The sequence below is a fragment of the Tsuneonella deserti genome (genome assembly GCF_014644315.1).
In the GTDB taxonomy this organism is placed as follows: Bacteria; Pseudomonadota; Alphaproteobacteria; order Sphingomonadales; family Sphingomonadaceae; genus Tsuneonella; species Tsuneonella deserti.
The window spans coordinates 1177857-1233877 of sequence record NZ_BMKL01000001.1; the positions used below are offsets into that span (position 1 = coordinate 1177857).

Annotated in this window: 56 protein-coding genes (2 of these 56 cut by a window edge); 10 read left to right on the forward strand and 46 right to left on the reverse strand. The window is 63.8% G+C overall.

Translation table 11 applies throughout. The features are described 5' to 3' along the window. Positions 1–753 carry the 3' end of a coiled-coil domain-containing protein gene (locus IEW58_RS05535; RefSeq protein WP_188644210.1) on the forward strand. 1884 nt of this gene lie to the left of the window's left edge, so only the last 753 of its 2637 coding nucleotides appear in the window; its start codon lies beyond the left edge, outside the window; the stop codon is at positions 751–753. A gap of 6 nt (positions 754–759) precedes the next feature. Here IEW58_RS05535 and IEW58_RS05540 read toward each other — a convergent pair whose 3' ends face one another. The 24 genes from IEW58_RS05540 to IEW58_RS05655 all read right to left on the reverse strand — a co-directional run bounded on the left by IEW58_RS05540 (position 760) and on the right by IEW58_RS05655 (position 22189). After that, positions 760–1020, reverse strand: coding sequence for a DUF1467 family protein (locus IEW58_RS05540; protein WP_188644211.1), 261 nt, complete (start codon positions 1018–1020; stop codon positions 760–762). Continuing rightward, the gene (locus tag IEW58_RS05545) at positions 1017–2672 is read right to left on the reverse strand and encodes a ribonuclease J (protein WP_229658447.1); all 1656 of its coding nucleotides are present in this window, start codon (positions 2670–2672) and stop codon (positions 1017–1019) included. The genes IEW58_RS05540 and IEW58_RS05545 overlap by 4 nt, the downstream gene beginning before the upstream one ends. After that, entirely contained in the window at positions 2669–3460 is a 792-nt protein-coding gene (locus IEW58_RS05550; RefSeq protein WP_188644212.1) for a type III pantothenate kinase, read from the reverse strand. The genes IEW58_RS05545 and IEW58_RS05550 overlap by 4 nt, the downstream gene beginning before the upstream one ends. An 11-nt stretch (positions 3461–3471) precedes the next feature. Beyond that, entirely contained in the window at positions 3472–4182 is a 711-nt protein-coding gene (locus tag IEW58_RS05555; protein WP_188644213.1) for a biotin--[acetyl-CoA-carboxylase] ligase, read from the reverse strand. Continuing rightward, on the reverse strand, positions 4179–5648 hold the full coding sequence (gene nuoN, locus IEW58_RS05560) for an NADH-quinone oxidoreductase subunit NuoN (protein WP_188644214.1): 1470 nt from the start codon (positions 5646–5648) through the stop codon (positions 4179–4181). Before nuoN ends, IEW58_RS05555 begins: the two co-directional genes overlap by 4 nt. Beyond that, positions 5648–7207, reverse strand: a complete 1560-nt coding sequence (locus IEW58_RS05565) for an NADH-quinone oxidoreductase subunit M (RefSeq protein ID WP_188644215.1) — start codon at positions 7205–7207, stop codon at positions 5648–5650. The genes nuoN and IEW58_RS05565 overlap by 1 nt, the downstream gene beginning before the upstream one ends. Beyond that, positions 7207–9267, reverse strand: a complete 2061-nt coding sequence (gene nuoL / locus IEW58_RS05570; protein ID WP_188644216.1) for an NADH-quinone oxidoreductase subunit L — start codon at positions 9265–9267, stop codon at positions 7207–7209. The genes IEW58_RS05565 and nuoL overlap by 1 nt, the downstream gene beginning before the upstream one ends. Before the next feature lie 6 nt (positions 9268–9273). Next, the gene (gene nuoK / locus IEW58_RS05575; RefSeq protein ID WP_188644217.1) at positions 9274–9579 is read right to left on the reverse strand and encodes an NADH-quinone oxidoreductase subunit NuoK; all 306 of its coding nucleotides are present in this window, start codon (positions 9577–9579) and stop codon (positions 9274–9276) included. Beyond that, positions 9576–10193: an NADH-quinone oxidoreductase subunit J gene (locus tag IEW58_RS05580; RefSeq protein ID WP_188644218.1), complete on the reverse strand. Its 618-nt coding sequence runs from the start codon at positions 10191–10193 to the stop codon at positions 9576–9578. Before IEW58_RS05580 ends, nuoK begins: the two co-directional genes overlap by 4 nt. Before the next feature lie 15 nt (positions 10194–10208). Next, positions 10209–10694 carry an NADH-quinone oxidoreductase subunit NuoI gene (gene nuoI / locus IEW58_RS05585; RefSeq protein WP_188644219.1) on the reverse strand — a complete coding sequence of 162 codons (486 nt, stop codon included), beginning with the start codon at positions 10692–10694 and terminating at the stop codon, positions 10209–10211. After that, on the reverse strand, positions 10691–11743 hold the full coding sequence (gene nuoH, locus IEW58_RS05590; protein ID WP_188644220.1) for an NADH-quinone oxidoreductase subunit NuoH: 1053 nt from the start codon (positions 11741–11743) through the stop codon (positions 10691–10693). The genes nuoI and nuoH overlap by 4 nt, the downstream gene beginning before the upstream one ends. Next, positions 11740–13731 carry an NADH-quinone oxidoreductase subunit NuoG gene (gene nuoG / locus IEW58_RS05595; RefSeq protein ID WP_188644221.1) on the reverse strand — a complete coding sequence of 664 codons (1992 nt, stop codon included), beginning with the start codon at positions 13729–13731 and terminating at the stop codon, positions 11740–11742. The genes nuoH and nuoG overlap by 4 nt, the downstream gene beginning before the upstream one ends. Positions 13732–13781: 50 nt before the next feature. After that, positions 13782–14396: a hypothetical protein gene (locus tag IEW58_RS05600; protein ID WP_188644222.1), complete on the reverse strand. Its 615-nt coding sequence runs from the start codon at positions 14394–14396 to the stop codon at positions 13782–13784. Positions 14397–14512: 116 nt separating this feature from the next. After that, complete coding sequence (gene nuoF, locus IEW58_RS05605; protein WP_229658448.1) at positions 14513–15856, reverse strand: NADH-quinone oxidoreductase subunit NuoF; 1344 nt, start codon at positions 15854–15856, stop codon at positions 14513–14515. Continuing rightward, positions 15853–16014 (reverse strand): hypothetical protein, encoded by a 162-nt coding sequence (locus IEW58_RS05610; protein WP_188644223.1) that lies wholly within the window; start codon positions 16012–16014, stop codon positions 15853–15855. The genes nuoF and IEW58_RS05610 overlap by 4 nt, the downstream gene beginning before the upstream one ends. Then, positions 16014–16154, reverse strand: a complete 141-nt coding sequence (locus IEW58_RS05615) for a hypothetical protein (RefSeq protein ID WP_188644224.1) — start codon at positions 16152–16154, stop codon at positions 16014–16016. The genes IEW58_RS05610 and IEW58_RS05615 overlap by 1 nt, the downstream gene beginning before the upstream one ends. Continuing rightward, positions 16151–16339, reverse strand: coding sequence for a hypothetical protein (locus IEW58_RS05620; RefSeq protein WP_188644225.1), 189 nt, complete (start codon positions 16337–16339; stop codon positions 16151–16153). Before IEW58_RS05620 ends, IEW58_RS05615 begins: the two co-directional genes overlap by 4 nt. Further along, positions 16339–17007 (reverse strand): NADH-quinone oxidoreductase subunit NuoE, encoded by a 669-nt coding sequence (nuoE, locus tag IEW58_RS05625; protein ID WP_188644226.1) that lies wholly within the window; start codon positions 17005–17007, stop codon positions 16339–16341. The genes IEW58_RS05620 and nuoE overlap by 1 nt, the downstream gene beginning before the upstream one ends. Further along, the gene (locus IEW58_RS05630; protein WP_188645682.1) at positions 17007–18218 is read right to left on the reverse strand and encodes an NADH-quinone oxidoreductase subunit D; all 1212 of its coding nucleotides are present in this window, start codon (positions 18216–18218) and stop codon (positions 17007–17009) included. The genes nuoE and IEW58_RS05630 overlap by 1 nt, the downstream gene beginning before the upstream one ends. Next, on the reverse strand, positions 18215–18685 hold the full coding sequence (locus IEW58_RS05635; RefSeq protein ID WP_188644227.1) for a hypothetical protein: 471 nt from the start codon (positions 18683–18685) through the stop codon (positions 18215–18217). The genes IEW58_RS05630 and IEW58_RS05635 overlap by 4 nt, the downstream gene beginning before the upstream one ends. Beyond that, positions 18682–19674 carry an NADH-quinone oxidoreductase subunit C gene (locus IEW58_RS05640; protein ID WP_188644228.1) on the reverse strand — a complete coding sequence of 331 codons (993 nt, stop codon included), beginning with the start codon at positions 19672–19674 and terminating at the stop codon, positions 18682–18684. The genes IEW58_RS05635 and IEW58_RS05640 overlap by 4 nt, the downstream gene beginning before the upstream one ends. A gap of 15 nt (positions 19675–19689) precedes the next feature. After that, entirely contained in the window at positions 19690–20295 is a 606-nt protein-coding gene (locus tag IEW58_RS05645) for a NuoB/complex I 20 kDa subunit family protein (protein ID WP_229658449.1), read from the reverse strand. Continuing rightward, positions 20286–20660 (reverse strand): NADH-quinone oxidoreductase subunit A, encoded by a 375-nt coding sequence (locus tag IEW58_RS05650; protein ID WP_188644229.1) that lies wholly within the window; start codon positions 20658–20660, stop codon positions 20286–20288. Before IEW58_RS05650 ends, IEW58_RS05645 begins: the two co-directional genes overlap by 10 nt. A gap of 98 nt (positions 20661–20758) precedes the next feature. Continuing rightward, the gene (locus IEW58_RS05655; RefSeq protein WP_188644230.1) at positions 20759–22189 is read right to left on the reverse strand and encodes a coniferyl aldehyde dehydrogenase; all 1431 of its coding nucleotides are present in this window, start codon (positions 22187–22189) and stop codon (positions 20759–20761) included. Between the two features lie 311 nt (positions 22190–22500). Between IEW58_RS05655 and IEW58_RS05660 the strand changes: the two genes are divergently transcribed. Both IEW58_RS05660 and IEW58_RS05665 read left to right on the forward strand, forming a co-directional pair. Next, positions 22501–23697 carry an acetyl-CoA C-acyltransferase gene (locus tag IEW58_RS05660; RefSeq protein ID WP_188644231.1) on the forward strand — a complete coding sequence of 399 codons (1197 nt, stop codon included), beginning with the start codon at positions 22501–22503 and terminating at the stop codon, positions 23695–23697. Positions 23698–23773: 76 nt separating this feature from the next. Continuing rightward, entirely contained in the window at positions 23774–24238 is a 465-nt protein-coding gene (locus IEW58_RS05665; protein ID WP_188644232.1) for a hypothetical protein, read from the forward strand. A gap of 58 nt (positions 24239–24296) precedes the next feature. Here IEW58_RS05665 and IEW58_RS05670 read toward each other — a convergent pair whose 3' ends face one another. Next, the gene (locus IEW58_RS05670) at positions 24297–24758 is read right to left on the reverse strand and encodes an SH3 domain-containing protein (protein WP_188644233.1); all 462 of its coding nucleotides are present in this window, start codon (positions 24756–24758) and stop codon (positions 24297–24299) included. 90 nt (positions 24759–24848) lie between these two features. Here IEW58_RS05670 and IEW58_RS05675 point away from each other — a divergent pair, with 90 nt between their 5' ends. After that, positions 24849–25856 (forward strand): 2-hydroxyacid dehydrogenase, encoded by a 1008-nt coding sequence (locus IEW58_RS05675; protein WP_188644234.1) that lies wholly within the window; start codon positions 24849–24851, stop codon positions 25854–25856. Positions 25857–25912: 56 nt separating this feature from the next. Further along, positions 25913–26374 (forward strand): YkgJ family cysteine cluster protein, encoded by a 462-nt coding sequence (locus IEW58_RS05680; RefSeq protein ID WP_268237121.1) that lies wholly within the window; start codon positions 25913–25915, stop codon positions 26372–26374. Positions 26375–26386: 12 nt separating this feature from the next. Here IEW58_RS05680 and IEW58_RS05685 read toward each other — a convergent pair whose 3' ends face one another. The 6 genes from IEW58_RS05685 to IEW58_RS05710 form a co-directional block, all read right to left on the reverse strand. Then, positions 26387–27793 carry an NAD(P)H-dependent flavin oxidoreductase gene (locus tag IEW58_RS05685; protein ID WP_188644235.1) on the reverse strand — a complete coding sequence of 469 codons (1407 nt, stop codon included), beginning with the start codon at positions 27791–27793 and terminating at the stop codon, positions 26387–26389. A gap of 41 nt (positions 27794–27834) precedes the next feature. Continuing rightward, a complete protein-coding gene (locus IEW58_RS05690; RefSeq protein WP_188644236.1) occupies positions 27835–28587 on the reverse strand; it encodes a class I SAM-dependent methyltransferase in 753 nt (250 codons plus the stop codon). Continuing rightward, the gene (gene prfB / locus IEW58_RS05695; RefSeq protein WP_188644237.1) at positions 28587–29714 is read right to left on the reverse strand and encodes a peptide chain release factor 2; all 1128 of its coding nucleotides are present in this window, start codon (positions 29712–29714) and stop codon (positions 28587–28589) included. Before prfB ends, IEW58_RS05690 begins: the two co-directional genes overlap by 1 nt. An 80-nt stretch (positions 29715–29794) precedes the next feature. Continuing rightward, positions 29795–30340, reverse strand: coding sequence for a peroxiredoxin (locus IEW58_RS05700; RefSeq protein ID WP_188644238.1), 546 nt, complete (start codon positions 30338–30340; stop codon positions 29795–29797). Between the two features lie 38 nt (positions 30341–30378). Continuing rightward, positions 30379–32901: a penicillin-binding protein 1A gene (locus IEW58_RS05705; protein ID WP_188644239.1), complete on the reverse strand. Its 2523-nt coding sequence runs from the start codon at positions 32899–32901 to the stop codon at positions 30379–30381. Between the two features lie 51 nt (positions 32902–32952). Further along, positions 32953–33825 (reverse strand): N-acetylmuramoyl-L-alanine amidase family protein, encoded by an 873-nt coding sequence (locus IEW58_RS05710; RefSeq protein WP_188644240.1) that lies wholly within the window; start codon positions 33823–33825, stop codon positions 32953–32955. Positions 33826–34279: 454 nt separating this feature from the next. Here IEW58_RS05710 and IEW58_RS05715 point away from each other — a divergent pair, with 454 nt between their 5' ends. Further along, positions 34280–37078 carry a ribonuclease E/G gene (locus tag IEW58_RS05715; protein WP_188644241.1) on the forward strand — a complete coding sequence of 933 codons (2799 nt, stop codon included), beginning with the start codon at positions 34280–34282 and terminating at the stop codon, positions 37076–37078. Positions 37079–37121: 43 nt separating this feature from the next. Here the strand turns inward: IEW58_RS05715 and IEW58_RS05720 are convergent, their stop codons facing one another. Beyond that, positions 37122–37757, reverse strand: coding sequence for a class I SAM-dependent methyltransferase (locus tag IEW58_RS05720; RefSeq protein ID WP_188644242.1), 636 nt, complete (start codon positions 37755–37757; stop codon positions 37122–37124). A 68-nt stretch (positions 37758–37825) separates the two neighbouring features. Here IEW58_RS05720 and IEW58_RS05725 point away from each other — a divergent pair, with 68 nt between their 5' ends. Continuing rightward, positions 37826–38611: a nucleotidyltransferase family protein gene (locus tag IEW58_RS05725; RefSeq protein ID WP_188644243.1), complete on the forward strand. Its 786-nt coding sequence runs from the start codon at positions 37826–37828 to the stop codon at positions 38609–38611. Here the strand turns inward: IEW58_RS05725 and IEW58_RS05730 are convergent. The 4 genes from IEW58_RS05730 to IEW58_RS05745 form a co-directional block, all read right to left on the reverse strand. Continuing rightward, positions 38593–39288 carry a nucleoside/nucleotide kinase family protein gene (locus IEW58_RS05730; RefSeq protein ID WP_188644244.1) on the reverse strand — a complete coding sequence of 232 codons (696 nt, stop codon included), beginning with the start codon at positions 39286–39288 and terminating at the stop codon, positions 38593–38595. The two genes, IEW58_RS05725 and IEW58_RS05730, sit on opposite strands and share 19 nt — an antisense overlap. Next, positions 39285–40025, reverse strand: coding sequence for a methyltransferase family protein (locus tag IEW58_RS05735; RefSeq protein ID WP_188644245.1), 741 nt, complete (start codon positions 40023–40025; stop codon positions 39285–39287). Before IEW58_RS05735 ends, IEW58_RS05730 begins: the two co-directional genes overlap by 4 nt. Positions 40026–40123: 98 nt before the next feature. Continuing rightward, positions 40124–40369 carry a hypothetical protein gene (locus IEW58_RS05740; RefSeq protein ID WP_188644246.1) on the reverse strand — a complete coding sequence of 82 codons (246 nt, stop codon included), beginning with the start codon at positions 40367–40369 and terminating at the stop codon, positions 40124–40126. Beyond that, positions 40356–41654, reverse strand: coding sequence for a lipopolysaccharide biosynthesis protein (locus IEW58_RS05745; protein ID WP_188644247.1), 1299 nt, complete (start codon positions 41652–41654; stop codon positions 40356–40358). The genes IEW58_RS05740 and IEW58_RS05745 overlap by 14 nt, the downstream gene beginning before the upstream one ends. Positions 41655–41787: 133 nt before the next feature. Between IEW58_RS05745 and IEW58_RS05750 the strand changes: the two genes are divergently transcribed. The 3 genes from IEW58_RS05750 to zapE are packed head-to-tail and all read left to right on the forward strand — an operon-like array spanning position 41788 to position 44147. Further along, a complete protein-coding gene (locus IEW58_RS05750; RefSeq protein ID WP_188644248.1) occupies positions 41788–42570 on the forward strand; it encodes a succinate dehydrogenase iron-sulfur subunit in 783 nt (260 codons plus the stop codon). Between the two features lie 3 nt (positions 42571–42573). Further along, positions 42574–43026 (forward strand): PaaI family thioesterase, encoded by a 453-nt coding sequence (locus tag IEW58_RS05755; protein ID WP_229658451.1) that lies wholly within the window; start codon positions 42574–42576, stop codon positions 43024–43026. Continuing rightward, positions 43026–44147, forward strand: a complete 1122-nt coding sequence (gene zapE / locus IEW58_RS05760; RefSeq protein WP_188644249.1) for a cell division protein ZapE — start codon at positions 43026–43028, stop codon at positions 44145–44147. Before IEW58_RS05755 ends, zapE begins: the two co-directional genes overlap by 1 nt. A gap of 115 nt (positions 44148–44262) precedes the next feature. Here the strand turns inward: zapE and IEW58_RS05765 are convergent, their stop codons facing one another. The 10 genes from IEW58_RS05765 to IEW58_RS05810 form a co-directional block, all read right to left on the reverse strand. Continuing rightward, positions 44263–46158, reverse strand: coding sequence for an XrtA/PEP-CTERM system amidotransferase (locus tag IEW58_RS05765; RefSeq protein ID WP_188644250.1), 1896 nt, complete (start codon positions 46156–46158; stop codon positions 44263–44265). Between the two features lie 9 nt (positions 46159–46167). Further along, the gene (xrtA, locus tag IEW58_RS05770) at positions 46168–47163 is read right to left on the reverse strand and encodes an exosortase A (protein ID WP_188644251.1); all 996 of its coding nucleotides are present in this window, start codon (positions 47161–47163) and stop codon (positions 46168–46170) included. Further along, positions 47153–48382, reverse strand: coding sequence for a TIGR03087 family PEP-CTERM/XrtA system glycosyltransferase (locus IEW58_RS05775; RefSeq protein ID WP_188644252.1), 1230 nt, complete (start codon positions 48380–48382; stop codon positions 47153–47155). Before IEW58_RS05775 ends, xrtA begins: the two co-directional genes overlap by 11 nt. Continuing rightward, on the reverse strand, positions 48382–49446 hold the full coding sequence (locus tag IEW58_RS05780; RefSeq protein ID WP_188644253.1) for a FemAB family XrtA/PEP-CTERM system-associated protein: 1065 nt from the start codon (positions 49444–49446) through the stop codon (positions 48382–48384). Before IEW58_RS05780 ends, IEW58_RS05775 begins: the two co-directional genes overlap by 1 nt. Continuing rightward, positions 49443–50330 carry an XrtA system polysaccharide deacetylase gene (locus IEW58_RS05785; RefSeq protein WP_188644254.1) on the reverse strand — a complete coding sequence of 296 codons (888 nt, stop codon included), beginning with the start codon at positions 50328–50330 and terminating at the stop codon, positions 49443–49445. The genes IEW58_RS05780 and IEW58_RS05785 overlap by 4 nt, the downstream gene beginning before the upstream one ends. A gap of 16 nt (positions 50331–50346) precedes the next feature. After that, a complete protein-coding gene (locus tag IEW58_RS05790) occupies positions 50347–51480 on the reverse strand; it encodes an XrtA/PEP-CTERM system-associated ATPase (protein WP_188644255.1) in 1134 nt (377 codons plus the stop codon). A gap of 20 nt (positions 51481–51500) precedes the next feature. Next, positions 51501–53030, reverse strand: a complete 1530-nt coding sequence (locus IEW58_RS05795; protein WP_229658453.1) for a preprotein translocase subunit YajC — start codon at positions 53028–53030, stop codon at positions 51501–51503. A gap of 106 nt (positions 53031–53136) precedes the next feature. Beyond that, on the reverse strand, positions 53137–53940 hold the full coding sequence (locus tag IEW58_RS05800) for a P-loop NTPase family protein (protein ID WP_308419255.1): 804 nt from the start codon (positions 53938–53940) through the stop codon (positions 53137–53139). Positions 53941–54139: 199 nt separating this feature from the next. Further along, positions 54140–55642 (reverse strand): XrtA system polysaccharide chain length determinant, encoded by a 1503-nt coding sequence (locus IEW58_RS05805; RefSeq protein WP_188644258.1) that lies wholly within the window; start codon positions 55640–55642, stop codon positions 54140–54142. Then, on the reverse strand, positions 55642–56021 hold the 3' portion of the coding sequence (locus IEW58_RS05810; protein ID WP_188644259.1) for an XrtA/PEP-CTERM system exopolysaccharide export protein. It continues 265 nt past the right edge of the window; the window shows 380 of its 645 coding nt (coding positions 266–645); its start codon lies beyond the right edge, outside the window — the gene reads right to left on this strand; its stop codon occupies positions 55642–55644. The genes IEW58_RS05805 and IEW58_RS05810 overlap by 1 nt, the downstream gene beginning before the upstream one ends.

The window sequence follows — 56021 nt, forward strand, 5'->3', positions numbered from 1 at the left end:
CTGCGCGCGCAACTGGACGATCTTGCGCAATCGAGCCGAGACGTCGCGACCGACGCTCAGGGACCGCTTCGCGATGCGATCACCCAGCTTGAGACGTCTGCGCGTGCCGCCGTCCGTGCCGTTCACGAGAACAGCACCGGCCAGATCGAAGCGCTTGCTCAACGCATCGGGACCGATGCTGCAGCGGTAATAGACCGGGTCGTGCAGGAACATGTTACCAGCGCGATAGCCGAGCTGGACGATACCGCCGCGCGGGCTGCCGGAGCGGGGCGTGAAGTCGCGGTGCAGCTGCGCGACCAGCTGGCGCGGGTCAACGAGCTCGCCGGAAATCTCGAAAACCGCGTGGCGCATGCCCGCCAGCGGGCCGAGGAGCAGGTGGATACGGACTTCTCGCGGCGCGTCGCGCTGATAACGGAGAGCCTCAACTCCAACGCAATCGATATCGCCAAGGCCTTGTCGAGCGACGTGACGGATACCGCGTGGGAAAGCTATCTCCGCGGCGACCGTGGCATCTTCACCCGCCGCGCGGTCCGCCTGATCGACAACACCGAAGCGCGTGAGATCGCCGAATTGTTCGAAACCGACAGCGAATTCCGCGAGCATGTCAGCCGATACATTCACGATTTCGAGGCGATGCTGCGCACCATGCTGTCTACGCGCGACGGTCACGCGATCGGCGTGACTCTTCTCAGCAGCGACATGGGCAAGCTTTACGTGGCACTGGCCCAGGCGATCGAGCGGCTTCGCGATTGAGAGCGTTCAGTACAGGGCGAGAAGGTCGTCTGTGGTGATCCACCCGTTGACGTAATTGGCGACATAAAGGGCCGTAAGGGCAGCCGAAAGCAGGGTCGCCCCCACCACGATCCGAAGCGGCCGGAAGTTCGCCGGCGCGCTATCGGCCTGCCCGGGCACCCGTTCGATGCCCAGCTCCTCGTGCGTCTTCACTCCAAAAGGCAGCAGGACGAAGGCACTGGCGACCCAGAACAGGAAGTAGATCGCCAGGATCGAGGTCCAACTCATCCGCGTTCACTCCCCGGGAGCAGAACGCGCACCTGCGGCCGTTTTCCAGACCAGCGCGTTGCCGCCCTGCGCGCAGCCAAGCGGGCAGCTTCGATCACATCTTCCCGATTGCGGGCGGCGGCACCTTTGAGGCGAGCGATCGCATCCGCGATATCCGATTGCGCCTCGGAGACGAAGGCGCCGTAATCTTCGTCGAGCGGCAGTCCCACTCCTTCGACCTGGACTTGCCGTTGGGGACCGACGGCAACGACGACCAGCCCTTCTCGTGCGATACGGCGGCGCATGGCCATCGCCTCGCCATCGGCAGGGGCTATGATGTCGCCATCCAGGATAAGTCGGCCCGCGCGGACTTCCGCGATCTTGCCCGGCTTGCCTGGAGCAAGACGGACCAGATCCCCGTTCTTCTGCACCACCGCCTTCGGGATGCCTCGCGCAAGGCCGAGACGCGCTTGCTCGGTCATGTGGCGCATCTCCCCGTGGACGGGGACGAGGATCCGGGGCCGTAGCCATGTGTAGAGGGCTTCCAACTCGGGGCGGCCCGGGTGGCCTGAAACGTGGATGGCGCTTTGCCGGTCGGTGACGACGACAATCCCTCGCTCTGCGAGCAGGTTCTGAATGCGCCCGACCGAAATCTCGTTTCCGGGGATCTGCCTGCTGGAGAAAAGCACGACATCCCCTTCGGTCAGATCGATGGGATGCTGCTTCTCGGCAATGCGAGCGAGCGCGGCCCGCGGCTCCCCCTGCCCCCCGGTGGCGACGATCAGCACCTCACCGCGAGGCAGGTTCATCGCTGTGTCGAAATCCACCAGTTCGGGGAATTCGGTCAGATACCCATTGTCCTGCGAGACCTCGATCATCCGGTCGAGCGAGCGCCCCGCTACGCACAGCCGGCGGCCGGTCGCCTGGGCCACCGCTCCGAGCGTGTGGAGCCGTGCAACATTGCTGGCGAAGGTGGTTACCAGCACGCGCCGGCCATCCCACCTGGCGACTTCTTCATGCAGGGCCCGATAGACCGCTCCCTCGGAACCGCTTTCGGCGGGGTTGAAGACGTTGGTCGAATCGCAGACGAGCGCCAGGACCCCTTCGTCGCCGATCTCGCACAGCTCTTCCTCGGTGGTCGGCTCCCCGATGATCGGCTCTTCGTCAAGCTTCCAGTCGCCGGTGTGAAAGACGCGCCCATGCGGCGTGTCGATCAACAGCGCGTGGCCCTCCGCGATCGAGTGCGCCAGCGGAACATAGGCTATGTCGAACGGGCCCAGCGCGAAGCTGTCATTGTGCTCGATGACATTGAGTTCGACCTCGTCCACGAGACCGGCCTCGGCAAGTTTTCTCCGGACCAGGTCGGCGGTGAACGGTGTCGCATAAAGCGGCACGCCAAGTTCGGCGGCGAAATACGGCACCGCGCCGATATGATCCTCATGCGCGTGGGTGAGTACGATACCCACCAGCGAGTCCGTCCGCTCCTCGATGAACTCGAGGTCGGCGAACACCAGGTCGACCCCGGGGTACTCGTTCCCGCTGAAGGTCATCCCCAGATCGACCATCAGCCACTGGCCCTGACAGCCGTAGAGATTGACGTTCATGCCAATCTCGCCCGACCCGCCGAGGGCGAGAAACAGCAGTTCGTCTTCGGGTGTGAAGTCCTTTTTCACGCGCCCGCGCCCCGCTTGCCGGCTCTCTCGGCCAGTATTGCCAGGCCCTCGAGCGTCAGGTCCGCATCGACCGCATCAAAGATACTGGTGTGCTCATCGAACAGGATCGCGAGCCCGCCCGTGGCGATCACTCGCGCAGGCCGTCCGATTTCCTCGCGCATGCGGGCGATCAGCCCCTCCATAAGCGCCACGTAACCCCAGTAGACCCCAATCAGCATCTGATCTTCGGTATTCGTGCCGATCACGCTGCTGCTCCTCGGAGCCTCGATCGCAATCCGCGGCAGCTTGGCGGTGTTTCCGACCAATGCGTCGAGGGACAGGTTAATCCCGGGGGCAATAATTCCACCCTTGTAGGCGCCCGAGAAGTCGATCGCGTCGAATGTCGTCGCCGTTCCGAAATCGACGACGATCAGGTCGCCCTCGTACTTGGCATGGGCCGCTATGGCATTGAGCGCCCTGTCCGCTCCAAGAGAGCGTGGTTGATCGACGTCCACCGAGAAGCCCCACTCGGCGGCCCCCTCCCCTGCGACCAGAGGTGTGATGTCGAAATACTTCTCGGCCAGAACAGTCAGATTGTGGACTGCGCGGGGAACCACCGAGCCGACGATGATCTGCGTGATCTGCTCGCTTGAATACCCCTCGATCTTGAGCAGCTGGAGCAGCCAGACCGCGTACTCGTCTCCGGTGCGGCGCGGATCTGTGGCGATGCGCCAGCGCGCCTTGATCTCGCGTCCTTCGAAGAGGGCGAAAACGACGTTGGTGTTGCCGACATCGGCAGCGAGCAGCATTGGCGGATCCTTTAACCGATCGATACGTCGCCGGCGTGGATAGGCCGGGTCGTCCCGTCTTCCAAGCGCAGCAGGAGCGAGCCGTCACCAGCCAGGCCGGCAAAGGTGCCGCCGATCTCGCCGCCGCCCGGCTCGTGAACGCGAAGGGTAGTGCCTGGAGCGTGCGCGACAGCCTGCCAACGGCGCAGCAGCGGCTCGATCCCGACCGAACGCCAGCGGGCGAGTTCCAGATCGAACGATGCGGCCAGGCTGGCGGCGAAATCGTCCCGGTCGGGCACCGGACCGAGCGCTGCCAGTGCGATCGTGTCCCGCCCGTCGACCTGCGGAGCCGCAGCGAGGTTGACCCCGATGCCGACGATCACAGCGTCGCCTGCCCGCTCCAGCAGAATGCCAGCCAGTTTCGCCCGCCCGATCAACAGATCGTTGGGCCATTTAAGCGACAATGCGCCCGGGTCGGCGAGCAGGGGCGCGATGGTCTCGTAAACCGCCAAGCCGGTCATCAATGCCAAAGTGGGAGCTGGCGGATCGTGAGGCGCGGGCCGCACGACGGTCGAGCCCATGAAATTGCCGCTGCCGTCGAACCATTGACGCCCTTGACGACCACGGCCGGCAGTCTGGCGATCGGCCACGAGCCAATCGCCTTCGCTGACGAAATCCCCGCGCGCGATGGCGGCTGCGAGGTCCCCGTTGGTCGAACCTGTTTCCGGAACCGTGCTGATCAAGCGGCGAGGAACAGCGCGGCGCTGGCCTTGTCGGCAAGATCGCCGAGCCATCCCGTCAGGAGGAAGCCGAGCGGCGATACGAACAAAGTCGATCCAATGAGCAGGGACCAGTGCGCCCAGTCGTTGCGGCCCTGCACCTTGTCAGCCGGCTCGTCGAAGAACATCGTCTTGCAGACCATCAGGTAGTAGTAAGCGCTCACCACGCTGCCGACGATCGCCAGTGTTGCGAGTGCGAGCATGCCAGCGTCCACCGCGGCGCGGAACACCACCAGTTTGCCCCAGAACCCGAAAAGCGGCGGAATGCCGGCAAGGCTCAGCATCATTATGAGCAGGCACCAGGCGAGCAGCGGGCGGGTGCGGGAGAGGCCGGCCATTTGGGCGATGGATTCGATCTGGTTGCCTTCCGCATCGCGCAGCATGAGCACCCCGACAAAGCTGCCGATCGACATGGCGACGTAGATGACCAGGTACACCAGCATGGCGCTCGCGCCTTCCTGGGTCGCGACCGCGAGGCCGACGAGGATGAAGCCGACGTTGTTGATCGACGAGTAAGCCAGCAGCCGCTTGATGTTGTCCTGCCCGATGGCGCCCAGCGCACCCACCGCGATCGATGCGAGCGAGGCAAATACCACTACCTGGCGCCATGCATCGGATTGACCGCCGAACGCTTCCAGCGCCACGCGCATCGTGAGGGCGATCGCCGCGACCTTGGGTGCGGTCGAAAAGAACGTCGTCACCGGGGTCGGCGCGCCCTCATAGACGTCCGGGGTCCACATGTGGAACGGCACCGCCGAGATCTTGAAGGCCAGGCCGGCGAGTACGAAAATCACGCCGAAAAGGGCGCCGGTGGAAAGCGAACCGCCTTCGCCAAGCGCGGCGCGGATCCCGTCGAAACTCGTGGTGCCGGTGAACCCGTAGACGAGGCTCATCCCGTAGAGCAGGATGCCGCTGGCGAGTGCACCCAGGACGAAATACTTCAGGCCCGCTTCTTCCGATCGAGAGTCCACCCGCAGGAACGCGGCCAGCACGTACGCGGCGAGGCTGTTCATCTCGAGCCCGATGTAGAGTGTCATCAGGTCGCCGGCCGAAACCATGATTCCGGTCCCGAGGACGGCGAACAGGAGAAGCACCGGGTATTCCGCCCGCATCGCGTTCCACTGGTTGAAGAAGCGCGGAGCGATCATCAGGCAGGCGGCGCCGGAGATGTAGATCAGAAGCTTGGCGAAAGCCGCGAAGGCATCGACGCGCATCTGTCCAAGGAACGCCCAGGTGTCGGCGCCCATCGCTCCGCCCGCAAGAACGGGAACCGTGAACGCGGCCGCAGCGGCCATGAGCACGACCGCGGCGATGGAAATGGCGCGACTTGCCTTGTCGCCCAGCCAGGCTGCGGCAAGGAGAAGAACGAGCCCCCCGATGCTGAGGATTTCCTCAGGTACGATGAGCTGCAGGGATTGGGTCAGGTTCATCAGTGAGCCTCCCCTGCACCCGCTTCGCCATGGGTCATGACGTTGGCGGCGTGTGTACGCCCCTTACCTTGAGCGGGGGGCGCCAAGGCGCTGTCACCGGCCGGTGCCGCGCGCGAAAGTCGCGCATCGAGGGCAGCGATGTCCTTTCGCATGGGAGCCAGGAAGCTTTCGGGATAGACGCCCATCCACAGCACTGCCGCAGCGATAGGCGCGAGCATGGCCCATTCGCGAAGGTTCAGATCGCGCATGGCGGCCGCATCCGGATTGACCTGTGCGCCAAAGGCGACGCGGCGGTAGAGATAGAGCATGTATGCAGCGCCCAGAATGATGCCGGTAGTGCAGACGAGGGTAACCCAGGTGCTGACCTGGTAAGTGCCCGCCAGGCTCAGGAATTCGCCGACGAAGCCGCTCGTACCCGGCAGGCCAATGCTGGCCATCGTGAACAGCAGGAAGAACAGCGCGTACTTCGGCATGTTGATGCTGAGCCCGCCGTAACGGCCGATCTCACGCGTGTGCAGCCGGTCGTAGATGACTCCGACGCACAGGAACAGCGCGCCGGAAACCAAGCCGTGGCTCAGCATCACGATCATCGCGCCTTCGAGACCCTGCACGTTGAATGCGAACAGGCCGATGGTGACGATCGCCATGTGCGCGACCGACGAATAGGCGATCAGCTTCTTCATGTCGCTCTGGACGAGCGCGATCAGGCTGGTGACCACGACCGCGATCATGCTCAGGGCGAAGACCAGCCAGGCGAACTGCGCGCTCGCTTCAGGAAACATCGGAAGGCTGAAGCGGATGAAGCCGTAGCCGCCCATCTTGAGCAGTACGCCCGCGAGGATAACGGAGCCCGCGGTGGGCGCCTGCACGTGTGCGTCGGGAAGCCAGGTATGCACCGGCCACATGGGCATCTTCACCGCGAAGCTGGCGAAGAAGGCGAGCCACAGCCATGTCTGCACCCCGGGCGCGAAATCGTACTGCATCAGCGTCGGGATGTCCGAGGTGCCCGCCTCGTTCATCATCCACAGCATCGCGATCAGCATCACGACCGAGCCGAGCAGGGTGTAGAGGAAGAACTTGTAGCTGGCGTAAATCCGGTTCGTCCCGCCCCAGATACCGATGATCAGGTACATCGGAATGAGGCCGGCCTCGAAGAAGATGTAGAACAGCAGCAGATCCTGCGAGGCGAACACGCCGATCATCAGGAGTTCCATGAACAGGAACGCGGCCATGTACTCGCCGACGCGTTTCTCGATCGATTCCCAGCTGGCCAGGATGCAGATCGGCATCAGGAACACGCTCAGCACGATCAGCAGGAGAGCGATCCCGTCGATCCCCAACGCATATTCGAAGCCCGCGAACAGCGGCGCCCGCTCGGTAAACTGCCACTGCGCACCGCCGATATCGAAGTTGGCCCACAGGACAATGCCGAGCGCCAGGTCGATCAGCGTGGCGACGAGAGCGACCACGCGCGCCGCCTTGGCCTCGAGGAAGAAGCACGCCAGCGACCCGACCAGCGGCACGAGAAGCATCACGGAAAGAATCGGGAAGCCCCCCATTACAGTAGCACCCAGGTTACGGCGCCAATGACGCCGACGAGCATCCACAGCGCGTAAGTGGTGAGATAGCCCGACTGGATCCGCCGGTTCCCGACCGAGCCCTGCGCTACGACCCACGCCGCTCCGTTTGGCCCGAAGCGGTCGATGATACCTTCGTCACCCGTCTTCCAGAACAGGCGGCCGATCCAGAACGCCGGGCGCACGAAGATCAGGTTGTAGAGCTCGTCGAAATACCACTTGTTGAAGAAGAACGAGTAGACGGGACCAAGCTGCCGCGCGGCTCGCTCCGGCATTCCGGTATCGCGGATGTAGCCGAGCCAGGCGATCGCGAAACCGATCAACATGACGATAGTGGCGGTCAGCTTCACCCACAACGGAACGCCGTGCATCGCATGCATCAGACCTTCGTTGTAGAAGATCGCGCCCTTCCAGAAACCTTCCTGGTTGAGGAACGCGTCCTGGAAGACGAAGCCCGCGGCCACCGCCCCGAGCGTCAGCACGCCGAGCGGAACGAGCATCGAGACCGGGCTTTCATGCGGGTGATATCCCGCAGTGCCATCACCGTGATCGGGATGCGGCACATGATGCGCCACGTCGTGCCCGGCATCCTCCTGGACGGGCGGGTTGGCTTCCTCCGGCTCGTCATGCCCGTGATGGACGGCGTGCTGGATATGCTCGCTCTCGGCCCAGCGGGGCTTTCCGAAGAAGGTGAGGAAAATGAGGCGCCAGGAATAGAAGCTGGTCAGCAGCGCCGCGAACGCGCCGAGCCAGAACGCGAAGTGCGCCATCTCGGTGCCGCGGCCCCACGCTGCCTCGAGGATCGCGTCCTTCGAGTGGAAGCCGGCAAAGCCCGCGTGCAGCCAGTAGATGCCCACACCGGTGATCGCCAGCGTGCCGGCCATCATCGCCCAGAAGGTGAGCGGAATGCTCTTACGCAGGCCGCCATAGTACCGCATGTCCTGCTCGTGATGCATTGCGTGAATCACGCTGCCCGCGCCCAGGAAAAGCAGCGCCTTGAAGAACGCGTGCGTGAACAGATGGAACATCGCCGCATTGTAGGCGCCGACGCCCGCTGCGAAGAACATGTAGCCCAGCTGCGAGCAGGTCGAATAGGCGATGACCCGCTTGATGTCCCACTGCGTAGTCCCGACAGTGGCAGCGAACAGGCAGGTTGCCGCGCCGATGAAGGTCACGAACATCAGCGCGATTGGCGCTGCTTCGAACATCGGTGACAGCCGGCAGACCATGAACACGCCAGCGGTGACCATCGTCGCCGCGTGGATCAGTGCTGAGACGGGGGTCGGGCCCTCCATTGCATCGGGCAACCAGGTGTGCAGGCCAAGCTGCGCCGACTTGCCCATCGCGCCGATGAACAGGAGGATGCACAAGACGTCCATCGTATCGACGCGGTAGCCGAGGAAGCCGATCGTGCTGCCCGCCATCCCGGGCGCCGCAGCAAGAATCTCGGGGATCGAGACGGTGCCGAACACCAGGTACGTCCCGAAGATGCCGAGCATGAAGCCAAGGTCGCCGACGCGGTTGACCACGAACGCTTTGATCGCCGCCGCATTGGCGCTCGGCTTCCTGAACCAGAAACCGATCAGCAGGTAGCTCGCCAGGCCCACCCCTTCCCAGCCGAAGAACATCTGGACGAGGTTGTCCGCCGTCACCAGCATCAGCATCGCGAAGGTGAACAGGCTGAGGTAGGCGAAGAAACGCGGCTGATCCGGGTCCTCCTCCATGTAGCCCCAGCTGTAGAGATGCACGAGCGCGGACACCGTGGTGATGACCACCAGCATGACGGCGGTCAGCGTGTCGACCCGCAGTGCCCAGTCGAACGCGAGATCGCCCGAACGCACCCACTGGAGCACCGGCACGACGCTCGCCTCGGCCGTCCCGTTCAGGAACCCGAGGAAGATCGGCCAGGACAGCGCGCAAGACAGGAACAGCGCGCCGGTCGTCAGGGATTTGACGACCGTGTTGCCGAGCGCTCGGTTGCCGAGGCCCCCGACGATGGCTGCGGCCAGAGGCGCGAAGACGATGAGAAGGATCGGGTGCAAGGGTCTTTATCCCTTCAGCCGGTCGACGGAATCGACCGCGATTGTGCCGCGGCCGCGGAAATAGATGACCAGGATCGCCAGGCCGATTGCTGCCTCGCCCGCGGCGACGGTGAGAACGAACATCGCAAAGACCTGCCCGGTGAGATCGCCCAGAAAGCTGCTGAACGCGACCAGGTTGATGTTCACGGCCAGCAGGATCAGTTCGATCGCCATCAGGATCACGATGATGTTCTTGCGGTTGAGAAAGATGCCCAGCACGCCGAGCACGAACAGGATCGCGCCGACGACGATGTAATGTTCGAGGCCGATCATAGCTTCATCCCCTCGCCCACCGGGGGACGCATCTTGACCACCGCGTCTTCGGGGCGGCGACGGTTCTGCCGGGAGATGTCCTGCGGTCGTGTATCCTTGCGTTCGCGGTGCGTGAGCACGATCGCCCCGATCATCGCTACAAGAAGGATGATGCCAGCGCTCTCGAACAGGAAGAGATAGCTGCCGTAGAGGAGCTGCCCGATGGCGGCGATATTGCTCACCTCCAGGGGAGCAGCTTGAGCGGCGGCCGCCGGGGCAAGGTCGATCGACCCAGCCTGGTAGGCGCCGATACCGAACACCAGCTCGGCAAGCAGTACCGCGGCGATTGCGAGCCCGAGCGGGAAGTTCCGCACGAACCCGGCTCGCAACTCGGCGAAGTCGATGTCGAGCATCATGACGACGAACAGGAAAAGCACCGCGACCGCGCCGACATAGACGATGACCAGGAGCATCGCGATGAACTCCGCCCCTGCCAGCACCATCAGGCCCGCCGCGTTGAAGAACGCGAGGATGAGCCACAGCACCGAATGAACGGGATTGCGCGAGACGATCACGAACACCGCAGAAAGGATCGCGACCGCCGCGAAGAGATAGAAGGCAAGGACGTGGATCATGAGTTGGCGGGGCCCCTATCGGTAGGGCGCATCGGCTTCAAGGTTCGCGGCCAGCGCCCGCTCCCACTTGTCCCCGTTGGCCAGCAGTTTCGCCTTGTCGTAGAGCAATTCCTCGCGCGTCTCGGTCGAGAACTCGAAGTTCGGCCCTTCGACGATGGCATCGACCGGGCATGCTTCCTGGCAGAAGCCACAGTAGATACACTTCGTCATGTCGATATCGTAGCGCGTCGTCCGGCGGCTGCCGTCTTCGCGTGGCTCGCTCTCGATCGTGATCGCCTGCGCCGGACACACCGCTTCGCACAGCTTGCAGGCGATGCAACGCTCTTCTCCGTTCGGGTAACGTCGCAGCGCGTGCTCTCCGCGGAAGCGCGGGGACAGTGGGTTCTTCTCGAACGGATAGTTGATCGTCGCCTTCGGCTTGAAGAAGTACTTCAGCGTCAGGAGATGCGCCTTCACGAACTCCCACAGGGTGAACGACTTGATGAGATGGGCGACACTCATGCCCCGTACCTCGTGAACATGAGCCAGCCCGAGACGAGCACGACGAATGAAAGCGACAGCGGCAGGAACACTTTCCACCCCAGACGCATCAGTTGGTCATAGCGGTACCGCGGCACCGTCGCCTTCACCCAGCTGAAGATGAAGAAGAAAAACAGGATCTTCGCGAACAACCAGATCCAGCCCGGAATGTCGAACCAGGGGATGAGGTCGATGTTCAACGGGGGCAACCATCCGCCGAAGAACAGCGTCGCGTTGAGCGCACACATCAGCAGCACGTTGGCGTATTCGCCCAGCCAGTAGAGCGCGAAGCTCATGCTCGAGTATTCGGTCTGGTACCCGGCGACGAGTTCACTCTCGGCCTCGGTCAGGTCGAAGGGCGCGCGAGCGGTTTCCGCCATGCTGGAAATGAGGAATACGACCCACATCGGAAACAGCAGCAGGTTGAACCAGAACCCGTTGACGATGCCCAGCCCATGCCCGCGTTGCGCTTCCACGATCGCGTTGAGATTGAACGAATTGGCGTAGAGCACGACGCAGATGAGCACAAAGCCGATCGAGACTTCGTAGCTGATCATCTGGGCCGCGGCGCGCATGGCGGAGAAAAACGGGTACTTCGAGTTCGAAGCCCAGCCGGCGATGACGATGCCGTAAACGCCGAGGCTGCTGATCGCGAGCACATAAAGCAGGCCGACGTTGATGTTGGCCAGCACCGCGCCCGAATTGAACGGAATGACCGCCCACGCCATCAGCGCAACGGTGAACGTGATAATCGGCGCGATCAGGAAGAGGCCCTTGTTAGCCGCCGATGGGATGATGGTCTCCTGCAGGAACACCTTCAGCCCGTCGGCGAAGCTCTGCAGCAGGCCGAACGGACCGACCACGTTGGGTCCGCGGCGCAGCGCCATCGCCGCCCAGATCTTGCGGTCGGCGTAGATGATCATCGCGACGGCCAGCATCAGCGGGAGGGCGATGAGAAGGATGCCGGCGATGGTCGCGGTGAACCACGCCCAGTCGTACGACATGCCCCATGATTGGAAGGTCTCGGTCATTCCGCGGCCTCCGCCATCTCTTCACCGTGGAGCAGTTCAGCCGAACACCGCTGCATGACCACGCTCGCGCGCGCGATCGGATTGGTCAGGTAGAAATCCTTGACCGGATAAGCGATCCGTCCCTTCGCCTTCGCCGCCTTGGGCCTGGGAAGCTTGCCATAGTTTGCCAGCCCCTCGACGCCGAGTGCGGGCACCGCTTCGATCATCTTCGCCTGCAATTCGGCGAGGCTGTCGAAACCGACGCTCACTTCGAAAGCATCGGCAAGCGCGCGCAGGATCGTCCAGTCCTCGCGGGCATCGCCGGGTGCGAAAACGGCTTTCTCGGCGAACTGAACCCGCCCTTCCGTGTTGACGTAAGTGCCATCCTTCTCGCTGTACGCAGCAGCCGGCAAGATGATGTCGGCGGCGTGCGCGCCCTTGTCGCCGTGGTGTCCGATATAGACCTTCAGGCTCCCGCCGAACTGTGACCAGTCCACCTCATCCGCGCCAAGCGCGAGCACGACCTTGGGCGCCGCCTTGACGATGTCGGCGATGCCGCCCTTCTGCGCGAAGCCGAGCATCAATCCGCCCATGCGGCTCGCCGCCATGTGCAGGACGTTGAAGCCATTCCAGCCGTCGCGTTGCACGTCGAGCGACAGGGCTGCGTTGAGTGCTCCCGCCGCCAGCCCGGCACCGCCGAGGATAACCGCCGGACGCTCAGCCTTGACGAGAGCCTCGCTGACGTGGCCCGGCAAGTCATGCAGTACCGCTGCGTCGTCGCCCAGAAATTCGGCGGGAAAGGTGGTTTCCCACTTCGGCCCCACGACGAACACCTTCGCGCCGCGCTTGACTGCCTTGCGCAGGCGGACATTGACCAGCGGCGCTTCCCAGCGGACGTGGCTGCCGACGATCAGGATCGCGTCGGCGGTTTCGATGCCCGCCAGCGTTGAATTGAAATTGACTGCTGCGAGGTTTTCGACCGGGTAATCCATTCCGGTCTGGCGCCCTTCGAGCAGGGTCGATCCCATCGCGCCGAGCAGCGTCTTGGCGGCGAACATCGTCTCGCAGTCGACAAGGTCGCCGGCGATCGCCGCGATGCTCGCGCCCGGCTCGGCCTTGCGGATCGCCGCGAAAGCCTCGTGCCAGGTCCCAGCCTCGAGTCTGCCACCTTTGCGGATCCATACCTTGTCGAGCCGCCGGCGGGTCAGGCCGTCGACCATGTAGCGGCCCTTGTCGCTCAGCCACTCTTCATTGACGTCGTCGTTGATCCGCGGGAGTGCGCGCAGGACCTCGCGGCCCCGGCTGTCGAGCCGGATGTTCGCGCCGACCGCGTCCGACACGTCTATCGAAAGAGTCTTCTTGAGCTCCCACGGCCGCGCCTCGAACGCATAGGGCCGCGAGGTGAGGGCGCCGACCGGGCACAGATCGATGACGTTGGCCGAAAGCTCATGCTTCGCCGCCTGCTCGAGGTAGGTGGTGATCTGCATGTTTTCGCCGCGATAGAGTGCGCCGATTTCGTCCACGCCCGCGATCTCTTCCGAGAACCGCACGCAGCGGGTGCAGTGGATGCACCGGGTCATGATCGTCTTGATCAGCGGACCCATGTACTTCTCGGTCACCGCACGCTTGTTCTCGTGATAGCGCGATGCGCCGCGGCCATACGTCAGGCTCTGGTCCTGCAGGTCGCATTCGCCGCCCTGGTCGCAAATGGGGCAATCGAGCGGGTGGTTGATGAGGAGGAACTCCATCACCCCTTCCCGCGCCTTCTTGACCATTTCGCTGTCGGTACGGATTTCTTGCCCCTCGGTCGCCGGCAGCGCGCACGACGCCTGCGGCTTGGGCGGCCCAGGCTTTACTTCGACGAGGCACATCCGGCAGTTGCCGGCGATGCTCAGCCGCTCGTGATAGCAGAAACGCGGGATCTCCTTGCCGGCAAGCTCGCACGCCTGCAGCACCGTCGCCCCGTCCGGGACGTCGATCTCCTGACCGTCTACGGTGACTTTAGGCATGGGTGGAAACTCTTTGGCTTGGAGAATAAAGAGAGAGACGGCGGCGCCTCTCAGTCAATCAAGTGGAGCCACTGATAAAGACCCAGCGCCAGCATTTCGCGATGCTGGACGCTCGCGATCTGCGGAGCGGCCGTTACGCCGCACTCCGGCGTGGAACTGTACGCCGTGGCGAGAGCCGCCTTCTCTTCGTTGCTGCCGGCCTGAGTCTTCAATGCTTTCTGGACAAGACCCGGCGAATTGACCGCGATGCAGCGGGAAAGCGCATCGAGAGAATCGATCTTGCCGTTGGTCAGGTAATACGAGTGCGCCTTCCCGGTATCGAGCGACGCGGCCTTGTCAGGCATCGTTTCCGGCATTTCGCCAAGGAGCTGCTCGGCGAGCGCGGCATTGACCACGGCCACGGGTATCGCCTTTTGGACGCCGCTGAGACAGTTGGCGAATTTCTTGGTCAGCAACCCGGTAAGCGCCGCGTATCCGGGATCGTCGGTCTGGGGGCCGCCGATGTACTTCGCTGCTTCACCCTTCGCCCGGCGGCTGACGCACTTGGCCGCCGTCATGGCCGCGATGTACTCGGCCTGGACCGGATCCTTCGAATTCAACAGGCTCATGTTGTATTGGGATTGGAAGCTGTCGTTGGCATGGATGACATTGGCGTTATGGCTCATGTCCGACGGGCTTATGGGCCTGGATGGCACGCTTTGCGCCACCGAAGCCGACGACAAGACGAGCGCAATCGCCGCGGTTGCGAGGACCGTGACCGTCGATTGAAATTGACCCTTCTTCATAATGCACCCTCCACTGTTCGTAGCGACTCTGCCGAGCCTGCCGCATTGTGGCCCGGAGCCGGCGAACTTACGATATTCTCCTGGATTCGCCGTTCCAGCTCGGGCCGGAAATGCCTGATCAGTCCCTGGATCGGCCACGCCGCCGCATCGCCGAGCGCGCAGATTGTGTGGCCCTCGACCTGCTTTGTCACTTCAAAGAGCATGTCGATCTCGCTTGCGTCGGCATCGCCGGTTCGCAGGCGTTCCATCACGCGCCACATCCATCCGGTGCCTTCACGGCACGGGGTACACTGCCCGCAGCTCTCGTGCTTGTAGAAGTAGCTGATGCGGCTGATCGCGCGAACGATGTCGGTCGATTTGTCCATCACGATGACCGCCGCGGTGCCCAGGCCCGAACCCAATTCCTTGAGCCCGTCGAAATCCATCGGGCAGTCCATGATCTGGGCCGCGGGGACCAGCGGGACCGATGAGCCGCCGGGGATCACCGCCAAAAGGTTGTCCCACCCGCCGGTTATGCCTCCGCAGTGCTTTTCGATCAGCTCGCGGAAAGGGATGCTCATCGCCTCTTCGACGACGCATGGCCGCTCGACGTGGCCCGAGATCTGGAACAGCTTGGTTCCCTTGTTCCCCTCGCGCCCGAAGCTGGAGAACCAGCTCGCCCCGCGCCGAAGGATCGTAGGGACGACCGCTATGCTCTCGACGTTGTTGACCGTGGTCGGGCACCCATAGAGCCCCGCGCCCGCCGGAAAAGGCGGCTTGAGGCGCGGCTGGCCCTTCTTGCCTTCCAGGCTCTCGATCATCGCGGTCTCTTCGCCGCATATGTAGGCGCCCGCGCCGCGGTGGACGAAGACGTCAAAATCGTATCCCGAACCCGCAGCGTTCTTGCCCAGGAGGCCGGCATCGTAAGCCTCCTGCACGGCGGCGAACAGGGTCTCCGCCTCGCGGATGTATTCGCCGCGTATGTAGATGTAGGCCGCCCGCGCGCGCATCGCGAAGCCGGCGATCAGCGCGCCCTCGATCAGCTTGTGGGGATCGTGGCGGATGATCTCGCGGTCCTTGCACGAGCCGGGTTCGGATTCATCCGCGTTGATGACCAGGAAGCTCGGACGGCCGTCCTTCGATTCCTTGGGCATGAAGGACCACTTCATACCGGTCGGGAAGCCGGCGCCGCCCCGCCCGCGCAGACCGGAGTCCTTGATCTCCTGAATGATCGCGTCCTGGCCGCGCGCGGTCAGCGCCTTCGTGTCGTCCCAGTCGCCGCGGGCTTCGGCCGCCTTCAGGCGCCAATCCTGGTAGCCGTACAGATTGGTGAAGATGCGGTCCTTGTCGGCCAGGCTCATATACCCGCGCTCCTGCGCCAGAACACTGTTATGACAACCGCGACCACTGCAAGACCTGCCAGCTTTGCGTAGAGCGGCTCGACGCCTACGGCCTGCAGGCCCAGGCTCATGGCCATGCCTGCAAGTACGGCGATCAAGGGTTTCACGAACTTGCGCATCAACCCATTCCTCCTTGGCCGAGGAAGTAGATTGCCGCGACGACGATCAGCGCGATCAGGCCGAACTTGATCACGCCTTTCACCACCTTCCAGGCGATGAAGATGAGGATCAGCGCAATGATGATCGTGGCGATGCTCATCGAGCGGCATCCTCACGCTGCGCGTCGAGTTTCGCCTTCGCGGCGAGCGCGGTGAAGACCGCGATCTGCGACGTCGCGATGGCCACCATCGATGCGCCGAGAGCGACATCGCCCTTGATGAAGAACGCGATCGCGAGACCGAACAGGACCAGCGCGAACACGATGAGGAGCTTGCGGATCGCCATTACCACTCGCCCCGGTAATCGTGGTTTTCGCCGACCATCGCGGTCAGCGTGGTCGGACCGCCGACCGGCTCAACCGTGTGCCGCGCCGGATCCTGGGTGCCTTCCTTCGGGAAGCGCCCTGCGGCAAGCTCGTCGAGAACGTGGTTCAGCCGCTCGGGCGTCAGGTCCTCGTAATTGGCGTCGTTGATCTGCACCATCGGCGCGCTGGCGCAGTTGCCCATGCACTCGACCTCGGTGAGCGTGAACAGCCCATCCTCGGTCGTGTGCCCCTTCTTCATCCCGCGCTCGTAACAGGCATCCAGGATGGCATCCGACCCGCGGAGCATGCAGGGCGTCGTTCCGCAGACCTGCACATGGAAGCGGCCGACGGGGGCGATGTTGTACATCGTGTAAAACGTCGCGACCTCGAGCACGCGGATCACGGGCATATCCAGCTCGCGCGCGATGAACTCCATCACGGGCAGCGGCAGCCAACCCTGCGTGCTCGTCTCCGCGCCGACCTGATATTGTGCCAGGAACAGCAACGGCATCACTGCCGAACGCTGGCGCCCTTCGGGATAGCGCGCGACGATCTCTTTCGCCTTGGCCGCGTTATCTGGCGTCCATGCGAAATTGCCCCAGCGCTCGCGCAACTCGGGGGTATCGGGATGGGGGGAGCGATCAGCCATTAGCGGTCGCACTCCCCGAAAACGACATCGATCGCGCCAAGGATGGCGGTCGCGTCGGGCAACATGTGGCCTTTCGACATGAAATCCATCGCCTGCAGGTGACTGAACGCTGTCGGGCGGATCTTGCAGCGATAGGGCTTGTTGCTCCCGTCGCTGACCAGATAGACGCCAAACTCGCCCTTGGGGCTTTCGGTAGCGACGTAAACCTCGCCAGCGGGCACGTGAAAGCCCTCGGTGTAAAGCTTGAAGTGGTGGATCAGCGCTTCCATCGACTGTTTCATCTCGCCGCGCTTGGGCGGGACAACCTTGCGATCGGTGCTGGCGACCGGGCCTTCAGGCATTTCGGCCAGGCACTGCTTCATGATGCGGGCCGATTGCCGCACTTCCTCGACCCGGACCATGAACCGGTCGTAGCAGTCCGAGTTGGTGCCCACCGGGATGTCGAAATCCATCCGGTCGTACACGTCGTAAGGCTGGCTCTTGCGCAAGTCCCAGGGAATGCCGGCGGCGCGGATCATCGGACCCGAGAAGCCCCAGGCGATAGCGTCCGTCTTGCTCACCACAGCGATGTCGACGTTGCGCTGCTTGAAGATGCGGTTGTCGACGACAAGGCTCATGGCGTCCTCGAACAAGCGCGGCAGCCGGGTGTCGAGCCAATCGGCAATGTCTGTCAGCAGCTTTAGCGGGACATCCTGGTGCACGCCGCCCGGGCGAAACCATGCCGCGTGCATCCGCGCGCCCGAAGCACGTTCGAAGAAGTTGAGGCAGTCCTCGCGGATTTCGAACAGCCACAGGTTCGGCGTCATCGCGCCGACGTCCATCACGTGACTGCCGAGATTGAGCATGTGATTGCAGATGCGGGTCAACTCGGCAAACAAGACCCGCAGATACTGCGCGCGCAGCGGCACTTCGATGTTGAGGAGCTTTTCGATAGCGAGAACGTAGCTGTGCTCCATGCACAGCGGGCTGCAGTAATCGAGGCGGTCGAAGTACGGCAGCGCCTGGAGATAGGTCTTGTGCTCGATCAGCTTCTCGGTCCCGCGGTGGAGCAGGCCGACGTGAGGATCGATGCGCTCGATGATCTCCCCGTCCAGTTCCATCACCATGCGCAGCACGCCGTGCGCGGCCGGGTGTTGGGGCCCGAAATTGATCGTGTAGTTGGTGATGACCTCGTCGCCGGTGGTCGGCGAGCGTTCCAGTTGCATCGTCATGAGCTGCAGGTCCACGTTCCGGCCGAGAATTCAGCCTCGCCCTTTGAGCCGCCGATTTTCAAGTCGGCGGGCGATTGCTTGCCGCTGTCGAGGGGCTCGTTGGAACCTTCGGCAGGTTCGATTGCCAAATTGATACCCTCGCCAGAGTAAGCGAGATCGTCAGACGCATCGGCCTTCAGCATAACGGTGGATCCGTCGAGAACGACGACGGCCTTGCCGCTTCCCGCGATCAGCAGCGTGCGGCCCTGATAGGCATATCGACAATTGTCGTTCGTCAGCCCGATCGCCTTGCCTCCTTCGGGAGAAAGCGGGGTAAGCGTCAGATCGCCTTCCGACGCCTTGACCGGCTGCGCGTTGGTCTCTGCCAGCGGTCCGGGGCCGACATCGGCTGTTTCGCGCGGGGTCTGCCCGGGCTGCTGGGAGCAAGCCGCCAGCATTGCCGCGAGGAGTGCGGCCGCTGCTCTCATGGCTTGTCCGCCTTGGGCTTGCGGGTGCGCTTCTTTGGCTCGCTCGCGGGCTTGGTGTCCTTCGCCGTCGCCTTCCGCGGCTTGCGGGCGGGCCGGCTTTCGGTCGGTTCGGGAGCGTCCGGAGCCGGCGTGCCGGTCTCGACAGGAGCCGGCTGGCCTTGCCCTTGCCCAGCGACGGTTCCTTCAGTCGAGGCCGGCGCGACAGGCTCGGCGGCTTTCTTGTCGGTCGCCTCGCCGGCGCCCGTTTCCTTGGGGCTCTCGGTGGTCTTGACTTCGTGCACCTCCGGGGCGCCGCGCGTTTCGGGCGCCTTGCTGTCCACGCTCTTGTCGGCGTTGACGACCGGCTTCGGTTCCGGAGCCGGGGGCACCGGAGCGGCCTTCTCGTCGCCCGGCAGTACGTAATCCGCCCCTTCCCACGGGCTCATGAAATCGAACTGGCGCAGGTCCTGCGGCAGGTCCACCGGCTCATAGACCACGCGCTTCTCGTCCTCGGAGTAGCGCAGTTCCGAGTAACCGGTCAGCGGGAAGTCCTTGCGGAAAGGATGCCCTTCAAACCCGTAGTCGGTGAGAATGCGCCGCAGGTCGGTGTTGCCGGCGAAGACGACGCCGAACATGTCGAACACCTCCCGCTCGAGCCAGCCGGCGTTGGGCCACAGCGTGGTCACCGTAGGAACGGGGGTCGCTTCAGCCGCGGCGCACTTGACGATGATGCGGTGGTTCTTCGTGAGGCTGAGCAGCATGTAGACGACTTCGAACCGCTCGGCGCGGCTCGGGTAGTCGGCCCCCGCTATGTCCATCAGCTGCTGATAGTGGTGCTCGTCGCGCAGCAAGCGCAGCGCGTCGGCGACCGCATCGCGGGCAACGGTCAGCACGATCTCGCCATGCTCTTCCCGGGCAGCGACGAGCATGGTGCCCAGCGCGGCCGAGAGTGCTTCGCTCACGCCTTCGCTGGAGGCGATCCTGGGAGCCGGATGAAGGATGCTCGCCATGTCAGGAGACCTCCCTCATCGTTCGACCGTCCCCTCGCGGCGGATCTTTCGCTGCAGTTGCATCACGCCGTAGAGAAGCGCCTCGGCAGTGGGAGGGCAGCCGGGCACGTAGATGTCGACCGGCACGATCCGGTCGCACCCGCGCACGACACTGTAGCTGTAGTGATAGTACCCGCCGCCATTGGCGCAGCTGCCCATCGAGATGACGTACTTCGGGTCCGACATCTGGTCGTAGACCTTGCGCAGCGCGGGGGCCATCTTGTTGCACAGCGTTCCGGCCACGATCATCACGTCCGACTGGCGCGGAGACGCGCGCGGCGCGACGCCGAAGCGTTCCATGTCATAGCGCGGCATGTTCACGTGGATCATCTCGACCGCGCAACAGGCGAGCCCGAAGGTCATCCACCACAGCGAGCCGGTGCGGGCCCACTGGAACAGCTCCTCCGTCGAAGTGACGAGGAAACCCTTGTTATCCAGCTCGGTCGAGAGGCCGTTGTAGAAGCTCTGGTCCGGCGCCTTGCCCTCCGGGTGGAGAACCCAGTTTTCGTCCGGCCCGCTCGCAGTCGACGCGGCGGGGTTGGCAAGCTGGTGACTGAGCGAAGGCTGGCGATCTACTCCCATTCGAGCGCTCCCTTCTTCCAGGCATACGCAAGGCCGATCGCGAGTTCACCGAGGAACACCATCATCGTGGCCCAGCCTGCCCAGCCCGTCATGTCGAGGCTGACAGCCCAGGGAAACAGGAACGCGGCTTCGAGATCGAAGATGATGAACAGGATCGCCACCAGGTAGAAGCGCACGTCGAACTGGCTGCGCGGATCCTCGAACGCGGGAAAGCCGCATTCGTATTCCGACAGCTTCTCGGCGTCGGGGTTGTGGGTACCCGTCAGGCGGGAGACGCCCATCGGCAGGAACACGAAGAGCGCCGACAATGCCACGGCTATGCCGAGGAAGATCAGGATCGGCAGATACTGACTAAGATCGACCACGATGAATCCAGTTGCGGGCTCGGTTGCGGCCCGCCTCTAGGCCGCGTGCCCGAACCGCGCAAGGCCGTGGGGTTGCATTAATCCCCTGCCTGTTGCGCTTATTTCATCATACCCTTCACTGCCTTGACGGTCGCCGGCCCGTAGGGAGGCTTGAACCCGCCCAGCTTGGCGATGTCGATCTTGGGCTGGGTATAGACGCTGCGCGCGTGGCTGAATTCGCGGAAGCCCTCGATGCCATGGTACGATCCCATTCCAGACGGTCCGACGCCGCCGAACGGCAGGTCTTCCATCGAGACGTGGAAGATCACGTCATTGACCGTCACGCCACCGGAAATAGTTCGCGTGAGGACCTTGTCTCGCTCGCCGACGTCCTCGCCGAAGTAATACAGGCCGAGCGGGCGATCGTGCTCGTTCACGTAATCGATCGCTTCGTCGATCGCCTTGTAGGTCTTCACCGGCAGCACCGGTCCGAAGATTTCCTCCTGCATCGCGGCCATGTCGTCGGTCACGTTGCGCAGGATTGTCAGCGGCATCTTGCGCGCGTTGGACGAACCGAAGTCCTCGTCGGCCGGGTTGACCTCGATCACCTCGGCGCCCTTCTCGCGCGCATCGGCCACCAGCCCTTGCAGCCGGTCGAAGTGCCGGTCCGAGACAACGCTCGCGTAATCCTCGTTGTCGAGCAGCCTGGGATACATGTTGTGCACGCCAAGCTGGACCGCGGCGACCGCGCCTTCCTCCATTTCCTCAGGAACGTACATGTAATCCGGCGCTAGGCAGATCTGCCCGGCATTCATCATCTTGCCCAGAGCGATGCGCTCGCCTGCCTTGGCGAGATCCGCGTTCCGGCCGAGGAACACCGGGCTCTTGCCGCCCAGTTCGAGCGTGACCGGCACGAGGTTCTTGGCCGCGGCTTCCATTACTTTGCGACCCGTAGCGGTCGATCCGGTGAACACGAGGTGGTCGAACGGAAGCTCGGAAAAGGCGTGAGCCACTTCCGGCCCGCCCAGCACCACCGCACATTCGTCCTCGGCAAAGCGTTTGGACACCAGTTCGGCCATCAATTCGCTGGTTCGTTCGGTGAACTCGCTCGGCTTCATCATCGCGCGGTTGCCCGCGGCGAACACCTGCATCAACGGCCCGAAGCTGAGGTTCACCGGGAAATTCCAGGGGGCGAGAATGCCGATCACGCCCTTCGGTTCGAAGCGGAGTTCCGCCTTCGCGCCGAGCAGGCCGAGCGGGAACTGCACCTTGCGCTTTTCCGGACGCGACCACTGGTCGATGTGCTTCAGGCAATACTTCCCGAACCCCACGGTGCCGGCGATATCGGTGATCATCGACTGGTGCGGGCTGCGGTTGCCGAAGTCCGCGCTCATCGCCCGGCACAGCGCATCGCCATGTTCTTTCAAAAGCGCCATCGCGCGCTCCACGCGGTCCTTGCGAACGGCCAGCGGCTCGGGCCGCGCCGCGGTGAACGCGGCGCGCTGTTTCTTGAGCAGAGCTTCGAGCTCGGCTTTGCGATCTTCGGCCATGACAGTCTCCCGCGAGTTGTGATTTGCCACCTTTTTTCGACGATAGCGGGCAGCTTGGCAAGCGCCGGACGGAGCCCACGCTTTCCTACACAGTGGCTCCGTGCGAATAGGCCGGATGACCTTGTTTCGCCTTCTGCCCAGACTTGTTTCTTGCGCAACCGATGGCGGTTAGGTTTTCGCCGCCAGGACAGTGGTCCAAGTGGTCCACCGATCCAACAGAGCGAGGCTTCTCGCCGGCAACTCAAGCGTTGTTTGCCATTGCCGCAGTGCAGCATTAGATCGCTCGCATACGCAATCAGAAAGGCCCAGCCATGCCCGCTTTTTCCGCCGCCGATCCGGTCGTCATCCTTTCGTACGCGCGCACGCCGATGGGCGGCATGCAGGGCGTTCTGAGCGATGTTTCAGCAACCGAACTCGGCGCCACGGCGGTCAAGGCCGCGGTTGAGCGCGCGGGCGTTTCCGGAGAGGAGATCGAGCGGATCTACATGGGCTGCGTTCTCCCCGCCGGCCTCGGTCAGGCCCCGGCTCGTCAGGCGGCGATCAAGGCGGGCCTCCCCACCTCCGTGCAGGCGACCACTGTCAACAAGGTCTGCGGCAGCGGCATGCAGACCGTGATCATGGCAAGCGAAGCGATCGCGAGCGGCTCGCTCGACTTCGCGGTTGCCGGCGGCATGGAGAGCATGACCAATGCGCCCTACCTCCTCAAGAAGCACCGCTCGGGCGCGCGCATCGGGCATGACACCGCCTATGACCACATGTTCCTCGACGGGCTGGAAGACGCCTACGAGGCAGGGCGCGCAATGGGCACCTTCGCGCAGGACACCGCCAACGAATACCAGCTCACCCGGGAAAACCAGGACGATTACTCGGTGGAGTCGCTCCGCCGCGCGAACGAGGCGATCACCAGCGGTGCCTTTGCGGACGAGATCGTCCCGGTCACGGTGACCTCGCGCAAGGGCGAAGTGACCGTCGACACCGACGAGCAACCGCCCAAGGGGAACCCCGAAAAGCTGCGCCAGCTTCGCGCCGCGTTCGCCAAGGACGGCACGATCACCGCGGCCTCGTCGAGTTCGATAAGCGATGGAGCCGCCGCCGTGGTGCTGGCCCGCGAAAGCGTTGCGAAGGAAAAGGGGCTGGCTCCGGTCGCCCGCGTGGTGGCGATGGCGGCTCACGCCCAGGCGCCGAAGGACTTCACCACCGCTCCCGTGGGCGCGATCCGCAAGGTGCTCGACAAGGCCGGTTGGACCGTCGACGATGTCGACCTGTTCGAAGTCAACGAGGCATTCGCCTGCGTGGCGATGTTCGCGATGAAGGATCTGGGTCTTCCGCACGAAAAGGTGAACGTCAACGGAGGCGCCACCGCGCTCGGCCACCCGATCGGGGCCAGCGGCACCCGCATCATCGTGACCTTGCTCAACGCGCTCAGGCAGAAGGGATTGAAGCGCGGAGTCGCCTCGCTGTGCATCGGTGGGGGCGAAGCGACCGCCGTCGCGGTGGAGATGGCCTGACCCGCTTATCGTCATTACCCCCCGGGCGTATTCAGGCTTGCCCGGAAACGGGTCCAACAATGGGGGAGACAAAGCGATGAAGAGGCTTGGTCTGATGGCGGCGGTGGCCGCGCTTTCGGCGTGTTCCCAGAAGGCTGACGAGGCTCCGGCCGCGACCGATACGACGATGGCCGAAGCAGAGCCGGCGGCGGGGGTGACGACGGGCACTTACGATGTGAAGATGGCCGACGGCACCATGGCCAAGACGGTCATTAACGCGGACGGCACCTACGTCGATACCGACAAGGACGGCAAGGAGACCCGCGGTGCTTACGTCCGCAAGGACGGCAAGGATTGCTTCGATCCCGAAGGTGCCGATCCAGAAGTCTGCTGGTCGGTTACCGCGCCCGGTGCCGATGGCGGCTTCACGGCCACCATGCCCGACGGAAAGACCACGGTCACCGTCACTCCGGCCAGTGTGACGACGACCGTCACCACGGCTGCCACGCCCACCGCGACCGCTACGACCGCGGCGGCGACTCCGGCGCCCACGGCGACCTGATTGCGGGTGCTTCGGTATCGCACTTGGAGGGCGGCCCGAAATGGCCGCCCTTCTCGGCTTACGGCCTTGCCGCGCCCCACAAACGCTCGGCCCGCATGAAGCCGGCCCGCCCCTCGACGTCGATCCGGCACCAGCCATCAGCGCAATCATCGATATGGGCGACGACGCCGGGCTCCGCGTTCCATTTCAGCTTCGACCCGTCACCCGGCTTCTCCCGAATCGCAGCCAGACCCTCGCCGACGACGATGCCGCCCCGCTCCTTGCTCAGGAGGTTCGCGGTGACCCACCCCTCGTCTCCTGCAGGGTCGCGCACGAGGCGCCAGCCCTCGTGGACGCGGATGACCTTGAGCGGCAAGCCCGGCCGGTGGTAAACCCAGCGCACAGGATAGTCCCGTCCGGGTCCCGCGCGCAGGTTTAGCTTTTCCGTCTTGATCGACGCCCAATATGGGACCTCACGGTCCTGTGCGGCGAGCGGAGCGGTGAGAGCCAGAAAGAGAAAGGCCGGAAGTCTGAGGCGCATGTCGAAAGAAGCGATAGCGTGTGAACACCGTCTGCTTCAAGCCACGACCGCTTGACCACTCGCCCTTCCACCCACTAGCCCTCGCTATGAATGAGCGAAAGTCCAGCCCCGCGCCGTACAAGCAAGCCCAGGGTGGTGGTCACGCGTCATCTGCTTCCGTCGATTGAAGCGCGTCTGGGCGAATTGTTCGACGCGACATTCAACCAAGCCGACTTGCCCCTCACCCACGAGCAATTGGTCGCTGCCGTCCAGGAGGCGGACGTCCTCGTTCCGACGGTCACGGACAGGATCGACGCAGAGTTGATCGCGGCTGCCGGACCGCAGCTCGGTCTTATCGCGAACTTCGGGGCCGGCGTTGATCACATCGACCTTGCGGCTGCCCGCGCGCGGCGCATCATTGTCACAAACACGCCCGGGGTCTTCACCGACGACACCGCTGATCTCACGATGGCGTTGATCATCGGAGTACCCCGCCGCCTGCGCGAGGGAACCGCGCTGATCCGGCGGCACGAATGGACCGGATGGGCCCCTTCCGTGCTGCTGGGACGCAAACTTGGAGGCAAGGTGCTGGGTATTGTCGGAATGGGAAGGATCGGGCAGGCCGTTGCCTGGCGCGCGCGCGCCTTTGGCCTGACGATCCGCTATCATAACCGCCATCGCCTGCCGCAAGCGATAGAGACGATGTTCGGCGCCGAATATGTGGAAGATCTGGATACGCTTCTGCGCGACGCGGACATCGTCACTCTCCACGCGCCCGCGACGGAAGCGACTCGGGGCATGATCAGTGCCGAGCGTATTGCGTCGATGAAACCTGGCGCCACTATCGTGAACACCGCGCGCGCGGATCTCATTGATTACGAAGCGATGATCGCCGCACTGGAGAGCGGTCACCTCGGCGGCGCGGGGCTCGATGTGTTTCCGCAAGAGCCCAAGGTCGACGATCGCCTGGTCGCGCTGCCCAACGTCATTGCGCAGCCGCATATCGGAAGCGCCACGGTGGAAGGGAGAGAGGCCTCGGGTGAAAAGGTCATCGCCAACATCCGCTTCTGGGCCGACGGGCACCGGCCGCCGGACCAGGTCCTGGAGGGTCTTTTCTGACCGATCCAGCCCCCCCTGAAGCGGCGGAGGGCGTCGATACTGCCAGCGCGCTATGCCTGAGCTGCGGACTGTGCTGCGACGGCGGACTTTTCGAACTGGTTGAATTGAACGAAGAGGACCAACAGCGCCTTGCCGCGCATGGCCTGGTTGCTTCCGAAAAGTTGCAGCATCCCTGCCCCCATTTCATTGCGCCCGCGTGTTCGATTTATCGGATCCGCCCCTTTCGCTGCAGCGATTACACCTGCCGCGTGCTCGAGGGCATGCTGCAAGGCGAGTTGGAGCCAGGAGCCGCTCACGGGTTGGTCGAGCAGGCTCTGGCAATGCGCAAGTTGGTACAGGACGCCTTGCCGGGTGACGTGACTGCGGACCGTCTCGCTAGAGATTTACTTTCGGAATCGGCCGAGAACCGTGCGCCTGCCCGCCTACTCGCTTTGGCGCGGTTCGCGGCCTTCAGAATCTTTGTCGAGCGCCATTTCCTGGGCCCAAAATCCAGATGGATGACGCGCAAGTCAGCCTAAAATCAGCCGGGCTCAGTCACCCATCAGGATACGATCGACCAATTCCTTCACCGTAGGCGTGAAGTTGTTCGAATAGAACGGGTCCTGCTTGAACCGGTAGGCAGCGTGGCCGGCGAACATCAGGTTTTCGTTGATCGGCTCTCCGTGAGCAATGTTCTGCAGGGCCTTCTGGATGCAGAAACTGCGCGGATCCGCCAATCGGCCGGTAGTGTAATCGTCGTGATCCTTCCAGCTCGAGAACTGGCAGTGCGACAGGCAGCCCATGCAGTCCTTCTGGTCCTGCCGGATCACATCCCGGCTTTGGGGCGTGACGTAGACGATGGTGTCATCGGGGGTCTTGAGCACTTCGGTGTAACCCTGTGCGAACCAGCCGCAGGCGCGCTCGTAGTCCTTGGGCGCGACCCAGAAGTTCTTCCCGCGCACGCCGATGTCCAACTGCCGGGTGTGTTCTCCGGCGGCAACCTTGCTGAAAGGAATTTGCCGTTCGGAGCGGTGAATAAGGTCGTAGAGGAAATCGTTCTTCACCGCCGAGCTGTAGAAGCCGGTTGGTGAGAACTTGTGCAGCAGCACGTCTCCCTCATCGATCTCCCGCAGAGCATCCTTCCACGCCTGGGGGATCGGGCTTTCGACGGTAAGCAGTGGACGGGTGCCGAACTGGAACACGATCTTTCCGAGCTCGGGGTTGTCGATCCAGTCGTTCCACTCACGCAGGAACCAGACCCCGCCCGCCATGACGATAGCAGTGTCTTCCGAGACGCCCTCGGCGCGCATCGTCTCGCGTAGCGCCTTCACGCGCGGATAGGGATCCTCGGGCTTCAGCGGGTCTTCGGCGTTCGACAGGCCGTTGTGACCCCCGGCCAGCCACGGGTCCTCATAGACAACCGCCGCCATCAAATCGGGCACCTTGCTGTAGCTACGTTTCCAAAGCGCGCGGAAAGCACGGGCCGAACTGACGATCGGCAGGTAGTGGACATTGTAGCGCTGCGCGATCTCAGCGAGCTTGTATGGCATCCCCGCGCCGCAGGTTACGCCAGCGACCAGCCCCCGCGTCTGCTCCAGGACATTCTCTAGTATGGTCTGGGCGCCGCCCATTTCCCAAAGGACATTGATGTTGATCGCGCCGTTGCCGCCGGCGATTTCGTGCGCGCGGCGTACCTGCTCCACCGCGCCATCGATGGCATAGCGGATCAGTTGCTCGTGCCGCTCCTTGCGCGTCAGGGCATCGTAAACCTGAGGCACGATCTTGCCCTCGGCGTCATAGCTGTCGGCATTCACCGCACTTACGGTGCCGATTCCTCCGGCCGCGGCCCATGCGCCGGAGCTCATGTGATTGGTCGCCGAGACGCCCTTGCCACCTTCAACGAGCGGCCAAACTTCGCGCCCGCCATAGAGAATTGGCTGCAGACCCTTGAACGACATCGAGCTGATCGCTTCCTCAGTTAAAAACAGATGCGCTGAAATCAGCGCGTGGTCGAGCCGGTCGTTCCCGCTTCCTGTCGGCATGGCTTTATAGTCTTCGGCTCGGGCCTCGTAGCGGCTCGCTTGAACTGTGCATAGTACCCCGCGATTTCCGGGGCGTCCTTGAACGCGTCCAGCGTGAAGCCGACCCGTTCGAACTCACAGCTCAGCAGCAACGGATCGATCCCGTGCTGGTTGCTTGGCCGATTGACCTCGACCACGATCACCCGCCCGTTCGTGCGGAGGCTGGGCCAGAGCCGCCAAAGAAAGGCGTAAGGCTCCTGAACCTCATGATACATGTGGACCATGAACACCCGATCGAAGCTATTTGCCGGCAGGCGGGGATCGTCGGGCGTACCGAGACGGATCGAAACATTGTCCAGCCGCTCCCGCTCGACGCGCTGGCCCAGCCGGTCGAGCGCGTCGCGGTCGATGTCCTGCGCCAGCACCCGGCCGGTCCTCCCCACCGCCTCCGCCAACCGGACCGTGTAATACCCTTCGCCTGCACCTAGGTCGGCCACTGTCATGCCGGGCTCGATTTGCGCAAGATCCATCACCTTGCGGGCTTCGCCCACGCTATCGCGCTGGACCTCGGTCGAGAACTGGTTGGAGCCCAGCTTCGATATTGCGCGCTCAGGGCGGGGAAATTCGCGCGCGGTCTCCGGACGAGAGCTGTCCCGCCCCGGCTGCAGCCAATTGCAGCCTCCCGCCACGAGCGTAAGCGCGGCCAGCAACAGGCGCCCGGTGCGATGCATCAGTCTACGTCTTCGACATCGACCGTCTCACCGGTCACCCGCTGGGCGAGCGCTGCCGAAATGAACGGATCGAGCGCGCCATCGAGCACATCGTCGGGGGATGGCGAAGTGTAGCCCGTGCGCAGGTCCTTCACCATCTGGTACGGCTGCAGGACATAGCTGCGTATCTGGTGGCCCCAGCCGATGTCGGTCTTGCTCGCGTGCTCCGCAGATGCGGCTTCCTCGCGCTTGCGCATTTCGGCCTCGAACATCCGCGCCTTCAGCATGTTCATGGCGATTTCGCGGTTCTTGTGCTGGCTGCGGTCGATCTGGCTGGCGACAATGATTCCGCTCGGCACGTGAGTGATGCGCACCGCGCTGTCGGTCGTGTTGACGTGCTGCCCGCCTGCACCGCTCGCGCGGTAGGTGTCGATTTTGAGGTCGGCCGGATTCACCTCGATCGAGATGTTGTCGTCGATCACGGGATAGACCCAGACCGAACTGAAGCTGGTATGCCGCCGCGCGGAGCTGTCGTACGGGCTGATGCGGACAAGCCGGTGAACGCCGCTTTCAGTCTTGGCATAGCCGTACGCGTTCTCGCCCTTGATCAGCAGAGTAGCGCTCTTGATGCCTGCCTGGTCCCCGGAATGATAGTCCACCAGATCGACCTTGAAGCCCCGGCGCTCAGCCCAGCGGGTGTACATCCGCTGCAGCATTTCGGCCCAGTCCTGGCTCTCGGTTCCTCCCGCGCCGGCGTGAATCTCGAGATAGGTATCGTTGGGATCGGCTTCGCCCGAAAGCAGTGCCTGGACCTTGTCGGCATCGGCGCGCTCGGCGAGACGCTGGAGCGATGACAGCCCCTCCTGGATCACGTCCGCATCGTTTTCCGCTTCGCCAAGTTCGACGAATTCGATCGCATCGGCCATTTCGGCGCTGATCTCGTTGACGGTCCCGACTGCCGCATCGAGCCGGCGGCGTTCGCGCATGATCGCCTCGGCCGCCTTGGGATCGTCCCACAGCTTGGGATCTTCCACCCGTGCATTGAGCTCATCGAGCCGACGCAGCGCGCGGTCCCAGTCCAGCGACTGCCGGACGAGCGCGAGGGCGGCGTGAATACGATCGATGTTGGCCTGCCCTTCGGCACGCATGAAATATTACTCCAAAGAAAATTGGTCCGCCGCTTAGCGGACCATGGGCGGTTGGCAAAGGGATCCGGTCAGTCCCCGCGTTAGCGGCGGGGCTTCGCCTTCAGCTTGCGCACCGCTTCGAGAGTCAGCCGCACGTGATCCTTGTAGTCGAGGTCCGAGTGCACGAATGCGATGCGCCCGTTGCGATCGATCACGTAGCTGGTGCGCTGGGTCAAACCCGTCTCCTTGCCATCCGAAACGAGCGCTGCGTCATAGGCCTGCACGATCTTCGGAGTTGCGACTGCCACGGCGAATTTGTCGCGGCAGGCTTCCTGCGAAAACCGCTTTAGCGTCTCGATCTCGTCATTGGACACCCCGATTACCGTCGCGCCATAGCGGGCGAACTCTGGAGTAGCCTCTGCGAACCCGTGAGCCTCGAGCGTACAACCCTTGGTGAAGGCCTTGGGGTAGAAATAGAGGACGACCGGCCCTTTCGCGAGGGCGGCCTTCAAGTTGAAGCCGAATGCTTTGCCCGCGAGCGCCGCCTGGGTTGCGAAGTTGGGTGCCTTGGCCCCTACGGGTAGGTGCGCGGAAGCTGGACCGGCAACGAGCAGGAAAGCGGCGGCGAAGGCAGCAAACATTTTCATGTGAGGGCTCCACTCCCTGTTCGTCATGAGGCGGTGCATCAGTAAATCCCGCCCTGGTCCTCTACGAAATCCTGCTTTTCTGTGTCCTGCCGTTTCTGCCTGGCGGCGGCCGCGGCGGTATTCGCCTGGCGTCCGCGGCGGATCAGCTCGAGGATTTCATTGCGTCGTGCCGCGACCTCGTCTTGCCTCGTGGCCCGAGGCGGCTCCGTGCTCGGCTTGAAGGCTTCCCAAATGACCGAGGCCTTGGGCTCGTTGGTCGGCCACGCATCGAACACGCGCTTGCCGCTCTGGCGGTCGATCCGCACCATTCGCACACCGGCCGGAGCGACGAAGGGTTCGTCGGACCAGCGATCGCGGGTGGACTTCACGAAGTCGATGAAGATCGGTGCGCCGGTGTTGCCGCCCTGAACCCAACCACCAAGGTTCCGCGGCTTGTCAAAGCCGATATACGTACCGGCCACGATGTCCGGCGATCCGCCCACGAACCAGGCGTTCGTCGGACCGGTGGTCGTACCCGTTTTGCCAAACAGCGGGAGCTTGAGCGCGCTCACGCGGACCGCCGTCCCCCGTTGGACCACGCCCTCGAGCATGTGAATCACCTGGTAGGCAGTCCGCGGGTCCATCACCTGCCGCCCGGACGCCGCGAGGCGGGGCATGCCCTTGCCATTCCATTCGGCCATGTTGCACCCCGCGCACTCGCGCTTGTCGGCGCGCCAGATGATCTTGCCGCGCCGATCCTGCACGTAGTCGATCAGCGACGGAGTATGCATCCGCCCGAAGTTTGCCAGCGCCGAGTAGGCATTGACCATCTTCAGAACCGTCGTGTCACCCGCACCCAGGGCGAACGCAGGGTAGGGCTTGTACGAGCCGATTCCCATCCGCTCGAATGTGCGCACCACGTTGGGCATCCCTGCATCCATCGCGATATGCACGGTCATCAGGTTCCGGCTCTGCTCGAGCCCCCAGCGCATGGTATGCACCCCGCCCCCTCCCCCGCCGAAGTTGCGGAAGCATTTCTCGCCAAGGGCGGCGCCCTGATAGAAGCAGTAGGCCTGGTCGGGCACCTCAGTCGCCGGGGTCATTCCCTGGTCGAGGCCGGTCGCATAGACGAACGGCTTGATGGTGGAACCGGGCTGGCGCAGCGCCTGCGTCGCGCGGTTGAAGTCCGTCAGCCGATAGTCGAAGCCGCCCTGCATCGCGAGTACGCGCCCGGTTGCAGGCTCCTCTGCAACGAAGCCGCCCGAAACTTCCGGCACAGTGCGCACGGCATAGGAACTGCCCGCGGGCGCGGCCGCAATCACGTCGCCGGCTTTCAGCGCGTCAGGCAGACCGGTCAGCGGCGCGGTGTCGCCGTCGGAAAAGCCGATCGTGGCGCTTGACCCGCTTCGCCTGGTCACCACGCCAATGCGCCAGTCCTTGTAGTTGATGCCGAGAGGAGACGCGGCGAGTTGGGATTGCCACGTGTCGTCACCGACTTCGATATGTGCAAGCGGGCCGCTCCAGCCTTTGCCAGCGCTGTAACGCAGTATTCCGCCCCGGAGGGCGTCGCGTGCCGCTGTCTGCAGCTTCGGGTCGAGCGACGTGCGCACCCACAGGCCGCCCGCATACACGCTGTTCTTGCCGTCATCGGCGGTTTCGCCGAACTTCTCCATCAGCTGGCGGCGAACGTCTTCAAGGAAGTAGCCGGCGTCAACCGATGGAACGGTCGACCGCGAAGGCTTCAGACCGAGCGGCTTCGCCTTGGCCGCGGCACCCTGCTCGGCCGTGATGAAGTCATTGGCCACCATCTGATCGAGGACGAAATTGCGGCGGGCGAGCGCCATGCCTTCGTACTTCTTGCGCCCGTAGCGTTCGGGCGCCTTGGGAAGGATCGCGAGGAAAGCCATCTCATGCAGATCAAGGTCGCCCACGTCCTTGTCGAAGTAGGCTCGGGATGCTGCCTGGACGCCGTAACTGCGGCGGCCAAGAGGGATTTCATTCAGGTAGAGCTCCAGGATTTGGGGCTTGGTAAGCACGCCCTCGATCCGCCGCGCCAGAATCATTTCCTTTAGCTTGCGCGTCACCGAGTACTCGTCGCCCAGCAGGATGTTCTTGGCGACCTGCTGGGTGATCGTCGAACCGCCGACAGCGCGTTCGCCGGAACCGAACTTGGTGGCATAGTCGATGACCGCGAACAGGGTTCCGGTGATGTCCACTCCGCCATGACTGAAGAACGTCTTGTCCTCCGCCGCCAGAAACGATTCGATGAGCTCTTGCGGAAAGTCGGCGTATTGAAGCTGGACCCGCCGCTCCCGGGCATAGGAGTGGACGATACCCCCGTCGATGCCGCGTACGATCGTTGGCAATGGCGGCTCGTAGTCCAGGAGGGTCTCCGCGTCGGGCAGGTCCTTCGCGAGGAAGGCCCAGCCTATTACGAGAAGCACCAGGCCTGCGGCGATCACGCTTGCAAGCCAGCGGAACCAGCGCTTCTCGCGCCAGTTGCCGCGGAACCACTGGGCCACCCCCTGCGTGTCGCGGCGGATGCGGTAGCGAAAATGTTCGAGCGTGGTGGTATCGGGCATAAATCGCGCGCGCCTTAGCATGCCGATTCCTCGCCGCGCCAGTTCCAAAGGTTACGCTGTGTTCGACTGCCGCGCGAAATAGATGCGAATGGCGCGAGCAAGGACTCGGGCGAACGTCTCCCGGCCTGCGGGCGAGGCGAGACGGGTGGCCTCGTCTAGGTTCGAGATAAACCCTGCCTCGTAAAGGACAGAGGGCACGTCGGGTGCCTTTAGAACAGCTAGTCCTGCGGAGCGGATTGCCTGGGGATGGAAGACAAGGCTTCCCTTCCCTTCACGCGCAACCAGCCTGGCGAATTCGGCGCTGTCAGCCTGCGTTCGTTCCTGCGACAACTCGACTAGGATCGAATTTACCGCGTCGCTCTGCCCGGTGAGCGGGACCCCATTTACGGTGTCGACGGCATTTTCGCGCGCTGCGAACCGGGCGGCCGCCTCGCTCGATGCAGTCAGGGAAAGGGTATAGATGCTCGCTCCCGCAATCGAGTCTTTCTCGCCCGCCGAATCTGCGTGGATCGACAGGAATAGGTCGGCGCCCAACGCCCGGGCAATCGCGAACCGCTCATCGAGCACGAGGAAACGATCGTCAGTACGCGTCAGCGCGACGCGCACCCCTCCCTCTCGCACGATCTCGTCCCGCAGCGCAGTCGCGAGCGCGAGCACGAGATCCTTCTCGCGAAAACCTTGCCCGCTGGCCCCCGGATCATGTCCCCCGTGGCCCGCGTCGATGACCACCAGCGGACGCGACTTGTCGGGTGGGCCATAGATTTTCGGGAGATCGACCGGTTCGCCAGCCGGCGGGAGGGCGAACCTGATGACATAGCCCCGTCCCAGCGTCGGCACCGGCAAGGTCAATCCGAAGACAAAAAGTGCCCCGAGGAGGGCAACCGGGGAGAGAAAAATCAGCCAGAGCCGAGCGCGCAGGGACATTGCGCACGATGGTTAGGAGGTTGCGCGGGCTCCGCGCAATATGGTTGCCGGGTTTAACCCACGATGCTAGCAGATAGATAACCGGGGCACCCTGCCTTAGTGCCAGCCACAGCGCATGTATCGATGCGCAGGACAGGATCGCACCCGGCTACCGACCGTGGCATTTCGCACCGGTTCACTACCAGGTTGACGCAAGCGATGAGCCTCCCCTCCCTGCAAACCTCGACGGCGCCGCTGCGCGGCCGCGCGAGCTTTGCCGGCCGGGGCGCGCGGTGCGTGTACAAGCACATCCTTGCAGACACATCATTCCGGCCTGCCGCCTGTCGGCGTGCAGGCCGGTTAGTTTTCGCCGCTTCGCAAACATCGCCTGGCGGCGGTTCACCCATTTCGCGCGAGGCCTCTGTCCGGTTCGATGCAGATCGAGCCCGGCCGGCCCGCGCACGGAGAATTCAATATGGCAACGCGCATGCTTATCGATGCGCGCCACCCGGAAGAAACCCGGGTGGCGGTACTGCAGGGTAACCGGATCGAGGAATTCGATTTCGAATCTGCCGAACACAAGCAGATCAAAGGCAATATCTACCTTGCCAAGGTAACCCGGGTAGAACCCAGCCTGCAGGCCGCGTTCGTGGATTTCGGCGGCAACCGGCACGGTTTCCTGGCCTTCAGCGAGATCCACCCCGATTACTACCAGATCCCCAAGGAGGATCGCGAACAGCTGCTCGCCGAGGAGGCCGAGGCGGCCGAGGAGGAGGCAAAGCTCCGCGCGGAGGAGGAAGAAAGCGGTCATTCGCCGGGCGATGAATACGACGCCGATGACGAGACTGGCGAGGCACTGGTCGAAGAAATCGCCGAGGATGGGGTCGAGGAAATCGACACCTCCGAGAAGGATCACGTCTCCACGATTGAAGGTGGACACCTCGAGAATGGCGACGATGAAAACGGCGACGAAGGCGATGAAGACGGCCGGGATGGCGAAGAGTCATCCGACGGAAGCGATGAGGAAGATCGTTCGCGTGGCCGTGGCCGCGGACGCCGTCAGGGCAAGGGTGGCCGCAGCCGCGCCAAGGAAGTGGACGAAGTGCGCGCCAAGCGCATGGCGCTGCGTCGGCGGTACAAGATCCAGGACGTCATCCAGCGGCGTCAGGTGCTGCTGGTCCAGGTCGTCAAGGAAGAGCGCGGCAACAAGGGCGCTGCCCTGACCACATACCTCAGCCTGGCAGGCCGCTATTGCGTGCTCATGCCCAATTCCAGCCACGGGGGTGGCATCAGCCGCAAGATCAGCTCGGCCGCGGATCGCAGCCGGCTCAAATCGATCGTTAGCGACCTGTCGCTGCCCAAGTCCATGGGTCTTATCGTTCGCACCGCGGGCCTCCAGCGCACCAAGCCCGAGATCAAGCGCGATTTCGATTACCTCGCACGCCTGTGGGACGAAATCCGGGAGCGCACGCTATCCAGTGTCGCCCCGGCGATGATCCATTCGGATTCGGACCTCATCAAACGGGCGATCCGGGACATCTACAACAAGGAAGTCGAGGAAGTCGTCGTCGAGGGCGAACAAGGTTATCGCCTGGCCCGCGAATTCATGAAGCTGCTGATGCCGAGCCACGTGCGGCGGGTGAAGGCGTATTCCGATCCCGTCCCGCTGTTCCAGCGCTACGGCGCCGAAGACCAGCTGCGCGCGATGTACGATCCGGTCGTCCAGCTCAAGAGCGGCGGCTACCTCGTCATCAACCCGACCGAGGCCCTGGTTTCGATCGACATCAACTCGGGTCGCTCGACCAAGGAGCATGGGATCGAAGCGACCGCGGTCAACACCAACCTCGAAGCTGCTCGCGAAATTGCCCGTCAACTGCGCTTGCGCGACATGGCCGGGCTGGTCGTGATCGACTTCATCGACATGGAGCACGGCTCGAACGTGCGGAAGGTCGAGAGGGCGATGAAGGACGCTCTGAAGAACGATCGCGCGCGCATCCAGGTCGGCCGTATTTCCAGCTTCGGCTTGATGGAAATGAGCCGCCAGCGCCTTCGCACCGGCGTCCTCGAGGCTACGACGCGCGAATGTCCGCACTGCGATGGCACCGGGCTGGTGCGCACCGCTTCAAGCGCAGGGCTTTCCGCGCTGCGCCTGATCGAAGACGAAGCCGCCAAGGGCAAGGGTTCGGTCATCAGCCTCTTCGCATCAACCGAAGCGGCCGTGTACTTGCTCAATGCCAAGCGCTCGGACCTCGCCGAGATAGAGGATCGCTACGGCGTGATGGTGGAAGTACTGCCGGAGGGTGAGCAGGAGGGCGCGAAGATGCGCGTCGCCAGCAGCGGCCCCCGCCCCACCACTCCGCCGAGATTCGAACCCATCGTCGAAATCGATGAAGAGCCGGTCGAGGAAGAAGAATTCGAGGCTGAGGCTGAGGAATCTCCCGACGACGACAACGATCGTAACCGGAAAAACCGGCGCCGCCGTGGTGGCCGCAACCGTCGGGAACGGGAGGGACTACGCGAAGGAGGGTCTTCGGAAGAGGCCGACGAAACTGCTGTCGACCAGGACGACGTCTCCGGCGAGGCTTCTGGCGAGGCCCAGGAACGGGCCGAAGACGGTGATGACGAGGACCGTCCGCGCAAGAACCGCCGCCGTCGCGGTGGGCGTCGCAGGCGCGGTCGCGGGCGCGATGAGGGCGAAGCAACGAGCGGCAAGGCCGAGGGCGGCGATATCGAAACTGGCGACGCCGAAGCTATCGAGGCATCGATCGGAGCGCAGCTGACCGAGGATGCCGCGGTAGTCGGTGCTCCGACCGATGGTGAGCCGGCCGGCGGATCGCCGGAACTCGAGCAACCCAAGAAGCGGTCACGCAGGCGCAAGCCGGTGGCAGATGCTGCGCCCGTCGACGGGACGAAGGAGCCCGAGGCTTCCGCGCAAGAGCATCCTGCGCCAGCAGCGGAAGAGGGACCCGCCCCTGCGGCTGAAAAGCCCAAGCGCACCCGTCGAAAGAAAGCCGACCCGGTCGCGCAACCGGAAGACAGTGTAGTCGCTGAGGCGACGAGCCCTGAAGCGCCTGCGGGCGAAGAAGCTCCTGCCCCCAAGCCTCGCCGGTCGCGCGCGAAGAAAGCTTCTCCGGCCGAAGTCGCCGAACCGGTCAGCGCTGATCCCGTCACCGCTCCGGCGGAGGAAGCGGTCCAGAGCGAAGAGCCCTCGACTGGCGCAGAGCCCGCGCCGGCTGCGAAACGCGGTTGGTGGCAGCGGACTTTCGGCGAGTAACAACGAAAATCCCCGGTCGCGGCGCGGCCGGGGATTCGGTAGGTCAGACTGGCGCTCTGCGCGCCATTCCCCACTCCATCCAGGCAAGAAAACGAGGCGCGTGAGGCAGATACCCCTGCCCGGCCCGCTCGACGGTCAACCCGGCCTGCTCGAGAGCGCTGCCTATCGGGCGAGTGAGATGGCAGTTACCGGCCAGCCGCTTCCAGATCGGTTCGATACGCCTTTGCCATGCGGCGGGCCCCGCATCGGGCGCGCGCCCGTGCTCAAGAAAAAGCAGAACACCGTCATGCTTCAGCACGCGACGCATCTCGCCGATGGCCTGTGCGTGATTATCGACTGAACAGAGCGTGTAAGTGCATACCACGGTATCGAACAGCTCACTGCTGAAGGGGATTTCCTCCGCCATACCGTCGCGAATTTCGGCATCCCATCCCCGGGCGCGGGCTCGCGAGAGCGCTCCCTGCCGAAGGGTTTCGTTGGGGTCGATACCGGCGAATCTGGTCACTTTCGCCGGATCATAGTGACGCTGGTTCAGCCCCCCGCCGCAGCCGATCTCCAGGACGCTACCATAGGCTACCGGGACAATCTTCGCACGCAGGTGGTCGATTTCCTTTTGTCCGCAGGCGCAGGTGATCAGCCGCGGCATAATCTTTCGGTCGTACCAGGCGCGCAAATCCATCCTTTGTCCTCCCGGGCCCGATCCTAACGCTGGCACAACGAGTGGCAATCGGGATAAGCGCGGGATTGATGGTCGAACCGATAGCCACGCTTGTCCTCGCCGGATCCCGCCCCGGTCCCGATCCTCTGCTGGTCGGCACCGGTCTCGGCAGCAAGGCCCTCCTGCCGGTGGCCGGCAAACCGATGCTCGCCCACGTGCTCGCCGCCCTCGCGCCAAGCGACCAAGTTGGGTCGATCACGATCGTTGCCCAGGACACTTCGGCGCTCGCGGCACACCCTGTAGTCGCCGATTTGGCTGGCCGGGCGGAATGGTACAACTCGAACGGGTCGATCGCGGATGCGGTCGCTGACGCGTTGAGGAAGACGGGCGGCCCTCTCCTGGTTACTACGGCGGACAACGTCTTGCTCACGCCGGCGATGATTTCCCAGTTCCTCGACGAGGCGCACGGAAGCGATGTCGGCGTGGGCATGGTTTCCCGTCGTGCACTCGAGACGGCCGGTTATTCCTCGGCGCGAACCTGGCTCAAATTCCGGGGTGATCAATGGTCCGGTGCGAACCTGTTCCTGCTTGGCGGCCCACAAGTTTTACCCCTCGTCGAATTCTGGCGCACGATTGAGCAGGACCGGAAGAAAGGACTCAAGCTCGTCGGCGCATTCGGCCCTAGTCTGTTACTGGGCGCGGCCATGCGGTGGATAGACATCCACACGTTCGCAGCAAGGGCGGCGGGACGATTCGGGTTGAGCGCGAAAATAGTTGCGATGAATGCTGCGGAGGCGTGCATCGATGCCGACAAGCCTGCCGACATCACGCTGATCGAGAGGGTGCTGGCCGAGCGTCAGGCGCCGAGCACCTGATCGATCAGCCGCCGTGCTTCTGCGCGCTCCGCCGCATAGTCCATCGTCGCGTCGATTTCCGCGATTCGAGCCCCCCCGAACGTTAGCAGGGGCGTCACCGCGATCTTCTGCTCGACCAGAGTCCGATCATGTTCGGGTTTGCGCGCCAAAGCGGTATCGGCGTCGATGGCGAGCCTGATGACGAGCGTCGGAACGTACGTGGCCATCTCCGCATAGAGGCGCGCCTCACGCGCGGCGAGCCAGCGCACAAAGGGACCTTCCGCCCGCGCAGCCGACAATCCCGGGCCGTCGTAGAAGCCTGGTACTTCGACCTGGGGGTAGCGATCGGTGATCACGACAATGCCGCGCCTTCTCCGGGCAAGCATCGCATCGAAGCGCGCCTTCCGGCTGCGTGAGAACAGATAGACCACCAACGCGGTCAGCAGCCCTGGAATGCGATCCTTCGGGTCGCGGGTCCGGCCTGCCTTCTTGGCAATGAAGGGCGTAAGCAGCGCCCCAAGGATCGGCGTCGTGGCGATGCGGTGGCCGATCTGACCAGAGCCAAGCCCCAGGTAAACGTATTCAGCCGGTCTTTCCGCCGCCAGGTCAGCGGCAAGATCGGCGGCCAGCGTGGATTTTCCCGACCCGTCCGCACCGACGATCGCAATCACCGGTGCAAGAGGCCCGTTCTCCTTCACCTCATATCCCGGTAATATCCCGCCCAGGAGGCGATCTCGGACAGCAGGAAAAGCGCCGCGACGACCGCCCAGCCCTGCATCACCCACATGTGGGCAGGTGCAACGGACTCAAGATCGAAGCCGGCGTAAGCGAACAACGTGCCCGCGACCGAAGTCCACAGCAGAAACACCTTTTGCCGCTCGCGCCAGATCATGCGCTTCCACCAGAAGTTGTACTTGGGCTTTACCCAGCCGTGAAAACGCGGAAACAACGCCGGGACGTCCTTAGCCCAATCGGCATGTGCCTGTCCGAACTTGCCGCGCAGGAACTCTTCCTCGTAGATCGAGACACGCTCATAGATCAGGATGGACAGCAGCAAGGTGATCGCCGCGAATGCCCAGCTTCCGCTAAGCATGGCCATGCCGGTATAATTGACGATACGACCGACATACAGCGGGTTGCGTACAAGGGAGTAGGGGCCGGTTGTGTTGAGCTCCGCAGCCTCAGCCGCGGCTTTCACACGTCCCGAAGTCCCGAGTGCTGCCCAGCCGCTTGTAAAGATGCGGATGACGGCGCCCAACGTTGCCACAACGACCCCGGCGACGAACCACGATCGGTCGGCCTGCTCGCCCGCGAACGGGCCGAGATCGCGAGCAAACCACATGATGGCGATTGCCAGCGCGATGACGATGTAGATGTAGGCGCCGCGGATAACGAAGAGGAACTTCCCACTCCGCGCCAGTTCATGCTGATACATTGAAATGTCCGTCCGCGCGGCGGGCCGTTCCCGCCGCAGTTGCGCAGCGCCTCTAGACTTTTTTTCCCGAGAGGAAACCCAAAGACCGCCGTTCCGATTCAGACGAGCCGCAGTGTGCGTCCCATTTTGCCCAGCGCCAGGCGATCGGAATGCGGCAGAGCGAACCGGCATGCAGTCCAGGTCGCGCCGAGCATCAGCAGGATCACCACTCCAAGCGCGACGGCATCGGGCAGCAGGTTGCAGGCGTACGCGAGGGCTCCCGCGACCGCCGCGACCGCGATCGTGACGCCGAAGGTGCGGATCGAATGGTCGGAAAGCGGGCTCAGTCCTTCATCGTACCACATCTGAACGACCGGAAGGATTGCGCCAACGCAAAGACCCGCGGTGACTGCGACTGCCATGCCGGTCAGCCCCCCACTCAGGCAACAGCGACCAGCCCACTATGACGGCCACCACCATTCCGGCGTTGGCGGCGAGGAGTTGCGCGCGATAGGAAGAGATGACTTGCTGGATTGGCTGCGCTGCGCCCGCGACCGCCTCGACGATTCGCGATCCGACCAGGATCATCACCGCTGCGACTGCCGGATCAGCCTGCTTCCCGAAAAGCGACAGCACCGCCGGAGTGCCTGCGGCGAGCACGGTGCCGGCCGGTATCGCTATTGCCGCCAGAACCCCGGTCGCGAAGCCGTAGATTGCCTGCACTTCTTCCCGCGCGCCGCGAGACGCCGCTGAAGCAAGCGGAGCGAGCACGTAGGCGAAGGCCAGCCGGATTGCCTGGATCAGGCTCGAAATCTTGCGCGCGATGGTGAACAAGCCCGCAGCGACTGCCCCGGCTGCGCCTGGCAGCAACCAGTTGAGCGCGATGACACCGCCGTCGCTGTAGAAGCGCTGCGAAAGGTTGGCGGGCATGATGGCCAGGCCGGCGCGCGCCGTCTCCCAAAAGATGGGCGCATCGGGCTTTCCCGTAAACAGATCGCTGATGCTGAAGTACCGCAGGGACAGGCGGGCGGCGAGCACAGCCGTAAGGCTCAGCGAGACCAGATGGGCTGCCAGCAATCCGATGAAGCCCCAGCCCAGCAGCCAGAAGACGACCGCGAATGCCATCCTGATGACCTGCTCCCAGAACACGCGGAGCCGAATTTCCGGCCCGAACAGGCGTTGCGCGCGAAGCGCGGACGTCGCGATCTCCACGAACGCCCAGATCGGCAGGGCCCAGGCGAAGATCCGGATCGCGCTCGCCAGCCGCTCCTCGTCCTCGGGGGCGGCGTTGAAGAGGTGAGCGACTTCATGGGAAAAGACCACCGCGCCGATCGCGATGGCCAGGCATGGCAAAACCCCCAGGATCAGAGCGGCGCGAAATGCCAGTGCCTGCTCGCGCCTGGTCGCGGCTTGCGGAACAGTGCGCTGCATCGCGCTTGTCATTCCCAAGTCGGCGAAATTCTCGACCAGGTTCACGATGCTCCACAGCACCGCGTAAAGACCGAAGGACGCGAGCCCATACATGAGAACGTAGAGCGGTTGCGATATGACTTCGATCACGCCGGCCAGCCGCGCGAGCGACGAGGTGCCGAGTTCGCGAGCGACCCGGTGACTATCGATGATTTCGGGAGATTCGTCAGTGGCGCTCATCGGCTGCGGTCCCGTAGGGACAATCCGTTGCCATGGGAAGCGCAGTCGCGCGGGGCTGGCCCCCGCGCGACCCTTGCCCTCGGCTGGCGAGACGTTAGATAGGCGGCAATCTCCGATTGAGGACCGCCTGCTCATGGCAACGTTCAGCCTGCCCAAGAATTCGAAAATCACCAGCAAGGGCCGCGTTCACAAGGCCCAGAGCGGTGGTCGCGTTCGCACTTTCCGGATCTATCGTTTCGACCCCGACAGCGGCGAAAATCCGCGTTACGATACATTCGAAATCGATCTCGACGATTGCGGTCCGATGGTCCTCGACGCGCTTATCAAGATCAAGAACGAGATCGATCCGACGCTTACTTTCCGGCGTTCCTGCCGCGAGGGGATCTGCGGCAGTTGTTCGATGAATATCGACGGCCGGAATGGCCTCGCCTGCACGACCGCGATCGAGGACTTGAAGGGCGATGTGCGGATCACCCCGCTCCCCGCGATGGAAGTGGTCAAGGACCTCGTGCCGGACTTCACGCACTTCTACGCTCAATATGCCTCGATCAAGCCTTGGCTACAGACCGTCAGCCCGACCCCATCGGGCAAGGAAAGGCTGCAGAGCCCCGAGCAGCGTGAGAAGCTCGACGGCTTGTATGAGTGCATCCTGTGCGCCTGCTGCTCGACCGCTTGCCCAAGCTATTGGTGGAACTCCGACAAGTTTCTCGGTCCCGCGATCCTCCTGCAGGCCTATCGCTGGCTGGCCGACAGCCGCGACGAAATGGCCGGCGAGCGTCTTGCGGAGCTGGAGGATCCATTCCGTCTCTATCGCTGCCATACCATCATGAACTGCGCCAATGTGTGCCCCAAGGGCCTCAATCCGGCGCGCGCGATCTCGGAGATCAAGAAACTGCAGGTCGAGAAGCACGGCTGACGCGTGAGCGCTGACGACCGCTTCTTTCGCTACCGCCCGATCGAGGACAAGCCCGGGTGGTATACCTGGAACATCCTTGACGAGACGCGCTTCAATCACGCCGTCATGGGGCCGATGATGCTCCGCCTAGAGGGCGAGAAGTGCCGTGTCCGGATGCATCCGGAACGCAAGCATTCCAATCTGCAGGACATGATCCACGGTGCGGTCACGCTGGCGCTGATCGACATATCCCTGTTTGCCGGGATGCGCACACTGACCGACAATGAAGGCGCCCGCGCCGTTACCCTGGAACTGTCGACCCAGTTCATCGGAGCCGGGCGGATGGATGCCCCACTTGATTCGGTGGTCGAGGTCCTGCGTGAAACCGGGCGGACGCTGTTCATGCGCGGGCATGTCGAGCAGGGCGATCACCTCGTCGCAGCGTATTCGGGACTGGTGCGCAAGGCGAACGGCTGATGCCGGGAATGCTTGCCCGCTACGAAGCGTTGCTGGCCGCGCGTGAGTTGCAGCCCGATCCCGACCAGCGCATCGCTGCCGAAGCGCTCGATCGGCTGCAGTCTCAGCTGGAAACCCAGGAAAGCATCGGGATCGTTGGACGGCTTCTCGGACGCCGGCCCCGCTCCCCCCGCGGCCTGTACCTTTGGGGCGACGTAGGCCGCGGAAAGTCGATGCTGATGGATCTTTTCATCGAGACCCTTGGGATTCGCGATAAGCGGCGCGATCACTTCCACGCCTTCATGCTTGATGTCGACCAGCTGATACGCCGCGAGCGGGCCCGGGAAGCAGGCGATCCGATCGCGCCGGTGGCGGCGGCCATCGCGGCCGATACACGGTGTCTCGCATTCGACGAAATGGTGGTCACCAATACTGCAGATGCGGCGATAATGGGACGACTCTTCACCGCGCTGATCGTCGATCATGGGGTCACTGTCGTGACCACGAGTAACCGCCCGCCCCGGGACCTGTACAAGGATGGGCTCAACCGTTCGCTCTTTCTGCCTTTCATCGAACTCGCCGAACGGCAGCTGGACGTAATCCCCCTCAATGGACCGGTGGATTACCGGCTCGACCGGTTAGCCGGAATCGCGACCTGGCATTCGCCGCTTGGCAACGCTGCGACAGAACAAGTCCGCGAAGCGTTCTTTCGCCTAACTGACTACCGGCCCGAGGATGCCGACCATGTCCCCAGCGCCGAACTCCCCCTGCCGGGGGGACGAACGCTGCATGTGCCCAAGAGCCTCAAGGGCGTAGGGGTGTTCAGTTTCAAGCGACTGTGTGCGGAAAACCGCGGTGCCGCGGACTACCTCGCCATCGCCCGAGCATATCATACGGTCATCGTCGTGGGCATCCCGGTGATGGGTCCCGAGAACCGCGATCAGGCGCTGCGATTCACCAAGCTGATCGACGCGCTGTATGAGAACAACGTGAAGCTGTTCGCGACCGCTGCCGCGGTACCGGCTGCTCTCTATCGAAGCGGAGAGGGCAGCTTCGAATTTGCCCGGACCGTCAGCCGGCTAGAGGAGATGCGTAGCGCTGACTACATGGCGCGCGGGCATGGCGTTAATTGCCAGTCATGATAACGACTTCGAGAAGAGCCTTGGCAACCGATGGGGCGCGGGATCGGAGTCATCGACGTCGGCGTCATTCGGCTGGATATGAGGTCGATTCGGAGTTGCACACACCCCCTCAGCGTCAAGCGACGCCCAGCTGCCTGAGCGAGCGGTCGAGCATCAGCATCTGCCACAAGAACCGGGAATGGTCGCTTTTTCCGGAAATATGCGCCTCTGCTAGCGCGGACAGGCGGTCGCCATCGAACCACCCGGTACGCGCGATCCTAGCACCGCGTCCGATCGCTCGCGCCTCGCTCGCAAGCGGCCCGCGCAACCACTGGGCGATCGGCGTGACGAACCCTTGCTTGGGCCGATAAAGCACGGAGTGCGGAAGATAGCGCTCCATCGCGTGCTTCAGCAGCCACTTGCCCTGACCACGCCGGATGCGGAGTTTTTCCGGCAAGCTGGCAGCGAATTCGACCAGACGGTGATCGAGCAGCGGTTCGCGCGCTTCGAGGCCGACGGCCATGCTTGTGCGATCCACTTTGGTGAGGATGTCGCCGGGCAGCCAGAAGGCTAGATCCGCATACTGCGCACGGTCCAGGCCCGATCGCGCGGGAGCCCGGTGCATCAGCGCCAAGAGCGGCTGTTCGGCGCGGTATCCTTCCAGCCGTCTTCTGAAGCCATCTGTGTAGAGGGTTTGGCGGATTTCCGGCGGCATGACGGCCAACGCCCGAGCGTACCCCTCTTCTCCCGATGAGGCGAGCGACTGGAAGGTGGTCTTTGCCCGAAGCGGCCGAGGTGCCCAATCCGCCTTGGGGTAATACTTGCCAAGCGTGCCGAAGACGGACTGACGCAACCAGCGGGGCAGCAATGCCCTTGCCCTTTCCTCGGCTGCATGGAAGCTTTGGCGGCGGTAGCCGGCGAACGCCTCATCGGCGCCGTCACCCGACAGCGCAACAGTGACGGTCTCCCTGGCGAGCTGGCACACCCGCCAGGTCGGCAAAGCCGATGCGTCGGCGAAAGGCTCGTCGAACATGCCGGACAGGCGATCGATCTCGTCGAAATCGTCCGAGGAGACAATTCGCTCGCGATGGTCGGTGTGAAAGCGCTCGGCAACCAAGCGGGCGTAGGATGTCTCGTCGAGCGATGCGTGGTCGAACCCGATCGAACAAGTGCGAACCGGCTCGGGTGAGCTTTCGGACATCAGCGCCACCACGCTTGAACTGTCTACCCCGCCCGAGAGAAACGCACCCAGCGGGACATCCGCTATCATCCGGCTGCCGACTGCCTCGCGCAGGTGGAACAGCAGCTCGGCCTCGAGATCCTCCGGCTTGTCTCGCCTTCGCTCCAAGAAGCTGACGTCCCACCAGCGCACCGGCGCTGCGGGAGAAGCATCATGCTTGAGCAGGCGATAGTGGCCAGCAGGGAGCTTCTCCACCCCGGTGAGGATCGAGCGGTGATCGGGCACATAGCCCCAGGCGAGATAGTCTTCGACAGCAAGGGGATCGACCTCGCGCCGCAGCAGGGGGTGGGCAAGCAAGGCCTTGAGTTCCGAGCCAAAGGCAAGGCTTCCATCACTGAGCAGAGCGGTGAAGAGGGGCTTCACCCCCAGGCGGTCACGCGCAAGGAACAGCTCCCTTTTCTCCAGGTCGTAGATCGCGAAGGCGAACATGCCCTGCAACCTTCGCAGACAATCGACACCCCATTGCTGCCACGCCGCCAGGATAGTCTCGCTGTCGCCATGCGTGCGGAACCGGGCCCCGAGCCCTTCGAGTTCGCGGCGCAGCTCCCGGAAGTTGTAGATCTCGCCGTTGAAGACCAGCATCGCCCGGCCATCGAAGGATGGCATCGGCTGCGGTGATCCCGCGAGGTCGATGATCGACAGCCGCCGATGGCCCAGTCCCACGCCAGGTGCAGTCCACACACCGGAGCCATCCGGTCCCCGGTGGGCGATCGCTTCGCACATTCTCGTGAGGCGGGACGGATCGACCGGCTTGGGTGTGCCACAATGGAAAATGCCCGCTATGCCGCACATGGCCGCTGCCTAGACGAGCAGCGCGAACACGGCAAAGGCGAACGCGATTGCAGTCAAAAGCGTGGTTGTAGCGGGAAGTGCCGGGTGACCCGCGATCGTGGACGCGAGGCGCTCGGCCTGCTCCGCGGTCCATCCCGCGTCGGCAGGGTCGCGCTCTGCAAAACGCCACGCGCAACCGAGGACTATTGCGATAACAAGGCCGAAGAAGACCCAGCCATAGACGATGTGGTCGAACCCTCCCGCGCGCCGGGCGCCGACGAACTGTGCCACAAAGATCGTCGCCCATGCACGGACACCGTTGGCGAGAATGGAAATCGAAACAGCCGCGACGAGCAGGACCAGGCGGCGCTGCCAGCTCCGAAATGCGGTCCATGCGACGAGCGTGGCAAGTGCGACCATGGCAATCAGGAATTTCACGCCCGAACATTCCTCCGCCACGACGAACCTCCCCGCAGGAGTGTCGATGAACAATCCGTGCGCAACGGCCGGGACGCCACTGGCGTGGGTCAAAGCGACGGCGATCCGCGCCGTCACGTTCTGCAGGAAAGGAATGATCTCGTCCCCGAAAGGCACCAGGAACACGGCGAAGCAAAGGGGAAATGCCAATATCAAACCGATTGGCAGGCCCAGGATCGTGAGCACTGCTCCCTGCAAAGCCAGCACAGCCCCTGCGTGGGCCAGCAGATTTAGCCCGGACTCCGTGCCAATGAGCCACATGGACAACCCTGCCCCAATCACCGCGAGACCTGGCCACCATCGGCATGGGGCAAGACGGGACAGTTCGTGGCGCCTCAGCCAGGTGAGCCAGGCTATGATCGGCGGGACGAGAAGGATGTGCGCATAGGTATCGATGTTCCACCACTGGTGCGCCATTTCGCGCCAGGCTTGGGACGTGAGGGCAAAAAGCAGACAGGAAGCGGCGCCCAGCCACAAAACGGGCCTAAGCCAAGGCCCCGCCCCGGGATAGTTCGAGGAATGTCCGAGCGCGGCGCTTTCAGGCGGCATCGCGCACAGCTTCGCTTGCCGAGCAACCAACCATCTCCGCCAGCGGCGCGAGAACTGCGTCCCAGCTCATGCTTTCAATGACGAAATGTCGCGCTGCCACGCCCATCGCGTGCCGGGCGGGCGGGTCATCAAGCAGCCGCAACACATGGGCGGCCAGCGATGCGTTATCCTCGCCCACCGCATAATGGATGCCGTCGGACCCGCCGATGCCCTCTGCCGCGGCCGGAGTCAGGAGCACCGGCCTTGCCATCGCCATCGCTTCGAGCACCTTGTTCTGGATCCCGCGGGCAATCGTCAGCGGCGCGATGACGAGATTCGCGGCTGCCACGAACGGCCGCACATCGGGCACTTCGCCCCAGACCCTGGTGCCATGGAGCCCTTCGAGTGACCGGACTTGAGCCGAAGGCGCTCGACCGACGACGTGGAAGCGCGCTTGCGGGTATACAGCTCTGACGGACGGCATCAGATCGCGGGCAGTACGCTCCGCGGCTGCGATATTCGGTGGATAGTCCATCTGCCCGGTAAAGACGAGATTGGGCCCGGGTGCCGCGGCCAGAGCGGAATGGGGCTCAACGACATCGGGATGGAAGAAGGTGGCGTCCACGCCGTTGCCCAGCGCGCGGACATTGACTGCCCCGCTCCCCGCGCGGCCACGGAAAAGCGCTGCTTCGGCCTCGCTCACCAGCAATGTCGTGGAGGCCCGTCGGGCGAGCCGGGCTTCCTCCGCCGCCAGCAGGCGCCCTTCCCGTGCATCTATCCATCGTCGCGGTGGGGAGCCTTTCGCCGCGTAAGCCTCGAACTTCGCGGAGTCGACATCGCACAGGTCGACTACCACGCGCCCGGCATAGCTGGCCGGCACGTACTGCCCCATCTGGCCGGAAAACACGAATATCGCCTCGATTGGGCGGGCGGACAGCGTGTGATCGATCCATTTGCGCAGCCGGGGGCTGAAGAATGCCGCAAGGCTTACAGGTTCGCCGGCGATAAGCGCGCGCAGCCCGGCGAGCGGCAGATTGGCCCGGCGGCCGGCGAGGCAATAACTTGCCGCGACTTTTGCCAGCATCGGCTCGGCGGCGAAGTCCGCTTCGGTTTCTCCCAAGGTGGCGACGTGAACCGGGCCCAGGCGTGCAAGCGCCTTAAGAAGGTGGTGCGAACGGATCTTGTCCCCCCGGTCGGGCGGGAAAGGGATCCGGTGGGCGATGAACAAAATCTCGCCCATTAGGCGAGGCCTCTTGCAATCCGCGGCCCGAGGCGGTTTGCCACGGCCAGCGGCAGGCGTTTCCACATCGCGATCTTGCCAGAATAGCTTTCACTTGTGGGATCGACGTCTCTCGCGGCGCTGCCGGGCGCGCTCCAAACCGCGTAGTTCAACGGAGTGGGTTCGAAGCCCCAATTCTTTTTGTAGGCATATGCGCCGCTACCCACCTTGGAGCGACCGAAATCGAACGTATGGCATCCACGCTCGCGCGCATGGCGCATCAGTTCGAAGTAGAGCCGTTCGTTTGCCCGCGTCGCCCGCGCGGTAAATGTTCCGCCTCCCCAATACGGCATTGCGACGCCGCGATGGTAAAGCGTCAGCACACTCGCGATCGGCTTGTCCTGCAGGCAAAGCGTCAGGGTGTCGGCATCTTTGCCGAAATGATCGAGAACAGCGTCGAACAGCGAACGCGGGAACACGGGCGTGCCCAGATTGCGTACGCTTTCGGCATAGACGGAGAAATGGGCAGCCCGATCGCAGTTGCCGTTGCCAGTTCTGACGGTGAACGCCTGCTCCAGTCCTTTTCGGACCTCAGCCCTTTGCTTGCGCGGAATGGACGAAAGCTGGGCGGCATCGTCGCTGGAGAGCGGTGCCAAAAAGTTGGCATGTTTGCCCGTTTGGCGCGCCCAATCTGCCGGAATATGACCACCCCGGATCTCGACCGACGCGCACGACAGCCTGACGGCGAGTTCGGTTGCGGCCTCCAGCAGCCGTGTCGCCTCGCAATTGGTTTCGGCCAAGGGGCCGCCAGCCACTCCGAAGCCGCTGGAAACCAGTGCGGCCGGGAAGAACGGGGAGCGTGCTTCGACGAGCGGCAGCCAACCCGTAATCACACCATGCCGCTCGGCGACGAGGCCGCAGGCGCGTTGTCCGGTTCCCTGTTCGATGGCCAGCAGCCACGCCGGCCGGTGAAAGGGCGTAGCGCATCTGTCGTCAAGAAATCCTTCGACCCGTGACGCTTCCCAACGATCCCGCAGATCCGCTATCCTGACGACAAGACTGGACGATGCGAACGGCGCGTTCATGCGGCAAGGTTCGTTGCCAGCGCCGCTTCGCGGCTCGCGAGTTCGTCCATCCGGCCCCACGCGAACTCGTGCACAAGCTCTCTCAGCTTGACGGCCATCTTGTCGAGACCGGTGTAGTGCCGCAGCTTCGACCGGACGGGCGCGTCGGGCACTTTGGGCTGCGCCGGGTCGATCTCCCAAGGATGGAAGTAAAACACTGCCGGTCGGCGGGCCTGCCGGTTCACCTGGCGTATCGCCCACCGGCTGAAGCCATACGGAAGGACGCGAAAGAAGCCGCCACCACCCGCCGCCACGCGCCTGCCTCCCAGAATGGCAGTCGTGACCGGAATTTCCAGCAAGGGATGATCGGGCCGCGGACTGAAGGCGAACCGGGGCGCTTCGGGCCACCCATAATGATCATGGGCGACCGGCGCGACCGACGAGCTATATATGTAGCCCTGATCCGCCAGCACTTCGTAGGCCCAAGGGGTGCGGTGGTCGATCGAGAAGCTCGGCGCGCGATACCCCGTAATGCGGGTGCCGCTCGCGTCTTCCAGCACCTTGCGAGCCGCGGAGATATCCTCGGCGAAACCGTCCCGCCCCAAAGTGAACACCCTCGCATGGTCCCACCCGTGGCTGGCGACTTCATGGCCCGCCTCGGCAATCCGGCGGATGAGCGAGGGGTTCTTGCGAGCCACCCATCCGAGAGTGAAGAACGTCGCCTTGACCTGCGCCTCGTCGAAAAGATCGAGGATGCGCAGCACGTTGTCTTCTACTCGCAGAGGCAGGCGGTCCCAGGTGCTGCGCTCGATGACATTCTCGAACGCGCCAACCTGGAACCAGTCCTCCACGTCAACGGAGAGACCGTTGACGATGCAAGAGGAAGGGACGGCGCCGACCGGCATGCCTGCCAGCCTTTCCTCAGGCCGCTTCGCGGGGCGCTTCGCCCTCGAACCATTCGATCAGCATGGTGAGCACGTGCCGGACGGCACGGTCCTGTTCGGCAACCTGCAACTCGATGTTCTCGATACGCTCCGCCCACTCGGAAGGGAGCGCGGATCGGTCGGTGATCGCCGCTGAAAGCTTCGCAATCGCCGCGTCGAGGCTGCGGATCTGCTCGTCATGGTTCGCAATAATCGTCTTCATCACCCCGGCTTCAGGGACGGAGGGCGGAGCGGGCGATTGAGGGGCCGTGGGCGGCTCTGTGCGAGGTGCAGACCCAGCTGGCGAGGTGCGACCGGCGCTGTCGGCCTCCATCTCGGTCAAGACAGCCGCGAGCATCTCGACGTCGATCTCGTCGCGCTGCTCGACTGCGCCCAGCAGCATGAGCCTGCTCATCACCTGGTTGACGCGACGCGGGATTCCGCCAGTCGCTTGGTATATCGCGGGGAAGACATCCGGATCGAAGGCAGGGTTGCCGGTCCAGCCGACGCATTGAAGCCGGTGGACCACGTATGGCTCTATCTCGCCCGAGGCCATTGCCTCGAGGTGATGCGCTGCGATGACGCGCTGGCGCAGCTGCTCGAGTGATGGGCTGGCTGCAAGCATGTCCTTGAACTCGGGTTGGCCGAGAAGAAGGATCTGCAGGAGGGGATGCGCGCCGAGCTGGAAATTCGAAAGCATGCGCAGCTCTTCCAGGGCTTCGACGCTGAGATTCTGGGACTCGTCGACAACCAGCAGGCAGCGACGCCCCGCCCTGGCTTCTTCGTGAAGAAAACCTTCGATCGCTGCGAGTGCGGAAGCCTTGTCATGTCCTTCGACCGCCAGCCTGAAACTCTGTGCGGCGAGATGAACCAGCTCTTCGCCATCGAGGTTGCTGGTGACGATTTGCCCGACCGTGAGCTGTGCAGGATCCACCTTGCGCATGAGGTGCCCGACGAGCGTGGACTTGCCCGCGCCAACCTCGCCGGTGATCACCATGAAGCCCTCGCCCTGCGCGAGACCGTAACCGAGGTAGCTGAGCGCCTTCCGGTGAGTTGCGCTCTCGAAAAAGAATGCGGGATCGGGCGTAAGCTGAAATGGGCGTCCGGTCAGGCCGTAGAAGTTGTCGAACATCGTCTCTTTTTCCTAGCCTTTTAGAAGTCGTACCGCAGGCCGAGCAGTGCCGATGCAGTGGTGAGGTCCTCGCCGGCGAGAGAGCTGTCCAGGCTGTCCACACCGACTGCCGCGTTGGCCGACAAACCGTAAAGCAGGTAACGCCGGTATGCTGCCGAAGCGCCGATGGCAGTCGCATCTCCTGCCCCGGCGAAGCCACTCGTGATCCAGTTGGCGTAAGCGTTGACATTGAAGGCCGAACGCGCGTCGATCTGTCCGGACAGGTAAGCCGCAGCCCAGACGCTTTCGTCGATCACCCCGTTGGCAATGGCGAGCACGGTGCCGGGCGCGGCAATGAACTTGCGGCGATCGTATCCCAGTCCCACGCCCGCGCTCATCCGGCCAAGCTGGCGGGAATAGCTTGCCGCCATCCCTCGTCCTCTGAACACTGCCGAGCGGACCGAACCGAGTACACCTGTGAGGCAGTTGCTTCCCTGCAGACTCGCTACGCAACCGGTCACCTCGCCCGTGATCGGGTTGCGGTTGGCGGCGAAATCGGTCGGCAAAGCGACAAGCGCGTTATTGAGCTGTCCGCCGAAGCCGGACAGCCCGTCGTAAACGGCCAGGTTGACCGAGCTGCGCGTGTCCGGTGCCCAGGCGAAACTTCCGTAATAAGTCAGGGAGTCGTAGCGCCGACCGATATGCGCCTCGGCGGAGGTGCGGCTGCTTGGCCGCCACATCACGCCGACATCCCAGATGATCCCGACCACGTCGTAAGCCAGTTTGCGGGGGGCGTTGTCGTCCGTGACGAAACGGCCATCAGCTCCCACCACGGGGTTGCCGCCGGCGTCCCGCAAGGCGTCCCGGCTCGATACCTCGACGTCTTCGTAGCCCACGCCTCCGACGGCGGCGAGCGAGGGCGTTAATGGAACGCTTACATCGGCCCGCACGTGCAGGTCGCGCACCCGCTGGTCCAGGTTCGACACGTCTTCCTGGTAAGCCCCGCCGCCGATGCCGAGTCCAACCGGCAGCGGCGCGCCCGGACGCGTGCCGACGTGCACACCCGCCCTTTGAGCAACGCTCTCGTCGAACACATCGAGCACCGGTGCACCCGGCGCTGTGGCAGCGACGTCTGGGCCGTCAACGCGGGTGTACCCGATCCGGTAGTTGGCGTTGATCTCGGCGTCCCCCGCACTCGTGTGGACGGAAGGACCAGCATATGCCGAATAGACCTGGCTTGCGCCATCGCGCCTGGACCCGGCGCCGACAGTGGCGCCGCCGTTTGCATTGATCCGTGTGCGCGTCGCGAGAGCTCCGCCCTCGACCGTGACCGCGCGGGGGACCACGCTGGCATAGCCGCGCGCGACTCCCGAGAGCGTAGAGCTGTCCGACACGCTGCTGTCGTAGCCGAAAGTCCTTTCGTACCTGATCGAAGCCGAGCCGCCGTTGTTGCGGCCCTGAACCCCGGCGTCGACCCCGACCGCCACCTGGGTGTAGGTTACGGTGTCGCTGCCCGGCGAAAGCTCCGAGGTGAGAACCTGGTTTGCTTCGATGTACGGTGCGACGCTCACTTGTCGCGTGCGTTGACCGGTGTTCCCTTCCTCAGCGAACGAGGGCACGGCGCAGATCGCGACCGCCAGTCCTAACGCCGCACGGTAAGTCCGCGCTTTCATGAGCTTACCCCTCGTACCCGTAATAGGTGCCGAAGCGGCGTCCGCTCGGGCTGAAATGCGTTCCATTGAGGATGAACTTGATGTCCGGGCATGCGCCAAGAAGCTGCACCGCATCTTCAAGCGCGCTGCGGCCGGTCCTGTCCGCGCGCGCAACGAGGATCGCCTGGCCAACGTGACGGGCAAGATCGGCTGCGGGGGATGCGGCCAACGCCGGCGGGCTGTCGAAGATCAAGATCCGATGAGGTGCCCCCCGCGTCAGGCGATCCAGCACTTCCGCCGTACGCGCGCTGGCGAGCCATTCACTGTCCGCGGTCGTTCTGCTGCCCGCGGGAAGCACGAACAGGCCCGGGATGTCGGTTGCAAGGACGAGATTTTCCACCGGGAGAGCCGGATCGGCAAGGGCATCCATCAGGCCCGGGCCTTGCGGCAGGCCCAGCGTCGAAAGGATGGAGGGCTTGCCAAAGTCGGCATCGATCAGGACCACTTCGCCGTCCCGCTCACCCGCCATGGCGATCGCCAGGTTGGTGGCGCAGAAAGTCTTTCCATCGCCGGGTAGCGGAGAACACACCAGAATGCGCCGCGACGCCGCGCTGGCATTCGCAGCGGCAAGCACCTGGCGCTTGATGATGCGGAATTCCTCGAGCAACGCCGTGGCGCCTGCTTCCGGGACGATCATGCCGAGATCGTACAGGCGGTCGCGATCGATCGGATGGCGCTCGCCGCCCAACTCCACTGCCGGTTCTTCGATCCGGTTAGCGGTCGCGACGGGTTCCTTTCCGCTTCGTTGGGCAGGCTCGACTTCTGGCACGGCATGAGGTGTGGGAGGCGCCGCCTGCCGGGCCGGACGCGGCGGTGTGCGCCTGGGTAGTTCCGGCGCCAAGATTTGCGGGACAGGAGCGGACCGGAAGGGCTCGAGCGCGAACGCGCCGCTGGCACGTTCGAACAGCGATGAAGCGGCTTGATCTGGTCCCGTGCGAGGAAGGGGGATCTTGCTATGTTCGGTCATCTCAGGCCACCATTCCGCGCTGGACGAACTCGATCGTCAGCAAGACCACGAAGAGACCCGCCAACGAGGCGCTGCCGGCGTAGAACAGCTTCATGCGCTTGGCCCTCAAGGCTTTGGCATTCTCGGTCAGGTTTTCCGAAATCGAACCCAGCACCGGCAAATCGAGCGCTCGCTCCAGTGCCGAAGCCGTGGCGAAGGTGGACCGCACATGGGAAAGGCCAACTGCCGCCGCGATTCCCGCTCCCAGCCCCGCAACCAGGATGCCGAACAGCAGCAGCGGGCGGTTTGGAGAGGCCGGGTTACGCGGCGTGGAAGGAGGATCGACGACGTTGAACTTGAAGCTCGACCGCTCGCTCTCGACCTGACCGCGGAGGCGCATTTCCTCGCGGTTCTGAAGGAGTTCGTCGTACTTCTTCTTGAGTACGTCGTAGTCACGGCTGATGCGGTTTGCCTCTGCGGAGACAGCGGGTTCGCTCGACTGATCGGCCATCGCTCCGGACAGGTCGGCCTGCAATGCCGCCTTGCGCGCCATGAGGGCCTGGACGTTGGCCTCGCGCTCGGCCTTGATCGATACCAGCGAGCTGTAAGCAGGATTCGGCATTCCGCCCGTCGCCGCGCCGCCTGCGCGCTGGAGAAGGGCGATCTGGCGCTTCAAAGCGACCACATCGGGATGACTATCGGTGAGCCCGCGGGCCTGCATGGCAGCAAGCTGCGCCTGCGCCTGGCCCAGTGCGCTCCCTTCGCCGCCCGGTCCCGCCAGGCTTCGCGGAGTGCCCGCGAGCTGCCCGTTTATAGCCGCCAGCGCGCTCTGTGCCGCGGCGAGGTCCGCGTCGACGCCGCGCACCTCCTGCCGGGTCGCGGCGAGGCGGCCCGAGATGGCAGTGCTCCCGCCGATCAATTCCGGGTGTGCCGCTTCGAACGCCGACAGCTTGGCCTCGGCAGCTTCGAGTTCGGTCTTGCGCTGCTCGAGCTGCTGGTCGAGGAACACCACAGTCTCGGCAACCTCTCCGCGATTGCCGGCGATGTTCTCCTCGCGGAAGATATCGATCAGTTTCTGGACGACGTCCTGCGCGAGCTTGGCGTTCTCTGCGTCCGACAGGCTGGACTTGCCGACGAGCGCGGTGATCGTGAACAGGTTGTCCTCGACGCTCTCAACCTTGACGCTTTCCGCGAGGCTGGCGACCGTGCGCTCCATCTGCCGCTGGCTCGAGATGTCCCGGCCCAGGTCGGTGCCGCGAACCACCTTTTCGAGGTTCACCGCGCCGGCGAGCGTCTTGCGCACACGCTCGATCTCGCCCTTTCCGCCGTTGGCTATCTTGAGCTGGTCAGCGAGTACGTCGTCCAGCTGAACGAAGATGCGAGCCTTCGATTCGTACTTGTTAGGAATCATGGCCACGGCCATCCAGCCAAGCAGGCAGACGCCCCACGCCACGCCAAGCACCAGCCATCGCCGGTGCCACGCCGATGCCGCTGCGGCACGCAGTTCCTCGAACACCTCGTTCATCAGAACATGCTTTCCGGAATGATGATGACATCGCCGGGCTGCAGCATGACGTTGGCACGGCTTTCGCCCTTCTTGAGCAGGTCGCCGAGCCGCAGCCCGAACTCGCGCTGTCGGCCGGCCTGCTTGTCGAAGCGGATCAGCTTGGCGCGGTTACCGGCAGCGAACTCGCTCAGGCCGCCCACGGCGATCATCGCGTCGAGCACGGTCATGTTCGCGCGGTAGGGGATGCTCGCCGGCTTTTCCGTCGCTCCGATTATCCGGACCTGCTGGCTGAAGGTACCGGCGAAGTTGGTGACGATGACGCTGACCAGCGGATCTTCGATGTACTGCGAGAGCTGCAGCCGCATGTCCTCCGCCAGCATCGCCGGGGTCTTTCCTA

What these genes read in the sequence shown, in the direction of transcription:
- IEW58_RS05805 (WP_188644258.1), bottom strand. Translation starts at nt 55,642, where the DNA reads ATGAACGAGGTGTTCGAGGAACTGCGTGCCGCAGCGGCATCGGCGTGG.
- IEW58_RS05600 (WP_188644222.1), bottom strand. Translation starts at nt 14,396, where the DNA reads ATGAGCCATAACGCCAATGTCATCCATGCCAACGACAGCTTCCAATCC.
- IEW58_RS05655 (WP_188644230.1), bottom strand. Translation starts at nt 22,189, where the DNA reads ATGGCCGAAGATCGCAAAGCCGAGCTCGAAGCTCTGCTCAAGAAACAG.
- IEW58_RS05715 (WP_188644241.1), top strand. Translation starts at nt 34,280, where the DNA reads ATGGCAACGCGCATGCTTATCGATGCGCGCCACCCGGAAGAAACCCGG.
- IEW58_RS05565 (WP_188644215.1), bottom strand. Translation starts at nt 7,207, where the DNA reads ATGGGGGGCTTCCCGATTCTTTCCGTGATGCTTCTCGTGCCGCTGGTC.
- IEW58_RS05735 (WP_188644245.1), bottom strand. Translation starts at nt 40,025, where the DNA reads ATGTATCAGCATGAACTGGCGCGGAGTGGGAAGTTCCTCTTCGTTATC.
- prfB (WP_188644237.1), bottom strand. Translation starts at nt 29,714, where the DNA reads ATGCGTGCCGAAGGGCAGGCCAACATCGATCGTATTCACGCCGCCCTC.
- nuoG (WP_188644221.1), bottom strand. Translation starts at nt 13,731, where the DNA reads ATGCCTAAAGTCACCGTAGACGGTCAGGAGATCGACGTCCCGGACGGG.
- IEW58_RS05580 (WP_188644218.1), bottom strand. Translation starts at nt 10,193, where the DNA reads ATGATCCACGTCCTTGCCTTCTATCTCTTCGCGGCGGTCGCGATCCTT.
- IEW58_RS05710 (WP_188644240.1), bottom strand. Translation starts at nt 33,825, where the DNA reads ATGTCCCTGCGCGCTCGGCTCTGGCTGATTTTTCTCTCCCCGGTTGCC.
- nuoE (WP_188644226.1), bottom strand. Translation starts at nt 17,007, where the DNA reads ATGGCTGATCGCTCCCCCCATCCCGATACCCCCGAGTTGCGCGAGCGC.
- nuoF (WP_229658448.1), bottom strand. Translation starts at nt 15,856, where the DNA reads ATGAGCCTGGCCGACAAGGACCGCATCTTCACCAATCTGTACGGCTAC.
- IEW58_RS05765 (WP_188644250.1), bottom strand. Translation starts at nt 46,158, where the DNA reads ATGTGCGGCATAGCGGGCATTTTCCATTGTGGCACACCCAAGCCGGTC.
- IEW58_RS05670 (WP_188644233.1), bottom strand. Translation starts at nt 24,758, where the DNA reads ATGCGCCTCAGACTTCCGGCCTTTCTCTTTCTGGCTCTCACCGCTCCG.
- IEW58_RS05640 (WP_188644228.1), bottom strand. Translation starts at nt 19,674, where the DNA reads ATGGCGAGCATCCTTCATCCGGCTCCCAGGATCGCCTCCAGCGAAGGC.
- IEW58_RS05785 (WP_188644254.1), bottom strand. Translation starts at nt 50,330, where the DNA reads ATGCCGGTCGGCGCCGTCCCTTCCTCTTGCATCGTCAACGGTCTCTCC.
- xrtA (WP_188644251.1), bottom strand. Translation starts at nt 47,163, where the DNA reads ATGCCGCCTGAAAGCGCCGCGCTCGGACATTCCTCGAACTATCCCGGG.
- IEW58_RS05540 (WP_188644211.1), bottom strand. Translation starts at nt 1,020, where the DNA reads ATGAGTTGGACCTCGATCCTGGCGATCTACTTCCTGTTCTGGGTCGCC.
- nuoI (WP_188644219.1), bottom strand. Translation starts at nt 10,694, where the DNA reads ATGAGTGTCGCCCATCTCATCAAGTCGTTCACCCTGTGGGAGTTCGTG.
- nuoK (WP_188644217.1), bottom strand. Translation starts at nt 9,579, where the DNA reads ATGATCGGCCTCGAACATTACATCGTCGTCGGCGCGATCCTGTTCGTG.
- zapE (WP_188644249.1), top strand. Translation starts at nt 43,026, where the DNA reads ATGCCGGGAATGCTTGCCCGCTACGAAGCGTTGCTGGCCGCGCGTGAG.
- IEW58_RS05745 (WP_188644247.1), bottom strand. Translation starts at nt 41,654, where the DNA reads ATGAGCGCCACTGACGAATCTCCCGAAATCATCGATAGTCACCGGGTC.
- IEW58_RS05740 (WP_188644246.1), bottom strand. Translation starts at nt 40,369, where the DNA reads ATGTGGTACGATGAAGGACTGAGCCCGCTTTCCGACCATTCGATCCGC.
- IEW58_RS05685 (WP_188644235.1), bottom strand. Translation starts at nt 27,793, where the DNA reads ATGTCGTTCAAGGGTCTGCAGCCAATTCTCTATGGCGGGCGCGAAGTT.
- IEW58_RS05775 (WP_188644252.1), bottom strand. Translation starts at nt 48,382, where the DNA reads ATGGGCGAGATTTTGTTCATCGCCCACCGGATCCCTTTCCCGCCCGAC.
- IEW58_RS05720 (WP_188644242.1), bottom strand. Translation starts at nt 37,757, where the DNA reads ATGGATTTGCGCGCCTGGTACGACCGAAAGATTATGCCGCGGCTGATC.
- IEW58_RS05700 (WP_188644238.1), bottom strand. Translation starts at nt 30,340, where the DNA reads ATGAAAATGTTTGCTGCCTTCGCCGCCGCTTTCCTGCTCGTTGCCGGT.
- IEW58_RS05690 (WP_188644236.1), bottom strand. Translation starts at nt 28,587, where the DNA reads ATGCATCGCACCGGGCGCCTGTTGCTGGCCGCGCTTACGCTCGTGGCG.
- nuoN (WP_188644214.1), bottom strand. Translation starts at nt 5,648, where the DNA reads ATGAACCTGACCCAATCCCTGCAGCTCATCGTACCTGAGGAAATCCTC.
- IEW58_RS05705 (WP_188644239.1), bottom strand. Translation starts at nt 32,901, where the DNA reads ATGCCCGATACCACCACGCTCGAACATTTTCGCTACCGCATCCGCCGC.
- IEW58_RS05550 (WP_188644212.1), bottom strand. Translation starts at nt 3,460, where the DNA reads ATGCTGCTCGCTGCCGATGTCGGCAACACCAACGTCGTTTTCGCCCTC.
- IEW58_RS05635 (WP_188644227.1), bottom strand. Translation starts at nt 18,685, where the DNA reads ATGAGAGCAGCGGCCGCACTCCTCGCGGCAATGCTGGCGGCTTGCTCC.
- IEW58_RS05790 (WP_188644255.1), bottom strand. Translation starts at nt 51,480, where the DNA reads ATGTTCGACAACTTCTACGGCCTGACCGGACGCCCATTTCAGCTTACG.
- IEW58_RS05725 (WP_188644243.1), top strand. Translation starts at nt 37,826, where the DNA reads ATGGTCGAACCGATAGCCACGCTTGTCCTCGCCGGATCCCGCCCCGGT.
- IEW58_RS05750 (WP_188644248.1), top strand. Translation starts at nt 41,788, where the DNA reads ATGGCAACGTTCAGCCTGCCCAAGAATTCGAAAATCACCAGCAAGGGC.
- IEW58_RS05660 (WP_188644231.1), top strand. Translation starts at nt 22,501, where the DNA reads ATGCCCGCTTTTTCCGCCGCCGATCCGGTCGTCATCCTTTCGTACGCG.
- IEW58_RS05610 (WP_188644223.1), bottom strand. Translation starts at nt 16,014, where the DNA reads ATGCGCAAGTTCGTGAAACCCTTGATCGCCGTACTTGCAGGCATGGCC.
- IEW58_RS05665 (WP_188644232.1), top strand. Translation starts at nt 23,774, where the DNA reads ATGAAGAGGCTTGGTCTGATGGCGGCGGTGGCCGCGCTTTCGGCGTGT.
- nuoH (WP_188644220.1), bottom strand. Translation starts at nt 11,743, where the DNA reads ATGACCGAGACCTTCCAATCATGGGGCATGTCGTACGACTGGGCGTGG.
- IEW58_RS05630 (WP_188645682.1), bottom strand. Translation starts at nt 18,218, where the DNA reads ATGACGATGCAACTGGAACGCTCGCCGACCACCGGCGACGAGGTCATC.
- IEW58_RS05645 (WP_229658449.1), bottom strand. Translation starts at nt 20,295, where the DNA reads ATGGGAGTAGATCGCCAGCCTTCGCTCAGTCACCAGCTTGCCAACCCC.
- IEW58_RS05780 (WP_188644253.1), bottom strand. Translation starts at nt 49,446, where the DNA reads ATGAACGCGCCGTTCGCATCGTCCAGTCTTGTCGTCAGGATAGCGGAT.
- IEW58_RS05675 (WP_188644234.1), top strand. Translation starts at nt 24,849, where the DNA reads ATGAGCGAAAGTCCAGCCCCGCGCCGTACAAGCAAGCCCAGGGTGGTG.
- IEW58_RS05615 (WP_188644224.1), bottom strand. Translation starts at nt 16,154, where the DNA reads ATGAGCATCGCCACGATCATCATTGCGCTGATCCTCATCTTCATCGCC.
- IEW58_RS05620 (WP_188644225.1), bottom strand. Translation starts at nt 16,339, where the DNA reads ATGGCGATCCGCAAGCTCCTCATCGTGTTCGCGCTGGTCCTGTTCGGT.